Source organism: Allomuricauda sp. CP2A (assembly GCF_001683915.1).
In the GTDB taxonomy this organism is placed as follows: domain Bacteria; phylum Bacteroidota; class Bacteroidia; order Flavobacteriales; family Flavobacteriaceae; genus Flagellimonas.
Window position 1 is genome coordinate 114,568 of sequence record NZ_LXTT01000130.1, and the last position, 57,671, is coordinate 172,238.

The window sequence follows — 57,671 nt, forward strand, 5'->3', positions numbered from 1 at the left end:
TGGAAACATAGGATTTACCACCTACTTTTTTCTCAAACTTAACCAAGCCATCTACTTTGGCATGCAAAGTATGGTCTTTTCCTGCGTAAACATTATCGCCAGGATTGTGCTTGGTACCACGTTGTCTAACAATGATGTTGCCGGCAACAGCTGCCTGACCACCAAAAATCTTAACGCCCAAGCGTTTCGATTCTGATTCTCTACCGTTTTTTGAACTACCTACACCTTTCTTGTGAGCCATGATATATAAATTTTAGTTCGTGTCTTATTTACTTAACGCTTCAATCAACTCGGCTTTCTTCATGGAAGAGTAACCGGTAATTTCCTTGGCTTTTGCCATTTCCTTCAACTCTGCTACAGTTTTGGAGCTCAAGTCCTCGGTAGCCTTTGCTTTTGGAGCTTCTTTTTTTGGAGCTTCTACCTTTTTGGCTTCGGCCTTCTTAGGCTCAGCAGCAGGTTTTTCCTCAGTTTTGGCCTTGGTAGGAGCGGCTTTTTTAGCTCCTTTGGCCACGATACCTTCAACAACGATTTCAGTCAAATATTGTCTGTGACCGTTTTTCTTTTGGTATCCTTTACGTCTTTTCTTTTTGAAGACGATTACCTTATCTCCCTTAAGGTGTTTAACAACTTTGGCCTCAACAGCCGCACCTTCTATGACCGGGGCGCCAATGGTAACGTTACCATTATCATCCAAAAGAAGCACTTTGTCAAAAGTAACTTTTTTACCTTCTTCGGTCTGCAAACGGTGAACGTACACTTTCTGGTCTTTTGCAACTTTAAATTGCTGCCCTGCCATCTCTACAATTGCGTACATAATGCGTTAATTAGATTAAATTTATGGTCGCTTTATCAAATTAGCGGGTGCAAATATACTGCTAAATCATTAATCTACAAGTATAATATCCCTCTTTGGGGCATTATTTTTTCTGATTTTTGGTGGATTTAAACAGTTGCATAAAGGAAAGCGTCAAAACCAAGGTGGTGGCAAAACCCATAATAGCTACCGTAAAGAAAACAATCCCTTGAAAGTTTTTATAGTCCTTGGACCACACTTTGGAGAGTTCATCCAAATAGGCGCTGTCCAACTCCGTACTATAAAAAGCGAAGAAAATGGTGAACAACAGGGTAGCTATAAATCCTGTGGTGATGCCTGCGGTAAATCCATTTCCATAATTGAACCCCTTGCCTTGTCTAAGCTTCGTGTACTTAATGGTTTCATAAATGCCGAACCCGGTAATGACCCCGTTGAACAGGCTAAAGAACACATTGGTGTGCTTTCCCATAAGGGACAAGATCAAAAAATACGCAATAAGAACAGCACTTGTAACTATCCCAAAACGAATGGGAAGGGTTAAATTTTTCATCTCGTTTTATTTTTGGATGCGATGTTTAATTTACTGAATGTTTACGAATTATCCCATACATTCTTTTAAAGACTTGTCCTCCCTTATTTATTCCGCTTGCAAATTTTGTTCTATATTTAACCTAACATCAATCAAATAATCAATACCAACCTCAGTAGTACATCGTATACCAACATTAAAATTACGTATTATGAAAAGACGTTTATTAGCTGTGCTTTTCATACTTGCCATGGGCAACTTCATTGCAGCACAAGAAGTAGCTTTTGAAGAGTATGATCTGGACAATGGCCTGCATGTGATCCTGCATCAGGACAACGGCGCACCTGTGGTTACCACATCGGTTATGTACCATGTGGGATCTAAGGATGAAGACCCCGACAAAACGGGTTTTGCCCACTTTTTTGAACACTTATTGTTTGAAGGAACCAAAAACATTGAACGAGGTGAATGGGACCAAATTGTTGCTTCCAATGGAGGTAGGCATAATGCCAACACCTTTTTGGATCGCACCTATTATTATGAAGTTTTCCCTTCCAACAGTTTGGAAGTTGGCCTTTGGCTGGAATCGGAACGGTTGATGCATCCGATCATTGGTCAAGTTGGCGTAGATACCCAGAAAGAAGTGGTGCAAGAAGAAAGAAGGCTCAGAACGGACAATGCTCCTTACGGTGCATTTTTTGAGCAAATCTTGAAGAATCTTTACACGGACCACCGATACCGCTGGGGAGTTATCGGTTCCTTAGATCATTTGGCAAGCGCCACGTTGGACGATTTTAAAAAGTTCAATAAAACCTATTATGTGCCCAATAACGCTGTTTTGGTCATAGCCGGCGATTTTGAGACCGCCAAAACCAAAAAGATGATCGAGGATTATTTTGGACCTATTCCAAGAGGTGCCGAAATCGAGCGTCCCAACGTTAAGGAAGAACCTATTACAAATACCAAGTTTGCAAAATATCACGACCCCAACATTCAAATCCCTGCAATTTTGTTGGCTTATAGAACACCGGGGCAGGGACAACGGGATGCTTATGTCATCAACATGATTTCTACTTATTTAAGTGATGGGGAAAGCTCCAAACTCTACAAAAAATTGGTGGACGAGAAAAAAATGGCACTGCAAATACTTTCCGTGCCTGTTGATGCGGAAGATTACAGCTCCTACATCGTTGGGGGCCTTCCGGTTGGGGAAAATTCCATTCAGGACATCAAAAAAGAGATCGATGAAGAAATCTTAAAACTTCAAATGGAGTTGATTTCCGAAAAAGATTACCAAAAACTTCAGAACAAGTTCGAGAACCAATTTGTAAATGCCAACAGTAGTGTTGAGGGCATCGCCAACTCATTGGCAGAAAATTATATGCTGAAGGACGACACCAACCTCATCAACACCGAGATTGATATTTACCGTTCCATTACCCGCGAGGAAATCATGGAGGTGGCCAAAAAATATTTAAAGGTAAACCAACGATTGGAATTGGAGTATTTACCAGAACAAAAAGACGCTAATTAAGATGAAAAAGTATTTAATTTTAACTGTGCTGTCTTTATTTATGACGGCCTCATACGCACAAATTGATAGGAGTACGCCACCAGAAGCTGGTCCTGCTCCCAAGATCAACTTAAAAGAGCCTGCCCGTTTTGAGCTTAAAAATGGCTTGAAGGTCCTCGTCGTGGAAAACCACAAATTACCCAGGGTCCGTATTCAGCTTTCCATCGACAACCCACCTATTTTAGAGGGTGACAAAGCTGGGGTATCCGCACTTACGGGAAGCATGTTGGGCAAAGGTTCCAAAAACATTCCCAAAGATGAATTCTACGAAGAAGTGGATTTCTTGGGAGCCAACATTTACATTGGTGATCAAAGTGCATTTGCAAGTTCTTTGTCCAAATATTTCCCAAGAATCTTGGAATTGATGGCCGATGCCGCACTCAATCCGGATTTCCTTCAAGAAGAATTTGAAAAGGAAAAAGAGAAAATCATTACAGGAATCAAATCCGAGGAAAAAGACGTTTCCGCCATTGCGGACAGGGTTCAATTGGCCTTGGCCTACGGAAAAAACCACCCCTTTGGTGAATTTATGACCGAGGAGACCGTTAACAATGTGACCCTAGTCGATGTGGAGCAATTCTACCGGTCTTATTTTGTTCCCGCCAACGCTTATTTGGTCGTAATCGGTGATGTAGAATTTGAAAACGTGAAAGATTTGGTGACCAAGGCGTTCACACCATGGTCCAAAGCAGCACCGCCATCTTTTAGCTATTCCGACCCAAAAGATGTGCAGTACACCCAAATCAACTTTGTTGATGTGCCCAACGCCGTGCAGTCCGAAGTTGCGGTGGAAAACATCACCCACCTAAAAATGAAGGACGAGGACTACCTTGATGCACTCTTGGCCAATAGAATTTTAGGGGGAGGTTCACAGGCCCGTTTGTTCAAAAACTTAAGAGAGGACAAAGGGTACACCTACGGTTCCTATTCCGGTTTAAGGGCCAATAAATTCAGTCCAATGCGTTTTAACGCCTATGCGCAAGTCAGAAATACCGTTACCGATAGCTCCGTGGTCGAAATCTTGAAAGAGATAGATAAAATGACCTCAGAGCCCGTCTCCGATGAAGAACTGGCAAACGCAAAGGCCAAATATGCAGGAAGTTTTGTGATGGCCCTCGAAAAACCTGAAACCGTTGCCGAATACGCATTAAATATTGAAACCGAGGACCTTCCAAAGAATTTTTATGAAACCTATCTGGAACGATTGGATGCCATTACCAAAGAAGATGTGCTCCAAGCAGCCAAAAAGCACTTTTCCACCACCAATGCCCGCGTGGTTGTTACCGGAAAGGGAAGCGATGTTTTGGAAAACTTGGAAAAAGTACGCTTCAACGGGAAAGAGGTTCCTGTCCTGTATTATGATAAATATGCCAACAAAACCGAAAAGCCAGCGTATAATGTGGCAATTCCGGAAGGCATGAGTGCAAACATGGTCTTGGAAAACTATATTGAAGCCATTGGAGGAAAGGCCAAATTGGAAGCGGTTGAGTCCTATGCCATGATCGCCGAAGCCGAAATGCAGGGCACAACCTTGGAACTTGAGATGAAGAAGACCTCCCAAGACCAATTCATGCAAGACATAAAAGTACAGGGCAACTCCATGCAAAAACAAGTTTTGGACGGTGATTCGGGTTATATGGTGGTGCAAGGGCAGCGAAAAGACCTCTCACCTGAAGAAATTGCAAAAATCAAGGAAGAATCTGCCGCTTTTCCCGAGCTTAACTACTTAACCGCAGGAGATGTTTCCCTAGAAGGCATTGGGCCTGTTGGTGACAAAAAAGCCTATAAGCTGAAGATTACCGACAAAAAGACGGCTTATTATGATACCGAATCCGGTTTAAAGGTTCAGGAAGTATCAGTAGAAGAGATACAGGGGCAACAAATGCAGAACATAGTAGGGTACGATGACTACCAAGAAGTATCCGGAGTCAAATTTCCCTTTAAATTATCACAGAGCATGGGGCCACAAAACTTTGAATTTACTGTGAAGGAACTCAAGGTGAATGAAGGGGTAAGTGCTTCGGATTTCAAATAATAAATGAAAAAGTGTTGTCCAAAAGCTCACGTTAGTCAGTTCGAACGCAGTCGAGAACCCAATAAAATTTGTATAAGCAAAGGGTTTCGACTTTAGTTTATCCTGAGCGTAGCCGAAGGGCTCAACCTGACATGGTTAAAGTTAAATGGCTTTTGGACAACATCTTTTATTTGTGCCTATCTTCTAAAAACTATATTGTATAAAGGCAGATAGATTCCTTCCGGGGTCATTGATGGGCACCCGACCATAATCTGCTTGGTTCACAAAGGAAAAGTTCAAATGATTATTGTAGGCTACATCAAAAATGTTGGATGCGGCAATGCCAACCGTCAAATGTTCAAAGGGTTTTGCCCCAAAACTTAAATCCACAATCCCGTAACCAACCGTACTTTGCTCTCCAAAGGAATTCGCAATATTGGATTGTTCGGAAGTCAGCGTATAAGTGGCCTTGGTCCAAAATTTCTCCTTTTCAAAACTTAAATTGAAACGGGTCACCAAAGGTGGTGTCAACGGAAGGGATTCATCCAAATCCTGATTTTTGGCATACACATAAGATAGCTCCGTCTTAAAGGCAAAATCATCCAAGAAAGCCAGTTCCCCAAAAACTTCAAAGCCGGTTTTATAAGCTTTGTCCAAATTGGTGAACCGTTTTACTTCGGTGGGTTCTGCCATGGGCATGTACTTTTTGTCCAAGGTCGGGTCTATCACGGCAACAATATAATCCTCGTACATGGCATAATAGACCGATGCGCCATAATCCAATCGGTTGAACGGGTAGCCCTCAAAACGGGTATTGGCCTTTACACCCAACTCAAACTGATTGTTTACTTCGGCATCCAAATAGGGATTACCCACATATTCGTAAGGATCCTGACCTACTGTAAAATGGTTGATGAAGTGCTCGATCATATTTGCGGAACGCACTCCTCTACCATAAGCCAACTCAAATAACAAATTGGATGTGGCCATATATTTAAATGATGCTGTTGTACTAAAGTTATGCTCCGTTCTTGTATCCAAATCGGGATATTCCGCAACAAAATCATCTGCTGGCGCATCTGTTTTGGAGCGCACCACATCGTACCTTGCCCCAGCGTTCAACAAAAGTTTTTCAGTTAGTGGATATTTTCCTTCCACAAATGCTCCGTAGTCATCAATTTGGGAATCTTGCCAAACCTCATCCACAAATTCCATGGGCATGGGGAGTGCTTCCCCGGTCATCATGTTCCTTTTCACCAAGCGGGTCCTGGCTCCGGTTCTCCCCACGGAAAAGGCATCTACCCCAGTGTAAAGTTTAAAGTTCTCAACAGGTCTCCATTCCAGTTCAATTCTACCACCAACAGTAAGGGCATCAACTTCTGATACGGCCTCCATCATCATAAAAGTTGGACGCAATTCATTCGTCATAAGATGGTCCACTTTGGAGCGATATATCTTGGCACTCAGGGTTTTTAGTCCATCTGAAATATTGTCCAGTTTATAATCCACGGAAAGCACATTGCTGTTATCCTCTTCTGTATCCATGGGAAGGCCGGCATGTAGCACATCCCTTCCAAAAGACTGTCGGAATCCAAGTTGAATCCGCTGATTTTCTGTTGGATTGTACCCCAACTGAACACCATAATCTGTACTCTTGAAGGATGACGGCACCTCATTCCCATCACCGTCTTCGTAGTTCCCAAAATCACGTAATCCAAAATTGAGGTTGACATCGAACTCTTCCCCAACGTATTTTACATTGGCATAACTGGTAATGGCGTTTCCATTGTTTTCACCTCCAAAATTCACTTTTCCGTGGTATCCTTTTTCCTGTTTTTCAACTTCTTGGGTCACCAAATTCACAATTCCACCAAAGGTGGGGCCATACCTAAAGGTGTAAGGTCCCTTTACAACCTCGACCCGTTCTATTTCTTCCGGTATAACATGAGTTGTAATGGGATCCATACGGTTGGGGCATGCATGCATCACCTTGGTTCCTCCGTTAAATTGAACGTTCAGTTGTTCATATTGTGTGGCACGAAATGATGGATCTATGGCATAATTGCCCCTTTTGATCAAGGCAAAACCATTGATGTCCTTAAATAGGTCCGCCACATTCTTGGATTGAACGATTTTCTTCTCGGGTTCGCTTGTAAAAGCTGAAAAAACAGGGTCTGTTTTTCGTTCTCCTTCTACCAAGACCTCATCCAATTTCACTAGTTTATTGGATAGAGTATCCTGAGGGGATTGTACTTGGGCATAGGACACACCTGTCCCAAAAAGCAAAACGCAAAGTTTTGCCATTGCAATTCTATTCATTTTTGATTTTATGTTTAAGATTATACCTGTTCGGCAATGGTGTTTGCCGTTTTATTGATACATCTTAAACCATAGGAGGTTTATATGCGGTATTGCTATAGCTGAAGGAATAGTTGTTGTTGTAGTGGAAATATGTTTTTTCCACTTCCGCTGTATTCTGTAGACCAAAATTCAAGGGCTCAACCAAAAAGACCAATACTTGTTCCCAACCTATTATGGGCATGGGCTGTTCATCATCAGTCTGTGCTTGGAGCATTTGGGCCAACATGCATTTACCGTCGCAGTTAAGCTCCGGTTTGTCCTTGTTCTCGCAAAGTTGCTCAATAAAACCGTCCCTATCAATGCTATAATAGAGGTACATCGAGGAAAAGCGCAGGTTGCTCATCAAAATAAAGGCCGTAAAAAGACAAGTAACGACAAGCTGCTTTTTAGATATATGTTGTGATGACCCGAGCAAAAGTTTTCAATTACCAGATAGAAATGCAAATATAAGTCTGCGGAAAATACTATTGCCTGATAATAATCATACATTAACACATATTGGAGGTTTATTGGCCCCAACAATAATTTAGATCCTTAAATTTGTACTGCGTAAATCAAATCCATGAAAAAATTTATTTTTTTATCCGTTTTAATCATCTCCACAACATTCTCATCTTGTAAGGAAGTGAAAAAAGCCCCTGAAGGCCCCACCCAAATGGAAAAAGTAATGGCCATCCATGACGAGGTGATGCCCAAAATGGGAACCATTGGCAAATTAGTGGGTGAACTCAAAGCAAAAGTGGACACTACCGAAATGGGCCAAAAGTACGAGGTTGCCATGAAAGACCTTCAGGAAGCGAACACCGCAATGATGGATTGGATGAAAGATTTTGGGGACCGGTTTAATTCCGATGAAATATTGAACGGCAAGGAGCTTTCCGAAGAAAAACAGCAATGGCTGGACGAAGAGGAAGAAAAGGTGAAAGTGGTCAAGGAAAAAATCAACGGCAGCATTGAGAGGGCCCAAACCCTGCTTGCCAAGGACACCGTACAATAATCACTTTTTCCATCGTAAACTTTCCATAATTCTCCTGATGTCGTTCTGTAGGTACATGGCCGCGGGAAGAATGGAATCGTAATTGGGCTTGGCATAAAAGTAGAGTGACCCGGTTACAAAGTGCTCCGTACTGTCGGTCACATAAAATTGGGATTGGGAGGCAGCATTGCCACTTACTTCGTAAAACATGCCATATACGCCATCCTCTGGGTTCACAAAAGGCTGGTCAATAATGTTGTCCGCTTTCCTTACGTGCTCATAGGACAGTTTTTGGGCATCTACCAACAAAGTGTCCAAGTTTCCGTTCACAGCTTTGTAGGTAAGATAGATGGATCCCTTCATCATGGGATAGTCCAAAACCAAGGAGCAGTCCGTGTTCTCCTTTATATTGGAGAATGTATTCTTATCAAAAGTGTAGGGACAATCAATTGCAGATTCGGCATAATTGGCCATTGGATAGTCCAAACGAAGCATAGCTTTAGGTTTGGGCTGAACATCATCCTTACAGCTGACCACAAGAATCGTCAAAAACAAATAAAAAAGAAGGTTATGCTTCATGGGGCAGTGTAACTTTTATGCGTTTTAATCTTTTTCTGTCCAGATTCTCCACAATGAACTCATAGTTGTTGAAGAGCACTTTTTCACCGCGTTTGGGAAAACTTCCCGAAATCTCCAATACAAACCCGGCAATGGTTTCTGACTCTCCCTTTTTTGATTCAAACTCCTCCTCATTTTCAATCTTCACCACCCTATAAAAGTCTTTTAGTGCCGTTTTTCCATCAAAAACGTAATTGTGTTCGTCCAATTTCGAGAAAACAAGGTCTTCATCATCAAATTCATCGCTGATATCGCCCACTATTTCCTCAATAATGTCCTCCAAGGTTACAATGCCCGATGTTCCGCCGTATTCATCCACCACCACGGCCAAATGGTTCTTCATATCCTGAAATTCCAACAAGAGATCATCCAGTTTTTTATTCTCCGGAACAAAATAGGGTTCACGGATCAGTGACATCCAATTAAAGGTCTTTCGGTCTATGTAGGGCAAAAGGTCCTTCACATAGAGAACGCCCAGCACGTTGTCCATATTTTCCGAGAAAACGGGAATCCGTGAGTATCCATTTTTTTTGATTTCCTGAAGAACCTCTGGGAATTTCATTTTCTCGTTGAGGGCAAAAATATCTATCCGGGGGCGCATTACCTGCTTGGTGTCCGTGTTGCCGAAGGTAACAATGCCTTCCAAAATCTTCTGTTCCTCCTTTGTGGTGTCCCCCTCCGAAGCCAATTCCAAGGCCTGGGACAGATGGTTGACGTTGAAACTGGATTTCTGTTTTCCCAACTTATCCTCCAAAAAAAGGGTGGCGGAACGCATGGGAGCGCTCAAGGGGGTAAACATAAAGCTCAATCCTTTTAAGGGCAAGGCCATGAAATACGAAAATTGTACCCGGTTTCTATTGGCATATATTTTTGGAAGGATTTCCCCAAACATCAAGATCAGGAATGTGGCGACCACCACTTCCAACAAAAAACGCCAAGTTCCTTCAATTTCTGAAAAAATGGTATTTCCAATGGAACTGAACAACAGCACAATACCAATATTGATGGCGTTGTTTGCAATAAGGATGGTAGCAAGCAGTTTTTTGGGCTTCTCCAATAATCGAACGATCAGTTTTCCTCGGGATGTGTCCTTTTCCTGCATCTCGTTCAAATCGGTTTGGGAAAGGCCAAACAGGGCCACTTCAGCTCCCGAAATCATGGCCGATCCACCTAGAAGAAGCAAAAGCACGACTATTTTTATGGTGAAGATACCATTAACCGCTGCGAAGAAAAACACCAAACAATGGGGCTCAGGATCCAAATTGAATTGCTTTAAACTTGTATTTAAAAGGGTAGGTCGTCATCCTCTTCAGTATCATCAATAGGAGCTTCTGGCGCAGAAGGTTTAGTGGGCCCACTCTGAGGTTGGGTTCCAGATGTTTGTTGCGCATTGGCCATACTCTCCTTTTTGGTGGTCAAGAAGGTAAAGTCCTGCACATGCACCTCTGTAGTGTACCGCATATTACCATCTTCCCCTTGCCATTGCCTGTTCTTGAGTCTTCCTTCCACATATACCTTATCTCCTTTGCTAAGGTACTTTTCACAAATTTCAGCGGCCTTGTTCCTCACCACAATATTGTGCCAATCTGTATTGGTGACCTTCTCCCCAGTCTGCCTATTGGTATAGGTCTCGTTGGTGGCCAAAGGAAATCGCCCAATGCAGTTGCCTCCTTCAAAATAGTGCATTTTCACTTCGTCTCCCAAATGCCCGATCAGCATTACTTTATTCAATGTTCCGCTCATACGTCTTTAATTAGTCAAAAGTACTAAATTTTAAATTTTTGAATGAAATCCGCGATCAAAACTGGAACGGGAAAAGCTTTTATTTTCTGCCATGAAATCCCATTTTCCAACAATTGTCCTGTTTTTAGGATCCAAAACTTGGTGTGCAAATGCTGATGGGAGAGTTTATGTGTGATGATATCATTATTATGTAAAGAAAGGGATTCCATTTCTGGAAAACCGTTCCCATGGGTCAATTTTTTCTCCATTTCCTCTTCATGAAGCTCTTTTTCTGATTCCAATAAGGGAAATTGATATAGGTTTTGCCATATTCCTCGTCCTTTTCGCTGTTCCAACAAGGTATTTTCTTCCCCATCCAGAAAAACCAAATAATTGAAATAACGGTTCTTGATCTTGGTCTTGTTCAATTTTACCGGAAGCACATCCACTTTATTCTCTTTTAGGGCAACACAACTGTCCTGCAAGGGGCAATGAAGGCAGTAGGGTTTTTTTGGCGCACATTGTATGGCACCAAACTCCATAATGCCTTGGTTATAATCCCGAATGTTCTTGGTATCCATCACCTCTCTGGCCAGTTCCTTAAAATATTTGGTTCCTTCGGAACTGTTGATGGGCAAATCCACTCCAAAGTATCTGGCCAGCACGCGATATACATTGCCATCAACAACCGGTTCTGGGAGATCAAAGCAGATGGAAGCGATGGCACTTGCGGTATAATCGCCCACTCCTTTCAGGGATTTTAACCCTTTATAGGTTTTGGGAAATACACCGTCATAATCTTCCACAACCATTTTAGCAGTGGCATGGAGATTTCTGGCCCTGGAATAATAGCCCAGCCCCTGCCAGAGTTTCAAGACTTTTTCTTCTGAAGCACTCGCAAGATCATCCACGTTGGGGAAGGTTTCCAAAAACCTTTGATAATACGGCATTCCCTGGACAACCCTGGTCTGTTGGAGAATGATTTCGGACAGCCAAATCTTGTAGGGATCGCGGGTTGAACGCCATGGAAGTTCCCGCTTATTTGCACTGTACCACTCCAAAATTTTTTGAGAAAAAGACATCTAGAAAAATACTATTGCCAAAATGTATGAGTTTATATACTTAAAATTAAAGGCTTTAAACGAAAGATTAATTTTAATTTTTATATTTGCAAGCCGAAAAAATAAGAAAAATAATCAAGAGAAATGACGAAAGCAGATATTGTAACTAGAATCTCAGAAAAACTAGGAATTGAAAAAGGAGACGTACAAGCAACAGTAGAATCTTTTATGGAGGAGGTTAAGTCTTCCTTGGAAAACGGAGACAACGTTTATTTAAGAGGTTTTGGAAGCTTTATCATCAAGACAAGAGCGGAAAAAACAGGTAGGAACATTTCAAAGAACACTACCATCAAGATTCCAGCACACAACATTCCAGCCTTTAAACCGGCAAAAGTGTTTGTTGAGGGAGTTAAGAGCAACGTACAAGTAAAATAATATAACTAACACAAAAGGAGAGCCGTATGCCGAGTGGTAAAAAAAGAAAAAGACATAAGGTAGCTACCCATAAGCGTAAAAAACGCAGGAGAGCTAACCGACACAAGAAAAAGTAGTTGATAGCCAACTACTTTTTCATTTTGTATTTAGACGTTCTTTGACATAGAGATTCAAGAAACGAATTTCAGTCGGTTCGAAAAATAACCGATTCTATATATTGTTTAATCATTTATCCCAAAAATTGTAATGGGATAGATACAAAATCGATTCAGGTGAATAGAGAACTAATTGTTAGATCTAGTCCTGATGCAGTCGATTTTGCCTTACTCAAGGATGGAAAACTTATAGAATTACACAAAGAAGAGGACAACAACAACTTTTCCGTAGGGGATATCTTCCTAGCCAAGATACGAAAACCCGTTACAGGCCTAAACGCGGCATTTGTCAACGTGGGTTATGAAAAAGATGCGTTCCTGCACTATCATGACCTTGGTCCGCAATTGTCCTCCATGTTAAAATTCATAAAAAAAGTTAGAACAGGGCGGTTAAAAGACTTTGCCCTCAAAGATTTTCCATTTGAAAAAGATATAGACAAGAATGGCAGCATCAATGATGTGATCAAAGCCAATCAGTCATTATTGGTACAAATTGTTAAGGAACCCATCTCCACCAAGGGTCCAAGAATCAGCTCAGAACTTTCCATTGCTGGGCGTTACTTGGTCATGGTGCCTTTTTCAGACAGGGTCTCGGTATCGCAAAAGATAGCGAGCAAGGAGGAAAAGGACAGGCTCATACGACTTGTAAAGAGCATTAAGCCCAAAGGATTTGGGGTTATTATCCGTACCGTAGCAGAAGGCAAAAAAGTTGCAGAACTAGACAAAGATCTTCAGAACTTGTTTTCCAAATGGATAACAATGTGCAAGAAATTGCAAAGAGCACCGCATCCCTCCAAAGTATTGGTCGAGCTCAACAGGGCTTCGTCCATTTTACGGGATGTTTTCAACGATTCCTTCACGGGAATCTATGTTGATGACGAAACGCTCTTCAACCAGATCAAGGATTATGTGCACGAAATAGCACCCGAAAAGGAATCCATTGTAAAGCAGTATTCCGGTCCTGCCCCCATTTTTGAAAAGTTCGGGATCGAGCGTCAGATCAAGACCTCGTTCGGACGCACGGCCTCAATGAGCCGTGGGGCATATCTTGTTATAGAACATACCGAAGCCCTGCACGTCATTGACGTGAACAGTGGCAACCGTTCCAACAAGGCCAAGAACCAAGAGGATACCGCTTTGGAAGTGAACATGCTCGCCGCAACAGAAATTGCCAGACAATTGCGTTTGCGTGACATGGGCGGAATCATAGTAGTGGATTTTATAGATATGACCCGAGGTGAGCACAGACGAAAACTGTTTGATCACCTACGGAATGAAATGAAGGATGACAGGGCAAAACACAAGATTTTGCCGCCCAGTAAGTTTGGACTTGTACAGATTACAAGACAACGGGTTCGTCCAGAAATGAACATTAAGACCAGCGAGGAAAACCCCAATGGCACCGGTGCCGAAGTGGAAGCCCCAATCGTCTTAATAGACCATATTCAGTCGGATTTGGAGCGAATCTTGAAAGGAGACCACAAAAACAACGGAATTGTATTGAATATACATCCGTTTATTGCGGCCTACCTCACCAAAGGATTCCCATCCATACGTTCCAAGTGGTTCAAAACCTATAAAAAATGGGTGAAAGTTCAACCTAGGGATGCCTATAAATACCTTGAATACCGTTTTAAAGACAAAGACGGCAAAACAATACGACCATAAAAAGCGACTCCAGAAATGGGGTCGCTTTTTTGTTTTTACCAGTTTGGGACAAAACAGTATTTTTGATAACCTAGCACCCTGAAAATGAAAAAAACCGTTCTCTCCCTATTGAGTATTTTGATCATGGCATGTTCCACCCAAACAGAAAAGTCATTATCAAACATATTAGAACAATCCCCCAACATAAAAGGTGATGCAAACTACTTAAGCTCTCCTTACGTTACCGCCGGAGACAGGGTGTATATGGTGGGCCATCAGGATGGGACCTTTCCTCCTTTGGGCTGGCATATAAAAGACGAAATGGGAGGGATTTGGAACCACCCGATAAAGCTTATGGACGGTTTTGAGGTGGAAATGACAATCAACGACCGTGTGTTGCCATTGAGCAAAGCCTCTGGGTTTGTAAACTACCCGTATGCAAACAAACACCTATTCGAGTTTGAACAAGAAGACCTCCTTATTGAACGGATTCAATTTGTTCCTGATGGACTCCAGGGTATTTTAGTCCAGTTTATCATCAAAAACAACAGCCAAGAAAAAATTGAAAGCACTGTGAAGTTTGTTGGCCATAGCAACTTGCGACCAACGTGGTTGGGGGAGCGATCAAATATGGTGGACGCTAAAGATTCTGGTATTTTCGAAGACGCTTATTGGGTGGTCAAGGATAGTTTAAATTCTTGGTATACCGTTTTTGGGTCGGACCAAGCACCCATTTCTTCTGAAGAACTTAAAAATCCGAACAAGCCCAATGGGGTCTCCAATTCCCTTGAATATGTTGTTACGATTCCAGCAAAATCGGAGAAAATCCTAAATTTTGCCATCGCCGGGTCATATATTTCCCGCGAAGATGCCATTTTGGACCACCAGAATATTCTAGAAAACTTTGTCCAGATGGCCAAGGGAAAAAAGTCGCGTTACGGGCAACTGGCAAACCAGTCCAAACTTACCATACCGGACAAACACCTGCAAGACACCTTTGAATGGCTAAAATATAACTGCGACTGGCTAGTACGCACCGTTCCCGAAATTGGTTCTGGCATTGGCGCAGGCATACCCGATTATCCTTGGTATTTTGGAGTGGACAGTGAGTATGCGCTTCAAGGGTACATGGCCATTGGCCAAAATGATATTGTTGAGAAAACCATTACACTTTTGGACAGTGTTTCAATGGCGGTGAACGGCAATGGAAAAATTCTTCATGAAATGTCCACAAACGGCGTTGTTTTCAATGAAGGAAACATCAATGAAACCCCTCAATTTGCATCATTGATATGGGAAATATATAAATGGAACGGCGACAAGGAATTTCTTGAAAAGTATTTTCCAACGGTAAAAAAAGGATTAAAATGGTTGTTGGAGGAAAATGATGATAACAAAAACCTTTTTCCAGATGGCTTTGGAATGATGGAAATACACGGCCTTGATAGTGAAATGATTGATGTTGCTTCATACACCCAAAGAGCTTTTGCCGATGCTGCCCTTATGGCCAATGAGTTGGACGAAACTGAATTGGCACTCGAATACCAGCAATTGGCAGAGCAATTGAAGGAAAAAATAAACACACAATTCTGGTCGGACACCTTTCAATCCTATGCCGATTTCATTGGAACCGATGAGCAGGCACTTGAATTGATCGAAGATGCTTTGGTCAGGGCCGATACGCTCAACAAACCATGGGCAATTGACGAGCTCAAAGCCACCAAACAGGAGATTTTGAGCAATCCATCCGAAGAACCAAGGCCTTTTGTCCTCTACCACAACTGGGTGGTAAACACTCCTATGGAAATGGGCATAGCCGATTCATCCAAAGCAATGATGGCTCTGGACAATGCAAAGAAATTTACAAATCCTTTTGGGGTTTTCGTCACAGGTATTGATCGTGACGAGACCGCGGGCAAAGACGCTGGCTCCTTCAAGGGAAGCAAGGTGTTTTCCTATACAGGTGCAGTGATGACATTGCCCACTGGTGTACAAGCTGTGGCAGAAAATAATTATGGCCGCCCCGACGAAGCCTTGGATTATTTAAAAAGAATGTCCCGTTCCTTTAGCTATGCACTTCCCGGAAGTATGTATGAGGTCTCTCCCGACTATGGAATGATGACCCAGGCTTGGAACATTTACGCCTTTGCAGTCCCCATTATAAAACAGTTTTTTGGCATCAGGCCTATGGCTCACAAAAAGATCATTAGTATTGAACCTCAAATGCCAAAAGAATGGGATAACGCTTCATTGGAAAATGTAAAAGTTGCAGACAATGAGATTTCCATATGGCACAAAAAGTCCAAGGATCTTGATCAAATCAAAATACAACAAGTGCAACCGGGTTGGAACGTAAAGCTTATTTTACCAGAGGGAGATTATACGGTAACAGAAGGCAACCCGGAAATAACAACTGAAAACGGCAAAACCACATTCACTTTTTCCGATAAAATAATTGTGGTAACCAAAAGCTAAACCCAGATGGACTCCCAGTTTTCACCACGAAAATATTATTCGCTCCAAGAGGCCACAAAAAAGATGGAGCACTACTGTGCGTACCAAGAGCGCTGCCATTATGAGGTTGTTGAAAAATTAAGGGGTATGCACATGATTCCAGAAGCCATAGATCAAATTGTAACCCATTTGATCCAAGAAAACTATTTGAACGAGGAACGCTTTGCCAAAAGTTTTGCCCGAGGCAAATTCAATATAAAAAAGTGGGGGAAAAACCGAATTATAAGGGAATTAAAACAACGGCAGATATCGCAGTTCAACATTAAAACTGCATTGGCAGAAATTGGGGAGGAAGATTACCATAACACCCTAAATGAACTCGCCAAAAAAAGGTTGGGCCAAATCAAAGAGCAAAACATCCAAAAAAGAAAGAAAAAGTTGGCCGATTATCTGCTTTACCGAGGCTGGGAAAGCCATTTGGTCTACGAAAAACTGCGAGAATTGATTTGAGAGTTTAATTCCATTTTTGGGTCATCAGTCTTTCCGTACGAACCACAGCCTTTTCATTTTTCCAATCAATCCATTTTTGACCTTTTAGCCTACGCATTACATTATCAAAATGGCGCATAAAGAAGATGTTGTAGACGGCCTTCCCAAAATTTTTAGGTTTTCGGGCAATGGCTCGTAGACTCATGGAAAATCCAGGAGTAATATACTTCATATGGTGCCAATACCCTTCGGGTATGTAAAGGACGTTACCGTGTTCCAATTGGGCCACGTGTCCCTTGGCATGTTTTAGGGCGGGCCATTTACCCAAATCCGGGGCATCAAAATCAATATCTTCCCGTGTAATCAGGGAATGCGGAATTTTGTATAGATACTTGGTCTCTGATTGGGAAAAGAGGATACACTGCTTTTTTCCTTCAAAATGAAAATGGAATATGTTGGCCAAATCAATGTCGTAATGCATAAATGTGTACGAATTGCTTCCGCCAAAAAACAACATGGGCAGTCCTTTCATCAAAGGCAGCCCAAAATCAGGATACGTAAAATCCTTTTGAAGTTGGGGCACTTCCTTTAAAACATTCCACAGAAAAATTCGGTATTTGGTAGGCTCACTTTTTAAAAGGTCGATGTACTCCCGCATCTTCATTTTGGCATGGGGCTCATTAAAACCCTCATCGTGCTTTACCGGGCGATCATCATATAGTGGCACTTCTTTTTCGCCCGCAACATCTTTCATATAGTCCAGACTCCATTTGGAATAAGCGGGCCAATCCTCAATAAACCGTTCTATGACCACGGGCTTTTGAGGTTTAAAGTATTTCTGGATAAACTCCTTCTTGGAAAGGGTCTCTTCCCTGGGAATCTGTTCAAGGTTCAGTTTCAAGATTTCAATGAGTTTGAAACCGCTAAATTAGTAAAAAGGTTTTTATAAAATATGAAGCCTTACTCTTTGGATACCAGCCCAGATTTCTGTTTGGCCGCTTCATTACGGTCAATGACATGACCGGGTCTGGACCATTTTGGTTTTTCTCCCAAAGGTTGGTATTCCGACTCGGAAGCTTCAACCGTTTTGGGCTGGGGAGCCTTCACAAAAGCCTTTTGGGGATTCAATCCCAGTTGTTGGAACATGGCCATGTCCTCACTTACATCAGGATTTGGTGTGGTCAACAATTTATCTCCTGCGAAAATGGAATTGGCCCCGGCGAAAAAGCACATCGCCTGCCCTTCGCGACTCATCCCGGTTCTTCCGGCAGAAAGTCGTACTTGGGTTTTTGGCATCACAATTCGGGTTGTAGCCACCATCCGGATCATTTCCCAGATTTCAACAGGTTTTTGCTCTTCCATCGGGGTGCCTTCAACCGCAACCAAGGCATTGATCGGCACCGATTCTGGCTGTGGATTCAAAGTTGAAAGGGCTACTAACATTCCCGCACGGTCCTCAATGGATTCCCCCATGCCAATAATACCACCGCTACATACGGTTACATTGGTTTTACGGACATTCTCTATGGTCTGCAAACGATCTTCATACCCACGAGTTGAGATGACTTCCTTATAATATTCTTCTGATGTGTCCAAGTTATGGTTGTAGGCATAGAGTCCTGCTTCGGCCAATCGTTTTGCCTGATTTTCGGTAACCATACCCAAAGTACAGCACACTTCCATGTCCAGTTTGTTGATGGTACGAACCATATCCAACACCTGATCAAACTCGGGACCGTCCTTCACATTCCGCCATGCCGCACCCATGCACACCCTGGAACTACCAGATGCCTTGGCACGTAGTGCTTGCGCCTTCACTTGCTGAATGGACATCAAGTCGTTGCCTTCTATATCGGTATGGTAGCGAGCAGCTTGGGGACAATACCCACAATCTTCTGGGCACCCACCGGTTTTAATGGAAAGCAAAGTGGAAACCTGTACCGTGTTCGGGTCATGGTGCTCCCGGTGTACGGTAGCTGCTTCATACAGCAATTCCATCAAAGGTTTGTTATAAATATCGAGGATTTCTTCCTTCGTCCAGTTGTGTTTTGTACCGCTCATAATGGTCAGAATCTAATTCAAAAATAAGGCATTATTCACTATTAAAACCAAGAAAACCCCGATTTAAGAAATGGTGTGTTTCTTTTGTGATGGTCGTTTCAACAATATGCTCACAGCATTTCCACCAAAGCCAACGGCATTTACCAGTACGGTGTCCACCATTTCTTTATCATCCCTATTTTGAAAAAAGGGAGTTGGAATATACTGCTGATGTTGCAGCATTAAAACCCCCAGCTCCAAACTCAACAATCCCGAAGCACCAAAGGTGTGACCCACTTTCCACTTATTGGTGGTCAAAAAAGGCAAGTTATTGCCAAACACTTTTTTGATGGCATTGTACTCGGTGACATCTCCCTTAATAGTTCCTGGGGCATGCATGACAATGGCATCAACTTGGTCGGTGCCCGCACTTTTTAGGGCCATTTTCATGGAATCCTGAAAGCACTGGGCATCCGTTGAAATGGAAACGCTGTGTTCCAACGGTTCGGTTGCGTAGCCTATGCCCGCAACCAAAGCCAAGGCATTCGGCTTTTCCCCTTTTTCCAAACAGGCCAACGCTGCTGCCTCACCCAGAACCATGGTGTTTTGTTTCTTTTCCAAATCCATGGCCAAACATGGATAATTTTGCTCTTCAGCATCTCTCGACTGCCTGCCCGTCCGGCAGGCGGGCGCTCGAGATGACATTCTGGAATATATCTTCAAGGCCTGCATTTGGGCAATGGTAAATGGGGTCAACGGAGCCTCGCTCCCTCCCACCAAAAATTTATCGGTCAACCCGCTTTGAATCCATGCCACGGCATTCAACAGCCCATGCAAAGCTGTGGAGCAGGTAATGGAATGCGAAATTTCGGGACCTTTTGATTTTAAATCGTGGGCCACCCAAGATGAAATATTGCCCAAAGTGGTGGTGGGCGAGGCAAGGGTGGAGGATTTTCCCTGATCTAAAAATTCTTGGTGATATTTTTCAAAAAGAGAGGTGGCGCCTCGGGACGACCCTATATTGACCCCAAAATTGGAATCAGTTTCCCATCCAGCTTTGTCAATTACCTTTCGGGCTGTGTAAATGGCAAATAAAACGGAATCATCCAAATCATTGTATTTGGTATCGGATTGCCTTAGCGTTTCAATGGCCTTCTTCACCACATTACTCAAGTTGGAAGCCCAAACTTCCTGTTTTCCTATTTTCTGATAGGACAAACAATGCTCTTTATTCAAATATGATTTCCAAACCTCATCTGATTCACTTCCCAAGGAAGAAATGGATGATAATGCGGTTATGGAAATGGGTTCTTTCAACATAAAATCATTTTATACCAATTCCAAGGCTGATTTGATAGCCCCATAAATCCGTTGCATTTGAGTTTCTGTGGTGACATAGGGAGGCAAGATATAAATGGTATGGCCCAAGGGTCTTAGAAACACCCCTTGATCCATAAAATGCTTGAAGAGTCTGTTCCGCAAATTACCATAACGCTCCATTTTCACATCCAAATCCAAGGCATAAATGACCCCCAATTGTCGGGTATTGGCCACCTTGGGGTGCTGTTTTATTTCTTCATCAAACTTTTGGTGCCATTGGATGATATTCTGTATCCCTGTCTGGATTTCATCGGTCTGAAGCAATTTCAGGGCTGCCAGCGCCGCCGTACAGGCCAATGGATTGGCGGTATAGGTGTGACCATGGAACAATCCTTTGGCCATGTCATCACTGTAAAAAGCCATAAACACCTCTTCAGTGCATGTGGTAAGTCCCATGGGAACCAAACCTGCTGTCAAGGCTTTGGAAAGACACATGATATCCGGCTTGGTTTCCAAATAGTCAGAAGCAAAAAATTTCCCTGTTTTGCCAAATCCCGTCATCACTTCGTCCGCAATCAGGAGTACACCATGCTCCTTCAGCAGGGCCAGAATTTTATCAAGACCAGTAGCATTGTGCATTTTCATGGCTGCGGCACCTTGAACCAAAGGTTCATAAATGAAGCCTGCAATATTTTTCTGTTCCAATCGCCTTTCCAGAAAAACCAGAATCTGGTTGATGTTTGTTTCCGTGGGCACCGGAATACGCTCCACTTCAATGAAAAAATCCTCGAACGGCCCGTTATAGACCGACAGGCCCGAAACGGACATCGCCCCAAAGGTATCGCCATGAAAACCTTCCTCGAAGGCCAACAGCACATTGCACTTTTTGCCTTTGTTATGATGGTACTGCAAGGCCATTTTGATGCCCACTTCGGTGGAGGTGGAACCATTATCCGAAAAGAAGAGCTTCTGCTGGTTGTTGGGAAGAATCTTGATGAGTTCCTCGGAGAGCCTCACCGCCGGTTCATGGGTAAAGCCGCTGAACACCACCTGATCTAACTGCTGCATCTGTTCCGAAACCTTTTTTAGAATATGCGGGTTGCAATGCCCGTACATACAGGTGTACCACGATGCAATTCCATCTACATATTCCTTTCCATCCTCATCAAAAAGTAAGGCCCCTTCGGCTTTTGCCATACCCAACATGTCTGGACTCACTTTGTGTTGCGTGAGTGGGTGCCAAAGGTGCTTTTTGTCTCGATCCGATAATTTTTCCAATGCTTCTGTCTTACGCAAACCCCTTAATTTATCTATCTTGCAAAGATGACAATTAATCGCCAAAAAAATTAATCCAGACCGTGTTTACTAAAATCACTTCCCTTACTTCACCTCGATATGAAGACTTTGACTGGAAAGCGGTTTTATTGATTTTGTTTTTGGCGGCCCTCTTTATCCGTTTTCCGTTTTTCTTCCGGGATTATATAGATCGGGACGAAAGCACTTTTATTATCATGGGGCAATCTTGGGTTGATGGCCATTTGCCCTACACCCAACTCTGGGATTTAAAGCCTCCCGTAACTTTTTTGTTCTTTGCCATGGTCATAAAACTGTTCGGGAAAAGTTTCATTGCCATTCGATTGTTCGGAACTTTAGTGGTAGCCTTGACTTCCTTGTTCACGTATGGAATCGCCTCCAAAATCACCTCCAAAAAAATAGCCTTTTGGTGTGCGATGTTCTGTGTGTTCTTTCTAAGTCTTTTTGGAAGTTTGCAAGGGGTAATGTCCGAACATATCTGCACCCTTTTTTTTGTGGCAGGAGTCTTTCTCTTGTTTTTGAAAACCCGAAGGGTTTGGTTTTTTTTGACAGGGCTTCTTTTTGGACTGTCCCTAATGTCCAAATTGAACATGGCGTACCCTGTTTTAATTTTGGGCCTATACCTTTTGTGGGCCGGGTATAGGGACCGACAATTGTGGTCAACCCTCCAAAATTTATTTTTTATGGGCCTTGGCACAATCCTGATTGTGTTACTGACTGCCCTTCCCTACTACCTTGAAGGAAACGTCCCTATTTGGTGGCAATCCATTTTTGAGGCTCCGCTGGCCTATTCCGAAGGAAAATTCCATTCTCCCTTAAAAACATTGCCCTTTTTAATAGTGATTTTGGGTTTGCTCACTGCTGGATTTGCAACAAAAATATTAAATCGGCATAGCAGGGAGCTGCAAATTTTAACCGCCATTGTTGTTGGAATCTTATTGTCGTTTATGCAGGCCGGTAAAGTAAATGGTCATTATTTAATCCAACTCTATCCCTTTATTTTGATTCCTTTCAGCATGGCCGTGGGGAAACTTCCGCGACCCAAAAAACGGTACAGGCCTTTGCTTATTTTGCTTTTGGCGCTCATCCCAATGGAATCCTATTTGGAATACGCCAATGTTGTTTCCAATAAAATGGAAAAGGGTTCTTTTTTTAATGGGGAAGGGATTGATGTCCCCAACTATATTGCCACGCATAACCTAGAGACCAAAAACATTTTCTTTACGGAATACCATATTGGATATTGGGTATTGGGTGAAAGTCCGCCCACCAAAGCTGCCACGCATCCGAGCAATGTAATACGCGAAGAGATTTTCCCTTACATGGAAAATCCAAGAAAGACCGGAATGGAGGAGTTACGGTATATCATGGAGGTGATTCAACCTAAAACGTTGGTGGCCCGGGATGGGAAAAAAATCTTTGACAAAAAGTTGGTGGAATACAACACGTACATTGATTCTTATCTGGAAGAACATTATACTTTAATTGAAACCGTGGGCCGTGGGCTCATTTACCAACGCTTAGAATGATTCGAGAGCTGGTTTTAATTGTTCTGCATATTTTTTGATGATCTCTTTATCAAATTTTTGCTCCTCATTGATCCGTCCCAAAAAAGTCACTTTAGCTTTTTTTAAAATAATGTCCTCTGTGGTTGGGTGCTCATCGCCACTGAAGATGATTCCTGTTTTCACTTTCTTTTCCTGAAGTTTTTCCAAGGTCAAAAGCGTATGGTTGATGCTTCCCAAATAATGCCGGGAAACCACAATTACTTTGTAATCGGGCTGGATAAGGTCAAAAATGGTATCGGTATCGTTCAAAGGCACCAACAATCCGCCTGCACCTTCAATTACCAAATGGTTTTTGGTTTTTGGTGCAACGATTTTGTTTAAATCAATGGTGATTCCGTCTATATCTGCAGCAGCGTGGGGACTCATCGGCGTTTGTAAAGCGTAGCTGTTGGGATGGATGATTGTTTTGGTATTGGAAATTAGCGACTCCACTTTATGGCTATCCGAATTATCGAGGTCCCCAGCCTGGATAGGTTTCCAGTAATCTGCTTGGAGGGCTTCCACCACAATGGCAGCTGCTACTGTTTTTCCAACTTCTGTTGAGATTCCTGTTACAAATAATTTCATCATCTAGTGGGTCTGGATATGAAGTTACACTGAATGCATTTGTATTTGGTTGGCTCAAAAAATGGGAATAGCTTATGAAAAATAGTCTTTCTGGAATAATAGATTTCTGATTTGGTCGCCTTGCAATTGGGACACACTATAGGAAAACCTTGGGCGTCTGTGGCATAATTTCTAACCTCATCATAAATTTGCCTCGCTCTCTCCTTATCCGAAGAATAGACTTGAAGTTTTACCCCACCAATGGCTGAACTGATCAGTGGGTCTGTATTGATCGTGGCCTCATCCCGAAGAAAAACACTGATTCCCTCTGATTCCAATTTTCCCTTGATGATCTGCACATCAGCAGGGAACTCAAAAGTGGCCAAGGTGTGAAATTTAGGTTCTTTCATTCCATAAAGTTTTTTAAAAACGACAAAACTCGTGATATTTCCTCTTTGGTGTTATAGGCATGCAAACAAAATCGCAAACGCTCTTCTCCTTCTTTTACAGTTGGTGAAAGAATGGGGCGAACATCAAAACCTTCATGCCGCAATTGGGTCGCAATTGACTTCACCTTTGCATTTCCTGGAACAATGGCGCATTGAATCGCCGAATTGCTTTCTAAGAACGCTTCAGAAATTTTCAACTGCTTTACCCGCTCCTTAAAATAGTCGATATTTTGCTGAAGTTGCTTACGCGGTTCTTCCCCAAAATCCCTTAGATAATGATACGATACCAGAAGCGTTCCAATAGTGTGCGGAGGCAGTGCGGTAGTGTAAATTAAGCTTCGGGCAAAATTCACCAAATAGTTTTTTAAGGCATCACTGCCTAAAATAGCGGCTCCGTGACAACCCAAAGCTTTTCCAAACGTAATGATCCGTGCAAAAATGTGTTGTTCCAACCCCAGCTGACAGACGAAATCCCTTCCGTCCCCAAAAATTCCTGTGGCGTGGGCTTCGTCCACAATTAAATGACAGCCATTTTCACTGCAAAAATTGGCCAAGGCCACTAAATTTGGGGTGTCGCCGTCCATGGAAAACACGGACTCGGTGACAATGTAGATTTCTGAATTGCCGTCCATATTTCGACTGCGCTCAATATGACGGCTCAAATCACCGATGTTGTTATGGGTAAACTTATAGCTTTTGGCATGTCCCATTTGAATGCCATCCCGAATGCTGGCATGGACCAACTCGTCATAAAAAACAATATCTCCACGTTGTGGCACAGAGGAAAAGAATCCAACATTGGCATCATAGCCCGAATTGAACACCAGAGAAGATTCAGACTTGTGGTGCGCTGCCAAAAAATCTTCCAATTCGGCATACAAGGTATGGTTTCCCGTAAGCAGCCTAGAGCCCGTTGAGCCATTTTTCTGAGGTTTGATCTTTAGAAAATCGGTGGCTGCTTTGGACAAGTGTTCATTTCGGGCAAATCCCAAGTAATCGTTAGAGGAAAAATCAACCAAACCGTCAATCAACGACAAGCTTCGCACAGCATCATTCATGAGTCGTTCAGATAGTTTCTGCCGTAATTTTTTGGGCAATTTCTCCATACCACAAATGTAGCACTTACTGTTTTTAAACAGTATCTTAGTGTTGAAAATACCTTTCCCCCTAATGCGAATACATGATCTATTATAAGCAGGCCTCCAGCGAACAAGAATTGGAGCAGATTCTGTTGCTACAACAAGAAAACCTCGTCAATAGCCTATCCAGCGAAGATAGGGAGAAAGAGGGCTTTTTAACGGTGGAACATTCCATGGAAATTTTAAAAGCCATGAATGACATGTGTGGCCACATCATTGCTGTTGAAAATGGGGATGTAATCGGATATGCATTATGTATGCATCCCGCTTTTTCCGATTCCATAGAAGTATTACAACCGATGTTTATTGAGATCAACAAAGTGCTTGAAGGAAAAGCAAATTATATGGTAATGGGTCAGATTTGTGTGGCCAAGAGCCATCGGGGCAAGGGGATTTTCAGAAACCTCTATCTGACCATGAAAAATAGATTGCCAGAGGGTTTTGATACCATCATCACCGAGGTGGATGGAAAGAACAAAAGGTCACTTGCCGCCCATGCAGCTGTTGGGTTTAAAACCCTAAAAGTTTATACGGATGGAGGAAGGGAATGGCACTTGATCAGTCTGAAATAAAAAAAGCCACCCAAAAAATGAGTGGCTTGGTTTATATTTTCTGGTGATGATTTTCTAGTCAACAAGAACGATCACCTTGTTATCCTTCATTTCCACAGTACCACTTGTAATGGGAAGTATGGTCTCTCCATCATTTCCTTTGGAAAATTTGTTTTGAAAGGCTTCTTCTATGGCTAGATTGCCCTTCACCTTAACTTTTCCCGATTGAAGCAATGAAACTACGGGAGCGTGGTTTTCCAACATTTGAAACTCCCCGTTTATGCCAGGTACAGTAACAGAGGTTACTTCTCCCGCAAACAAAGTGGCTTCTGGTGATACTATTTCTAAATACATATTTTTCTCCTGTCATTCCCGTGCAAACGGGAATCTTTTAAACTTTGACTTAATTAATAATGAGATTCCTGCTTCCGCAGGAATGACACTATGCTTCCGCCAACATTTTCTCTCCAGCCTCGATGGCCTCGTCGATGGTTCCTTTAAGGTTAAAGGCAGATTCTGGCAAGTGATCCAATTCACCATCCATAATCATGTTGAATCCTTTAATGGTGTCCTTAATGTCAACCAAAACACCAGGAATACCCGTAAACTGTTCCGCTACGTGGAAAGGCTGCGACAAGAAACGTTGCACACGTCTTGCTCTACCTACTGCCAATTTATCTTCTTCAGAAAGTTCCTCCATACCCAAGATGGCAATAATATCCTGAAGCTCTTTATAGCGTTGCAACAACTCTTTTACGCGTTGAGCACAGTCATAATGTTCTTTACCCAAAATCTCAGGGGTCAAAATCCTTGAAGTGGAATCCAAAGGATCCACCGCTGGATAGATACCCAACTCAGCAATCTTACGAGAAAGTACGGTTGTGGCATCCAAGTGGGCAAACGTTGTGGCTGGTGCTGGATCCGTTAAGTCATCCGCAGGTACATAAACCGCCTGTACGGAAGTAATGGAACCTCTTTTGGTTGATGTAATCCGTTCCTGCATGGCACCCATTTCTGTTGCCAAGGTTGGTTGGTACCCTACCGCAGAAGGCATACGACCCAAAAGTGCGGATACCTCTGAACCTGCTTGTGTAAAACGGAAAATGTTATCAACGAAGAAAAGAACGTCTTTTCCTTGTCCTTCTCCTGATCCATCACGGAAATATTCGGCAATGGTCAATCCGGACAATGCCACACGGGCACGGGCTCCTGGAGGCTCGTTCATCTGACCGAACACAAAAGTGGCCTTAGATTCCTTAAGGGCCTTTTTATCCACTTTGGACAAATCCCATCCGCCTTCTTCCATAGAGTGCAAGAAAGCATCACCGTATTTTATAATTCCGGACTCCAACATCTCACGAAGCAAATCGTTTCCTTCACGAGTACGCTCTCCAACACCTGCAAACACAGACAAACCACCGTGTCCTTTTGCAATGTTGTTGATCAACTCTTGGATCAATACGGTTTTACCTACACCGGCACCACCGAACAATCCAATTTTACCCCCTTTTGCATAAGGCTCGATAAGGTCGATTACTTTAATCCCTGTGAAAAGTACTTCTGTTGAAGTGGAAAGATCTTCAAATTTTGGAGCTTCCCTGTGAATGGGAAGTCCGTTGTCTCCAGTTTTTGGCAGGTTTTCCATACCATCAATGGCGTCACCGATCACATTGAAAAGACGTCCGTAAACTTCTTCACCTATTGGCATTTGGATTGGATTTCCGGTAGCAACCACGTCAACTCCCCTGCTCAAACCGTCAGTGGAATCCATAGAAATGGTTCTTACGGTATTTTCACCGATGTGGGATTGTACTTCCAAAACCAATTTTGATCCGTCAGCTTTTGCAATTTCAAGGGAGTCATAAATTCTTGGGATTTCCACCCCTGATTCAAACTCAACATCAATGACCGGGCCTATAATTTGGGCAACCTTACCTGTAACTTTAGACATTACTGTGTTTATTTATAAATGAATACGCGGGAAATAACCGCTATTTTTTCGGCTGCAAAGATATGTTTTTCCCTTATTATTGAGAAACCGATTTTAGCTTTTTTTTAAAAGAAAAAAGGCGTTGGAAAATCCAACGCCCTTACTTTTTATAGTTTATTATGGTTTAAGGGTTTATAGTCCAAGATAGATAGTAAATGGAACCTATATTTCCCGTACCGATTGCCGTGAAGTATTCTTCACCCAAAATGTTGGAGGCTCCTGCCTTGAACACAGATTTTATGCTTGGAACCGTATAGTTGATTTGGGCATCCAATACGGTATAAGCAGGAATTTGACCATCGGCAAAGGAAGCTTCCCAAAAATAGGTGTCGCTCCATCTGTAGTTCACATTGAACCCAAAGTTCTCGAAAAGGGCCGTGTTCCCAAAATGGGCCTTTACTTTGTGTTTTGGTGTATTGAAGTTAGTTCGTAAATCAGGGTATCTACCTTCATCGATATCCAATTCGGCAAGGGTGTAATTTACGCCTAGATCAAAGTTTCCAAGTTTGGTATCCACACCAACCGTTGCTCCGTAGGAGTTAATGTCCTCATCTGAATTGGTATAGGTTTGGTAAACTTGAAAATCCCCATTTTGAAGTGCCAACAAAGACAATCCCCCATCCCCTGCTTCTCCATAAAACGGAACCGCAGTTGTGGTGTTGGCCAAGAAATTTTTATAACTGTTGTAATAGCCACTTAAATCGATGGTGAACCTACCAATCTGAGCTCTATACCCTGCTTCATAAGCTGTGATTTCCTCGGGTTGTACCAAAGGAGTTTCTACCGCTTCGGGCGCACCAGCTTGCAAAGAACTGGTAGAATAGGCGTTTTCATAGGCAGCACGACCCACAATTTGTACGGTAGCTGGTTGGCCTAGATTGTCTTGTGCCGCTTGGCTTACGTTAAATGTTCTTACATCCCTGTCCAAGTTGGCTGGTGCAGAACCTACCAAAATGGCACGACCTGCATTCAACCCAATAAACAAATCTTGGGTGGTTGGGTTTCTAAAACCCTGCTGAACAGAAACCCTTAGATTGTGGTTTCTTTTCTCACCCAAGGTATAGGCCAAAGAGACCCTTGGGGATACAAATCCATCAAAGAATTCATTTTTGTCATAACGGGCTGAACCAGTAAATTTTAAACGGTCATCCAATAACTTCTTTTGAATTTGAAGGTAGGCTCCATATTCATTATATGTAATGGGTCCATCCAAATCTGTAAATATGGTTCCGTTGGAATTCAATTCGTATTCCCTGAATGAGCCCCCAATTTGGATGTCTGCCCAATTATCAATCAAATGAGCCAAATTATAGTTGCCATTGACATGACGAAACTTGGTCTTATCCACAAACTTGGCTCCTGTGGTTAAATCGCCATCATTTGTAACTTTATTAAAAGCACTTTGGAAACCTGGTGTTCCGGGAACCAATCTACCTTGATCCGCAGCTTGTCTACCCACTATATGTGCCTGCGTGGAAGCCTCTTCCGGTGTAAGTCCTCCTTGTTGGATTCCTCCTAGGTATGTTGGAATATATGCACTTGCATAATCCGTGAACCATTGTGTATCCGATTTCCATTGTCTATTTATATTGATAGCTGCAAATCGGGTATCATAAGCATCCCCTGAGTTTTCGGAAACAATATATCCTCTAAGGAAGAAATTATCATTTTTTATTTCCAATCTGTGTTGTTGCATCGTAAAACCTGCAACTGCATAACGGTTAGCTCCCTGGTATATGGTAGTACCCCTACCAATTCTACTGTTCAAAATAACTTCCAAGTCATTGGCAAAAGGTCTATAGTGCAACGCAAAATCAGCTTTCACACTTTCCGCATTATAATTTGCCAAGTCTGCTTCATCATATCCCGTTCTGGAAATAACTGCTGAACCAACGGTACCTGTTGGCAACCCAGCAGCAGCATCGAAGTTCAACGTAGTTGAAACTTCATCTCCATATACATTTAATCCATCATAGGCCGGATTGGAACGGTCAGCACCGGGATTGTTCAAATCCACAGTACGGTTAGCATGCCAGTCTTCACCGTTCAGCACCGATAAGTTTGCTTTTACAGCCAATTTATCATTGAAGGCGTGGGCAGCGCGCACACCAAAATCCTTGTAAAAATTAGAGCCTGCAGCATCTTGGACCGTTACCCCACCTTTGGCATAGGCACTAATCCCTTGAAAGTCAAATGGATTTTTACTGGTCATGAACAAAATACCGTTAAAGGCACCTGCCCCATATAGCGCAGAGGATGCTCCTGGGAGTATTTCCACGCTCTGTACATCCAATTCGGACATACCGACAAGGTTACCCAGTACGAAATTAAGTCCCGGAGCGGTGTTGTCCATACCGTCCACCAATTGCAAGAATCGGTTATTGGCAAAAGTGGCAAAACCTCTTGTGTTTATGGATTGAAAGGTTAAACTGTTGGTATTGATGTCAACACCTTTTAAATTTTGAAGGCCGCCATAAAAGGACTCGGCCGTAGTACTTTTAATTTCTCTCAGCCCAAATCTTTCTACGGAAACAGGAGATTCAAAAATACGTTCCGGGGTTCTTGAGGCGGAGATGACGATCTCATCCAATAGAGTGGACGCTTCCGAGAGGGTTATGGAAAGGGTCTGGTTGTTTGAAGTGACATTGGCCACAAAATCCGAGAATCCAATACTGGTAAATCGAAGTTGAAATGGGGGTTGTTCCGAAGTATTGAAGGTGAAATTTCCATCAAAGTCAGTGGTGGTTCCCTCGGCTTTTCCAACCAAAACCACATTGGCCCCCGGTATGGGCTCATTATTATCATCAACTACTTTTCCCTGTACGGTTGTTTGGGCATAGGATACAACTCCAAACATCATTAGGGAAATGAACAAAAGTCTTCTCATCAGCTTTGAATTAGAGTTAAATTAGATTTGAGTATCTGTTAAACATTGGGGTGGAAGATACATTTTTTTTCATTTGATTTCCACAAATTTGAAAAAAATTATGCATGCATAATACTTTTTTCATAAAAAATACGGATTAAATATGTCTTTTTAATAAAAATGGCACCCAATTGGATGCCATTATATAGTAATTCAATAATCTGGGAAGTTACTCCACGGTAACCGATTTCGCCAAATTTCTGGGCTGATCCACATTACATCCCCGCATTACGGCTATGTGGTACGACAACAATTGCAGTGGTATTGTCGTCAATAATGGTGAAAGCCCTTCCGAAGTTTCCGGAACCTCAATAACGTGATCTGCCAATTCTTTTACTGTCTCGTCCCCTTCGGTAACAATGGCTATGATTCGTCCATTTCTGGACTTGATTTCTTGAATATTGCTCACAACCTTCTCATAATGCCCTTTTTTGGTGGCAATGACAATCACTGGCATTTGTTCATCGATCAAGGCAATTGGTCCGTGTTTCATCTCGGCTGCAGGATAACCCTCTGCATGGATATAACTAATTTCCTTCAACTTTAAGGCACCTTCCAAGGCCACGGGAAAATTATAGCCCCTTCCTAAATACAGGCAATTGGTGGAATCCTTATACTTTTCTGAAATTTGTTTCACAATTGCATTGGACTGCAATGTCTTTTCCACTTTTGCAGGGATGCTCTCAAGCTCCGTTAAAAATTCATGGTATTTTGGCTGCGATATTGTTCCCTTTTCATTGGCCAATTTTAAAGCGATAAGCGTTAGCACCGTAATCTGCGTGGTGAACGCTTTTGTTGAAGCCACTCCTATTTCCGGTCCGGCATGGGTATAGGCCCCTGCATGAGTTTCCCTAGCAATGGAGGATCCCACAACATTACATACTCCAAAAACAAAGGCACCCCTTTCTTTGGCCAACTTGATTGCCGCCAAAGTATCCGCGGTTTCCCCAGATTGCGAAATGGCAATCACCACATCATTTTCGGTAATGACGGGATTTCTATACCTAAATTCCGAGGCGTATTCCACTTCAACAGGTATTCTGGCCAAGTCCTCAAAGATGTACTCGGCGACAAGCCCGGCGTGCCATGATGTTCCACAGGCCACGATAATGATCCTATTGGCATTGAGAAATTTCTCCAAATTTTGATCAATGCCCGCCATTTTTATGAGGCCTTTATCCGCATTTAAACGTCCTCTGTACGTATCCAATATAGCCCTGGGCTGTTCATAAATTTCCTTGAGCATGAAATGCTCGTAGCCGCCTTTTTCAATTTCCTCAAGATTTAATTGAAGTTCAAGGATATTGGGATAGGCAATGGCATCATCTTTAATTTTACGCAATTTTATTTCCTTACCGATGCGCACTATGGCCATTTCTTCATCTTCCAAATAGATCGCATTATTGGTAAATTCAATAAATGGGGAAGCGTCCGATGCAATAAAGTATTCGTTTTCTCCAATTCCGATAGCCAATGGACTACCCAATTTGGCCACAACAATCTCATCGGGCTTGTTACGGTCAAAAACGGCAATGGCGTAAGCGCCCACAACTTGGTTGAGCGCAATCTGTACGGCTTTGCCCAGCTTTACGCCTTCTTTGGTCTTAACTTCTTCAATAAGGTTGACCAATACTTCTGTGTCCGTATCGGATTGAAAGGAATACCCTCTTTTAATGAGTGCTTTCTTGATGGATTCATAGTTTTCTATGATTCCATTATGGATGATTACCAAATCACCCGAATTTGAATAATGGGGATGTGAGTTTACATCATTGGGAACCCCGTGTGTGGCCCATCTTGTATGGCCAAGTCCTAATTTTCCATTGGTGGATATCGTGGTCTCTGCCTTGTTCTTTAAATCTTCAACCTTGCCTTTGGTTTTGGAAAGACTTGTGTTCTCTCCATCGAAAAGTACTATTCCAGCACTATCGTATCCTCTATATTCCAGCCTTTGAAGACCTTTTATGATTATGGGATATGCGTCTCTGTGACCAATATATCCTACTATTCCACACATAAGATAGATTTTTAATGAACGGTTGTTGTTGGGTTTAGGTGCTTAAAATTATAATCTATTGCCCAAAATCAACAAAACGACATGTTCAAAACGATGAACAACGCAAAATTAGCCATAAGTAGCGATATTAGTTCGCTTCCGTATAGTAAATTTCAAGTTTTAGTTTCTTGTCCTCGTTTGCAGGATCAACATTGCTGCCGTAAAGTATAGTGCCCAAAGGACTAACAGACGACATAACAGGGACATTGATTGCTTGGTTATCGCTACTGCGCATACCTTCTTGCACATTTACAATGTCAATATTTGAAGTTAAAGTCAACCCCAAACTGGCGTTCGTGGAATCCCTAACTACAATATTATTAAGGTGTTCGGTTATTCTGATGGTATATTTAATGCCCCTATCACCTTCTTTTTCAATGATTCCATCATAATTAAGGAAGAGTCCCAACGGGCCTTCATTGGCATTGTTCTCTGTTGCCAAGTTGTACAAAGGCCGATTGGTTTCAGCATTGTACAAATAAAGTCTTGGTGGTTCCACAACATCATCTCCTTCGCCCAGTGCCCCCTGATCCACATAAAAGACCAGATTTGCCTCATTGATAATCCAATTGTTCGCTTTGATCTGGTTTATGATTTCCCCACCTCCGTTCAGAGTCTCTTCGAACAATCGTATTTCTGCAAGGGTCTTTGCTCCCTTTACATATATACGGGAAGCATTATTCCCGTTGTCCAATTCACTTGCAATATCTGGTGAAAGCGGATCTTCTTCAAAAATATTAACCGCATTGCCAATCAAGGTATTATTGCTCAAAGACATCAAATTAAGGGTATAATCTCTTTCTGCCGTTTCCACCTCTCCATCTGCGGAGTTGTAGTCCTGGTATGTGTAGGTGATGGTGATATTGGCTTCCGTTAAATCCAACAGGAACATTAGTTCTTCCGAATCACTATCCCCTGCAGCGATATGAATCCCTCTAAAAAAATTGGCAAAATTGGATTGGCTCAACAATTCGGATTGCCCTTCTTTGTCCAAAATGTTCTCTTGAAAAAAGGCTTCATTCAACTTCACACGGATGCCGGGAGCCAAACGTGATTCCACTACCGTTTCATTCTCTTTAATATCGGTATCGGGGTCATCTTCGGCAAAAGTCAACATTTCTTGATTATCAATAATCACTGTTTTTTCACCTTCTTTGGTAAGCTCTTCGCCAATGAAACTGGAAAAATCTTGATTGGAAAAATACCGCTGCCGCTCCTCAAAGTTGGTGCCTGGATCCAAATCCCTAAGAAAATAGTTGGATCGTGAAACCTTTATTTCAAAAGACTCTGTTCTATCACCATAGATACTGTCCAAATCAAAAGTGCGGGGGTAAATATTGGGCACAAAATCATCACCAGTCCCGTCTTCGTCGGCATCAAGGGGATTGGAACCAATATTTTTTTCCTCAATATCCGTAACACCATCTCCATCTGTGTCTGAAGTGGGGTCATAGGGGTCGAAGTCCAGTTCATTCTCCACACCATCTCCATCACTATCGAGTGTAACTGATGGAGGGTTTTGGAACGGGATATATAGATAAACCTCTTTTACCGTTTCGTTTTCAGGAACAGTGGCATCATCATCATCAGAATCCGCATTGTCCTCCGTGGTTTGGGAATAGTCCCCAAATATAGGTTCAGAACTGGGAAGGGTGACCTGGGTTATGATGCTTGCCTTCCGTTTTCCATAAACAGGATCGTTGAACGTGCCCAATTGGTACAATGGCAAGCGGTTGGTCTGTACCGCGGCGACGCCCTTGTTAAAGGCAAAGACGTCATAAACAACCTTGCCCGTAGTGAAGGGTTCCCCTCCAACAACACCTTCTCCTATGGTGTCCAGTTCATCCTCACAAGAAGCAATCATTAAAAATAAAGTTCCAACCAAGGCCGAAACTTTTATCATCCTGGAAAATTTCATGCAATTTATTTTAAAACCTCTGTATTATAGAAATTTGTGTATGCCTCCTCCGCTTCTTGAAGCGAAACATAGGGCAACACGGGTTTGGAAAGATTGTCTATGTGGCTCTTTAAATCCTCCGACACCTCTTCTGCGGCTAAAATAATGGCATCGGAATAATCTGCAGCAACCTTTAACAAATTATTATAGTCAGGCTTGGCAAGCGATGAAATCTGTTCCTTTTTAATCCCATCAAAGGCAATTTTATTGATCATTTCGCTATCCAGCTCCCCTTCAAAACTTTTGTTATAGATGGAGGTAACTATTTTACTGTCGGCAAACAGGGGCTCATCTGCATAATATTCCCTAAGATATAAGGGGAGTAATGAGGCCATCCAACCATGGACATGGATAATATCCGGGGACCAATTCAATTTTTTAACCGTTTCAACCACGCCTTTGGCAAAGAAAATGGCCCGTTCATCATTATCCGGGAACAAGTTTCCCTCGCTATCGGTAAAGGTTGCCTTTCTTTTAAAATATTCTTCGTTGTCTATGAAATAGACTTGGATTCGCTCTTTTGGAATGGATGCCACCTTTATGATCAATGGCATATCCATGTCATTGATGACCAAGTTCATCCCCGATAAACGAATTACTTCGTGCAATTGATGCCTCCGTTCATTGATGTTTCCATATCTTGGCATAAAAATGCGGATTTGCCCGCCGTTGCTATTGACCATGCGCGGCGCTTCGTACGACATTAAGGAAACCGGATTCTCTGGGAGGTAAGGAACTAATTCAGAAGATACAAACAATATCTTTTTGCCATTCATAAACACTTTCTTTTGTTTATCCGAAAAACGTAGCTGCAAAAGTACAAAAATTATGCTGATTACCAGTATTTATAGTATTTTTGCACGCTTTTGAACCATGTGATGCACATATTCCACCATAAAAAAGAGCTCATGTCCTTCCTTGGGGAAGAGCGCAAAAAGAACCATACCATTGGGCTTGTGCCCACCATGGGCGCCCTTCATGAAGGTCATATTTCGTTGGTCAAAAAAGCACTTTTGGAAAATGACAAGGTCGTGGTGAGCATCTTTGTGAACCCTACCCAATTTGACAAAAAGGATGATCTGGAAAAATATCCCAGAAATCTTGACAGGGATTTAACGCTTTTGGAACTTGTTTCGGAAAACATCCTTGTTTTTGTTCCTTCAGTGGATGAAATTTATGGTGAGCATATAAAATCCCAAAGCTATGAGTTCAATGGTTTGGACAAGGTCATGGAAGGCGAGTTTAGGGAAGGTCATTTTAACGGTGTGGGCACCATAGTGGAGCTCTTCCTTAGAACGGTTTCTCCAGACAAAGCCTATTTTGGGGAAAAGGACTTCCAACAGCTCCAAATCATACGAAAAATGGCAGCGTCAAAGAAATTGCCCTGCGAAATCATTGGGTGTCCCATAGAGCGCGAGCCCCACGGATTGGCCATGAGTTCACGTAATGAAAGGCTCTCAAAAACGACTAGGAAAGAAGCAGGTTTCATTTATGAAACCCTCCAGGCTGCCAAAGCAAAATTTGGCACGGAAAGTGCAAGAAATATAGCGGATTGGGTAAAGGAGAAGTTTAAAAAGAACCCCTTGTTTCAATTGGAATATTTTCAAATTGCTGACGAGGACACCCTCACACCAATGCTCAAAAAACAAAATGACACAAAATACAGGGCGTTCATTGCCGTTTATGCAGATGGCGTTCGCCTAATAGATAATCTAAGATTGAATTGATAAATTTGCACCATGCAAGTAGAAGTTGTAAAATCTAAAGTTCACAGGGTAAAAGTAACCGGAGCCGATCTTAATTATATCGGGAGCATCACCATTGATGAGGATATTATGGATGCCGCCAATATCATTAGGGGCGAAAAAGTGCAGATCGTGAACAATAACAACGGTGAACGTTTGGAGACCTATGCTATTCCAGGCCCAAGAGGTTCTGGAGAGCTCACCCTTAACGGAGCCGCCGCCCGAAAAGTGGCCGTAGGCGACGTGTTGATTCTGATCACCTATGCCTGGATGGGCATTGAAGAGGCCAAATCATTCAATCCCGCATTGGTCTTCCCCAACGAAGCCACCAATCTTTTAAACTAGTTTTGGGCAAATCCCTAAAAAAATTCCTGAAGATTTTTGTCCCCATTGCCGTTGGGCTGTTTTTGGTTTGGTATTCCTACAGCTCCACCACCCCCGAAGAGCGCAAACAAATCATCCATTACATCTCAAATGCCAGCCCCTTTTGGGTCACCCTGTCCGTGATTCTTGGAATTTTGAGCCACATTTCCAGGGCCGTCCGCTGGAACTTTCTTTTGGAGCCCATGGGATATCGACCCAAGATCATCAACAACATCTTCATCGTCCTTATTTCCTATTTTGCCAATCTGGGAATCCCACGATCAGGCGAAATCTTAAGGGCCACCGCTTTGACCACCTACGAGAAAGTTCCCTTTGAAAAAGGCTTTGGCACCATTGTCACCGAAAGGGTCATCGACCTTTTAATGCTGCTATTGATCATCATAGTTACCTTACTGCTTCAAACCGATATTATTTTGGCCTTTCTGGAGGAAAAAGGGGTCAACCTTATTGGCGCTTTCGGCATCTTGTTTGTTGGAATTGCAGGCCTGTTTATCTCCACAGCGATCATCCGAAAATCAAAATCGGCCTTGGCCCAAAAACTCAAGTCATTTTTGAACGGGCTTTTGGATGGCGTGCTCAGTGTCTTCAAAATGAAGAAAAAATGGCCTTTCATTTTTCATACCTTTTTTATCTGGGCTGCTTATATTGGCATGTTTTGGGTCATTAAACATACCGTGGCCGAAACCCTGTCCCTGTCCCTCAGCGAACTATTGGTGGCCTTTGTGGCGGGTGCTTTTGCCATGTCCACTACCAATGGTGGTATTGGCCTATATCCCATCGCTGTAAGTGCCGCTTTGGGTATTTTTGACATCAACTCCGTTTCTGGGGATGCCTTTGGCTGGATCATGTGGATTGCACAGACGCTCATGGTCGTGGTCTTCGGTACAATATCCTTCATTGTCCTACCGTTATTGAATAGAAATCGGTAGACCCCAGCCAACAAAATCTTAACCTATGAAAAACCGTCTATTGTTTCTATTGATGGGCCTTGTATGCCTTAATCTTGGAGCGCAGGTAAAAAAGGAAATCTTTGAATCCTTCAAGCTTCAGGAGCGAAGGGATGTATCCTATTATTTTCCCGAGGACTATACCGATGAAAAAAAATACCCCCTGTTGGTTGTCTTGGATGCCGAATACCTGTTTGACCTTGTTGTGGCCAATGTGAAATTCCAAAGTAGGTTGGGGCGCATGCCACAAGCCATTGTGGTGGGCATTGACCAAGGTAAAAACGATATCCGTTGGGACGATTGCGCTTATGAAGTAGATTCGGGCCTTCCCACCGATAAAGGAAAAATGTTCTACGAATTTTTGGGAACCGAAATCATTCCATACCTCGAGACCACTTACAATATTGCCCCTTTTAAAATGTTCATCGGGTATGACATTACGGCCAATTTTGGAAACTATTACCTCTTTAAGGATCGCTCCCTTTTCAATTCGTATGTGAGCATCTCCCCAATTTTGGCCACTGAAATGGAAAATAGGGTGCCGGCTCGCCTATCTGCTTTGGACCAAGAGATCTTTTACAACGTTATTTTGGAAAAAGAAGAATCAGATGACAGACAACGTATTCTTCAAATGAACCACAATATCAATTCCATTACCAAGGAATCCCTGCACTATTTCTTTAATGAATACGAAAACGCCGACCATGTTTCCATAATAGCCTATGGCATTGGAAAGGCGTTTGACAATGTTTTTAAAATGTTCAGGCCCATCTCTCCAAAAGAGTACAAGACCGAGATCATCACCTCAGATAAACCTGCCTTTACCTATTTGGAGGACAGGTATGCGTTGATCGAAAAGCTCTTCGGATTTGAAAAACCCGTGGAACTCAATGACATTATGGCCATTTACGCCGCCTGTAAAAAGAAGGACGATTTTGAATCCTTGAAGCCGCTATCAGACCTCTGTAAGGATCAATATCCTGAAACCATGATGGGGTTTTATTTTGAAGGCGAATACTACGAGGAAATCGGTGAGCCCAAAAAAGCGTTCAAGACCTTTGAAAAAGCTTTCCAAATGGAGGAAATCGACTTTTTGACCAAGGATATGGCCTTGGAAAAAATTGATGCGCTTAAGGCAGACTTCGGATACTAAATTCCAATTTCTTCTGAGGACTTTGCTATCTTAGCCAAAACCTGAATTCAAGGTATGGCCAAGACCAAAACCGCTTTTTTTTGTCAAAACTGTGGCACCCAATATGCGAAATGGGTGGGGCAATGTTCCGCCTGCAAGGAGTGGAACACCGTTGTGGAAGAGGTGGTCCAAAAAGACGACAAAAGAGGTTGGAAGGCCAGCAGCGTTTCGGATAAAAAGGCAAATAAACCCCTTCGGGTTTCTGAAATCACCCATGAAAGCGAGCTTCGTTTGGACACCCAAGACCAGGAGTTCAATCGGGTGTTGGGCGGTGGATTGGTCCCTGGTTCCTTGACCTTGTTGGGTGGCGAACCCGGCATCGGAAAAAGTACGCTTTTGCTTCAAATTGCCTTGAAATTGCCCTTTAAAACGCTTTATGTTTCTGGAGAGGAAAGCCAACGGCAGATCAAGATGCGGGCAGACCGCATTCAACCGAACAGCGAAAATTGTTACATCCTCACCGAAACCAAGACCCAGAACATCTTTCAACAAATTGCTTCGCTGGAACCGGATTTGGTGGTCATTGATTCCATCCAAACCCTGCACACCGATTATATTGAATCTGCCGCAGGAAGCATTTCGCAGATCAGGGAATGTGCAGCCGAACTCATCAAATTTGCCAAGGAGAGCCATACCCCGGTCATTTTGGTGGGCCACATTACCAAGGATGGCACCATCGCCGGGCCCAAAATCTTGGAACACATGGTAGATACCGTACTTCAATTTGAAGGTGACCGTAATTACGTCTACCGTATCCTTCGTTCCCTCAAAAACCGATTTGGTTCCACAGCCGAATTGGGCATTTATGAAATGCAGGGCAGTGGATTACGGGAAGTGAACAATCCCTCCGAAGTGCTCATTTCCAAAAACGAGGAGGACCTCAGCGGAACCGCCATTGCTGCCACCGTGGAAGGCATGCGACCCTTGTTGATTGAAATCCAAGCCTTGGTCAGCACCGCCGTCTACGGAACCCCACAACGTTCCGCCACGGGTTTCAATGCCAAACGCTTGAACATGCTCTTGGCCGTACTGGAAAAACGGGCTGGATTTAAACTGGCCGCCAAGGATGTTTTTCTGAACATCACCGGAGGTATTTCCGTGGATGATCCTGCCATAGATTTGGCCGTAATGGCCGCTATTTTATCCAGCAATGCGGATATTCCCATTGAAAAAGGGGTCTGTTTTGCCGCTGAAGTGGGACTTGCTGGCGAAATTCGCCCTGTACAACGGGTGGATCAACGCATTTTAGAGGCTGAAAAATTGGGATTCACTTCCATTTATATCGCCAAGAGCAATAAAATCGGCCTAAAAAACACCACAATCCAGATACAAAAAGTCTCCAAGATTGAAGACGTGGTCAGCCTCCTTTTTGGATAATTTGTTACGGCGCCGGATTGGGAATGGCATTATGGATTTCCTCAATGCCTTTCAAGACCTCATCTGATAAATTTACATCAATACTCCCAATATTTTCCTTGAGCTGCTCCATACTGGTGGCACCAATAATATTGCTGGTCACAAAAGGTCGGGTGTTCACAAAGGCCAAAGCCATTTGGGCCATGCTCAACCCATGTTTTTGGGCCAATTCCGCATATTTTTTGGTGGCTTCCACTGCGGTGTCCCCACTATAGCGATTGTAATTTGGAAAAAGGGTGATTCTTCCCTTTCGAGGGGGAACTTCCTCTAAATATTTGCCGCTCAAAACGCCAAATCCCAGTGGCGAATAGGCCATCAGTCCAATTTGTTCCCGAATTGAAATTTCAGAGAGTCCCACTTCAAAAAGTCGGTTCAACAAATTATAGGGGTTTTGGATGGTCTTCATGCGCGGTAGGGTTCTGTGCACTTTGCTTTCTTCCAAAAAGCGCATGGTTCCCCATGGCGTTTCGTTGGAAAGTCCCAAATGACGAATCTTCCCTTCAGCGATCAAATCCCGAAAAGTTTCCAAGATTTGGTGGATATTGTCCTCCCAAGAATCCACCGCATGGGCATTAAAGCCGCGCTGCCCAAAATAGTTGGTGTTTCGCTCGGGCCAATGCAATTGGTATAAATCGATGTAATCCGTTTGGAGCCTTTTCAGACTCCCCTCAACAGATTCTATGATTTCTTTTTTGGTGAATCCCTCATCCCTGATAAACGAAGCCGGCCCTCCCGGGCCTGCCATCTTTGACGCTAGAACAACTCGATCTCGATTCCCCGTCTTCTTGAACCAATTACCAATGATCTCCTCGGTCACGGCATACATCTCCTTTTTGGCGGGAATGGGATACAGTTCTGCGGTATCAAAAAAGTTGATGCCCTGATCCAAGGCATAATCCATCTGCTCAAAACCTTCATCTTGGGTGTTTTGGCGCCCCCAGGTCATGGTGCCCAAACAGATTTTACTTATTCTGATATCGGTATGTGGAATTCGGGTGTATTTCATCAAACTATTTTTTTTAAGCAACTAAGGTAGTCAATCCTATTTTTTGACTTTTAAAGCAATTGTTATTTTTCCAACTCCAATAAAATGGGGCAATGATCACTGTGTTTTGCTTCCGAAAGAATGACCGAACGCTTTAAACGGTTTTCCAGTGATTCGTTGACCATTCCATAATCCAAGCGCCAGCCCTTATTGTTGTTTCTGGCGTTGGCTCGGTAGCTCCACCACGTATAATTGTGGGGGTCTTTGTTGAAATGCCTAAAACTGTCAATAAAGCCGCTTTTGATAAAATTTCCAATCCATTCGCGCTCCACGGGCAAAAATCCCGATACATTTTTGTTGCGGACCGGATCGTGGATATCAATGGCTTCATGACAAATGTTGTAATCCCCGCAAACCACAAGATTGGGGCGTTCCTTTCGAAGCTCATCGGCATAGTTCTGAAAATCGTCCATGTACGTCAACTTTAGATCTAGACGGTCCATGTTGGTGCCTGACGGCAAATACATGCTCATAATAGACAAGTCACCGTAATCAACACGCAAGTTCCGTCCCTCAACATCCATATAATCGATTCCAGTGCCATATTCCACATGGTCCGGTTCCTCCTTGCAGAGCAATGCCACCCCACTATATCCTTTTTTCTGGGCACTGAACCAATAGTGGTAAGGGTATCCGGCTTCCTCGAGAACCGTGGTGTCCACCTGTTCTTTCATGGCCTTGGTTTCCTGAAGGCATACCACATCTGGATTTACAGTTTGCAGCCAATCCACAAAGCCTTTGTTCATTGCGGCCCTGATGCCATTTACATTGTACGAGACAATCTTCATTTTAAAATTTTGCCCAAAAATAGCCATTGCAGTGGTTTTGTTAAAATAAACCTGTTTTACATTCATACTGTACCTTTGTTTTTGGAACGCTAATTGATTATCCTTCCATGAATTAAAAACATGCCTCATGAAAAAACTTTTGCTCCTCGGTTTCTTGTTTTCTGGTTATGTGATGTCGGCCCAAGCCTACCCTGCCTTGTACAATAACAACGAGATCAAGCTCAACATTGGACTGTTTTTGGCCACTACCACGGTTGAAGGTTCGTATGAATACTACTTTAGTGAAGATGCCAGTATTGGGGCAACGATCTATTTTGACGACGATGCCACCGACTTCAATGGGAATTTTGGAATTGGACCCAATTTCAGGGCGTATTTTGGCTATCAGCCCAGAAGCGGGTTCTTTGCCGAGGCCTTTGGCCTGTACTACACCGGTGAAGATGAGATTGAAAATGAACTTCAACGGAACAGGGACTACAGCACTACGGCCCTAGGTTTGGGATTGGGCAATAAATGGTCTACCCGGGATCAACGGTTCACCGTGGAAATTTTTGGAGGTTTGGGCAGAAATATCAATCCCGAGGATTTTCAGGACGACTTCATGTACCGCGGAGGATTGTCTGTTGGATTTCGGTTTTAATCCCTACTTTTAATCTAAATTTAATGGGGATGACCGCCTTACTCCTTATCGATATCCAACAAGGGCTTCAAGAAATGGAATTTTATGGCACGGAACGCAGCAATCCGGATGCTGAGGCCAATTGTCAAAAAATCCTGTATGCCTTCCGAAAGAGAAAATGGCCCATTTTTCATGTGCAGCACTGTTCCACAAATCCAGAATCACCACTGCACCCCAGCAAAAAGGGAAATGCCTTCCATCCTTCGGCAAAACCGTTGGAACATGAGCCCATCATCCAAAAAAATGTGAACAGCGCCTTTATCGGAACAGATTTGGAAGCTCGGTTAAAGTCCCAAAACATTACCGATTTGATCATTGTTGGGCTTACTGTGGAGCACTGCATCTCCACCTCGGTGAGGATGGCCGCCAATCTGGGTTTTAAGGTTACTTTGGTCTCGGATGCCACCGCCGCCTTTGACAAAATTGGCGTGGATGGCAAAACGTATGGTGCCGATATCATTCACAATACTGCCCTGGCCAATTTAAAGGATGAATTTGCCCATGTGACAAATACAACAACTTTATTGAAAGAACTGGTAGATTAGTTGTTATTTTTGTGCCAATATGATGCACATCATCAGCCCATACCTTAATAGTGTTATTGACCCGGTATTATTTTCCGAAAAAGTGCCTCTTGTCTATGGCAGGGCAATCCACCCATTTTTGTGCGAAAACTGAAGAAAACAATACATACAAAAAGCATTCCCAGTGAATAGTTATAATTCCCCTAAAAACGCAATAAAAGTTCTTTTTTATAGTCTAACACTGCTTTGTACAGCCCAAATTTTGGGTCAACAAGTGCAAAGAGATTCCATAACCCAGTTGGATGAGATCATCCTCACCGAAGATCTAGCTCCAAAAAAGGCCACGGGCATTACGGCTTCATCCACCATCAGCACCAAAACCTTTGAGCGCTTCAATCCAACCGATATTCCTTCGGCAGTGAACCAAATTTCCGGGGTATATATTCTTTCCGGGGCCATCAACACCAACCGGATCACCATTCGTGGTGTAGGTGCCCGCACGTTGTACGGAACAGACAAACTCCGCATGTACTTCAATGGCATTCCCGTGACCAACGGCACCAATTTTTCTGATATTGAGGCCTTCGATTTGGAAAATTTGGGCTCTCTGGAGGTCATTAAAGGCCCAAAGGGAACAGCGTATGGTTCCAATTTGGGCGGTGCCATTATTTTGGATACCAAATCGGCACAAGCGGACGAGACCCAACTCATCAATACCACCACAGTGGGATCGTACAATATGCTGAAAGACAACCTTTCGTTCACCCATTCTGAAAAATCTTTTGATCTCACTTTTAGCTACAATCATTTGGAAACGGATGGCTACCGACAGAACAGTCGTTTTGAACGTGATGGTTTTTTGTTGACGAGCAACGTCAACCTTAGTACAAAAAGCAGTGTGGGCATCTTGGTGAACTATATCGACTACACCGCCGGCATTGCCAGTTCCATCAACCAGACCGATTTGGAGGAGGACCCCACCCGCGCAGCTGGAAACTGGTTGGCAGCACAAGGGTTTGAAGCCAATAAATATTTGCTTACGGGATTATCGCACACCTATAAATTTTCGGAAGCGTTCCGAAATACCAGTAGCATTTTTTATACCTACACGGACCATTACGAGCCACGTCCTTTTAATATTTTGGATGAATTCACCAACGGTTTTGGCTTCCGAAGTCAATTTGAGGGCAGCTTTGATAAGGCCGAATATACGTTTGGAGCCGAACTTTATAAGGATGAATACCATTGGAGTACCATTGAGAACCTGTACGAGGACAACAATGGCAATGGAAGTCTTGAGGGTGACCGTTTGAGCCAGAACACCGAGTTCCGGAGGCAGTTCAATGCATTTGCTACGTTTACATATGCCTTGACCGATGCTTTTTCGGCCCAAGTGGGACTCAACCTCAACAAAACCCATTATGATTTTAATGACCTGTTCAACCAAGGAGCTTCCAATACATCGGCCACACGAAATTTTGACGCCATTTTGTTGCCCAGTTTTGGACTGCAATATGCCCTGAACAATGGGAATTTGTACGCCAACATCAGTCGTGGGTTCTCCAATCCCGGTTTGGAGGAAACCTTGACCCCCGAGGGTGTTATCAACCCCGATATTGCCCAAGAGACCGGTACCAATTATGAAATCGGTGCACAATGGACCTTGTTGCAAAAACGCTTTTCCGCCAACGTGGCCCTGTACCGCATGGACATCAACAACCTTTTGGTGGCCCAACGCGTGGGCGAGGACCAGTACATTGGCACAAACGCCGGGGAAACCCGTCACCAAGGTCTGGAAATGAATGTGAAATACATCGCCCGGCTGTCCAGCCAACTTTCGCTGGCACCCTATTTCAGCTATACCTTTAACGACCATACGTTTGTGGATTTTGTGGACGAGGACAATGATTATTCCGGTAACCCTTTGACCGGGGTGCCCAAACACCGATTGAACACGGGAATAGACCTGCAACATACCAATGGTTTGCAACTGAACCTTACCCACCAGTACGTGGACCAGATTCCTTTGAACGATGCCAACACGCTGAGCAGCGATTCCTTTAATGTCTTTAATGCCAAATTGGGGTACAAAACACAGCTCTCCAGCCAGTTTTCTTTGGGCGTGCATGCTGGAATCAACAATGTGTTTGATACCACCTATGCGCAATCCGTGTTGATCAATGCCACAGGATTTGGCGGCGCGCAACCGCGCTTCTTTTACCCAGGGAACGGCAGAAACTACTTTGTAGGGGTGCGTTTGGGGTATCTTTTTTAGGTGAACAACCGCTTTACTGCTTCTATTTAGAGATGATACCCTATATGACCGGGGGTGAAAATGGCGTGGTGCTGCCAAGTTTGATATGATGATTGGGGAGTAGTGAAATTATATATAAGTGAAAACATTCGTTTAGATATGTATCTTTGAAATATGTATCAAGAAAAACTAACATTTATTGACCTCTTTTGTGGTATTGGAGGTTTTAGAGTTGCTTTCGAAGAAGCTTGTGCTGAAAATGACATAATCCCAGAATGTGTATTCTCTTCTGACATAGACAAATTTGCTCAAGATTCATATGAAGCAAATTTTGGGGAAAGACCATACGGAGATATTACCAAAGTAAACGAAAAGGATATTCCTGATCATGATATTTTATTTGCAGGATTTCCTTGCCAGCCTTTCAGCATTATAGGTCAAATGAAAGGCCTTAGCGATACTAGAGGAACCCTTTTTTTTGATATAGCTCGAATACTAAAGGAAAAACAGCCTAAAGCATTTATATTAGAAAATGTCAAACAGCTTGTAGGACACGACAAGGGAAAAACTTTAAAAGTTATTCTCAAATCTCTAAAAGAATTAGGCTATCACGTCAATTACAGTGTCTTGAATGCGTTGGATTATGGATTGCCTCAAAAAAGAGAAAGAGTTGTTATTGTAGGTCATAGAGAGCCAATAATGTTTACTTTTCCAAACCCTGAAAAACCTTATAAATCTCTTTCTGAAATCTTAGAAAAAAATGTAAATAAAAAGCATTTCGCTTCAGACTACATCCAAGAAAAGAGAAAGAACAGCCATAAATCTTCATATTATCCATCAATTTGGCATGAAAATAAATCTGGTAACATTTGCTCTTATCCATACTCCTGTGCTTTGAGAGCAGGAGCATCTTATAATTATCTTTTGGTTAATGGAGAAAGAAGGCTTACACCTAGAGAAATGTTCAGATTACAAGGATTTCCTGACTCTTACAAAATTGTAGTTAGTGATGGCCAAGCAAGAAAACAAGCTGGTAACGCTGTTCCTGTAAACATGATCAAAGCTGTAGCTTTAAAGTTATTGCCATATGTTGCCATTGGAATGGATCAGACCGCTGTTTTAAGAGAATATGATTTACGCTTTAATGCAAGTTAAAAATGGGAAAAAAGCAATCACCAAAACTGAGAACAGTTAATAAATCAATTGCTGCATACCCACTAAATCAATTCAATAGTGATTTCCCATACATTTTAGGACAAGAAATTGTATATCTTCTTGCCAGCAAAGGTCGAGCTGATTTACAAGGAAATGAGTGGGAACAGATATTCGCTCAGTGCATTGGAGCTGAATGGAAGCCATCAAATGTTGGTCTTGATGATGTAGTAATGGGTAATACAGCTTGGGGTGCAAAAACAGTTAAATCTGGAGTCAAGGATTTCAGAAATTTAAGACATGTCAGATTGATTTCTGGAAGAAATTCACCTATTTATTCTTATGGTGGAACAATTGATACAACTATTGAACCAAACCTAATAGGGGAACAAGTTTTAGAGATTTGGAACGAGCGTGTTTCAGCAATTCGTGAGAAATATAAACATCTTCGTACAGTTGTTTTGGTTAAATCAGACAGTCTTTCTCAAGTAGCCGTATTTGAGTTTGAAACCATTCGCTATGATGCTGAACTTTTTGATTTTTCTTGGAATCAAAGGGGCAACCTGGAAGGCTTTATTAAAGGAACCAAAGAAAAGCGATTTGTATGGCAGCCTCATGGTTCACAATTTACAATTATTGAAAAAGTTCCTGAACACACACTGATTCTAAAAATTAAACAACCTGAAACTCTGAATAAAGAAAAAGTACTAAGAGCAATTGGGTTTGATAAATCTTGGGTTACAATTGAGCGGAAATAAATTGATTAAACTATAATAAACATCTATTGCTTCACCCCAAAACCCTCCTCATCCCCCGCAACGCCGTCACCACATCTTGAAGTTCCACTTTGGTAAAGCAGTCCTCCTCAATATAGAACAACATTTCCACGGCCAAATCTAGATAATGGGCCAGTGCTTCAGGTGTGCTGTAGGTATCGGTGATCCAATCTTGGAACTGTACGATTTGGGTTTCGTTCAACATAGAAGCAAAATACCACTCAATTTTCATTTTTGTTACTACGAATAAGTAGCTTTTCCTTCGGAAAAACTCGAACTGACGGGTTTACAACATCTACTATTCCGTATCTTAGTCAGAACGTAACACTGCTCTATGCAAAAGTTGGTCTTGATCGTTTTGTCGTTCATTATCCTCTCCTGTGCCGAGAAAGCGCAGAAAGAGGTCAGTTCCATGCATCCCGTAAACTGGAATAGCCGCTCCATAACCCTTTCGGCCAGTGATTCCTTGGTACAGGGCACCACCTACCTTTCCGTATACTCACAGATCTATAGCGAAACGGAACACCGCACCCATAACCTTACGGGCACCATCAGCATGCGGAACACCAACCTCAGGGATTCCATTTACATCCACAAAGCGGAGTATTTTGATACCCACGGCAGCTCCATCCGCACCTACTTCAATAAGCCCATTTTCATAAAGCCTATGGAAACCGTGGAAATTGTCATCGATGAAAAGGACCAATCCGGGGGAACTGGAGCCAACTTTCTGTTCCAATGGTCCATAAAGCCTAATACACACGAGCCCTATTTTGAGGGGGTAATGATCTCCACCTCGGGACAACAAGGCCTCTCCTTTACCACCCAGGGCATTCGGGTGGAATGATCTATGTCAAACTTTTAGGCTCACAATCTTCTCCCTAAATGTTAATCCATATTCCGTATATTAGTAAGGGTTCCCTTCACAGCATTTTGCGGAGCGGCCTGTACATGCAACCGAACAAACAATCCCTTATGAAACGTAAGCAATTCATTAAATCATCCTCCATGGCCGTGGCGGGCGGAATGTTGCTGCCCAACCTCGCCTGTTTAAACAAGAAAAAAGAAACCGTGACCGCACAAGCCACTCCACCTCGAAAAAACTGGGCGGGCAACTATACCTACAAAGCTGAAAAACTATATGAGCCTACCACTGCTGAAGAAGTGCAGCAATTGGTAAAGAAACTGGACCAACAAAAGGCCTTGGGCTCCCGGCACTGTTTCAACAACATTGCGGACAGTCCCAAAAACCAGATTTCCACCAAAAATATGAACAGAGTGGTCAGTCTGGACGCCGAAAACAAGACCATCACCGTGGAAAGCGGTGCGCGGTATGGTGATTTCAGTGAGGAACTTTACGAAAAGGGCTATGCCTTACACAATCTGGCTTCACTGCCCCATATTACGGTGGTGGGTGCCTGCTCCACTGGAACGCATGGCTCTGGGGTCACTAATGGCAACTTGGCCACGCCGGTGGTCGCTCTGGAACTGGTTACCCCAAGCGGTGAGCTGGTGACCATAGATCGCAACCATCCCGATTTTTATGGGATTGTAGTGGGCTTGGGTGCTTTTGGCATCGTTACCAAGGTTACGTTGGAAATTGAGGAAGCTTTCGATGTGACCCAAAATGTGTTCGTGGATCTTCCGTTACCTGCCTTGGTTGAAAATTTTGATGAAATTATGTCCAGCGGATATAGCGTGAGCCTATTCACGGATTGGATGGATGAAAAAATCAGTGAGGTTTGGGTCAAACGAAGAGTGGATGCGGAGCATGCGGTATTGGGTGATGATTTTTATGGTGCAAAGGCCGCCACGGAAAATTTGCATCCCATTGCTTCCATTTCAGCGGAGAGCTGTTCGGAACAAATGGGAATCCCTGGCCCTTGGTACAACCGTTTGCCCCACTTTAAAATGGGCTTTACCCCAAGTGCCGGTGAAGAATTGCAGTCGGAATTCTTTATTCCACGGAAAAATGCCGTGGAGGCTATCTTGGCGTTGGAAAAGATGAAGAATGAAATCAATCCGCATTTAATGATCACCGAAGTGCGTACCATCGCTGCGGATGAATTTTGGATGAGTCCCGCTTACCACCAAGATTCTGTTGCTATTCACTTTACCTGGAAACCAAAATCCAAAGAAGTCATGGCTCTGCTTCCAAAAATTGAAGCTACTTTGGCTCCCTTCAACGTAAGACCGCATTGGGGAAAATTGTTCACGGTAGACCCCAACACCCTACATGAGCGCTATGAGAAATTTGCCGATTTTTTGGCCTTGGCGAAGAAATACGATCCGGAAGGGAAATTCAAGAACGACTATCTGGATTTGAATATATACTAGGCAGTTCTTGTCCGATTATGGTATATTGTAGGTTGGAATACGAATCCTTTTTCGGGTTTCCAGCACTAACTCAAAATACCGTTTATGACAGATCTGCAAATTGCGAAGGGGGTGGAACTGCAACCCATATCCTCCATTTCCGAAAAATTTGGCATACCCGCCGATGCCATTGAAATGTATGGCAAGTACAAGGCCAAACTTCCCTTGAAAGCCATTGACAGGGATAAAGCAGGCAAGAGCAATCTTATCTTGGTTTCGGCCATTTCCCCAACCCCAGCCGGTGAAGGAAAGACCACCATGTCCATTGGATTATCCGAAGGATTGAATCGTTTGAGCAAGAAAACCACAGTGGTATTGCGTGAACCTTCATTAGGTCCTGTTTTTGGGATAAAAGGGGGTGCCACAGGTGGGGGATATGCTCAAGTATTGCCCATGGAGGACATCAATCTTCATTTTACGGGGGATTTTGCCGCCATTGAGAAAGCACACAACCTCTTGGCGGCCATTATCGACAACAATATTCAGAGTAAAACCAATTCTTTGCTTTTGGATCCACGGACCATTGGGTGGAAACGGGTCATGGATATGAACGATCGTTCGTTGCGCCATATTATTGTGGGTTTGGGCGGAACCACCTCTGGTGTACCCCGGGAAACGGGTTTTGATATTACCGCTGCTTCGGAAATCATGGCCATTCTCTGTTTGGCTGAAAACCTCAGCAATCTAAAAGAGCGTTTGGGAAATATTTTTGTGGGCTATACGTATGACAAAAAGCCCATTTATGCCAAAGACCTAAAAGCCGAAGGGGCCATGGCCGTCTTGCTCAAAGATGCCATAAAACCCAATTTGGTACAGACCATTGAGGGAAATCCGGCCATCATCCACGGCGGGCCGTTTGCCAACATTGCCCAAGGAACCAATTCGGTGATTGCCACCTTGATGGGCATGTCCCATTCTGATTATACCGTTACCGAGGCTGGTTTTGGATTTGATCTTGGGGCCGAAAAATTCTTCGATATCAAATGCAAAAGTGCAGGGTTGAAACCCAAGGCCGTGGTGCTCACCACAACCATCCGAGCTTTAAAATATCATGGTGGGGCTGATTTAAAATCCTTGACAGAGCCCAATGTGGAGGCTCTCAGGAAAGGGTTGCCCAATCTGGAAAAGCATTTGGAGAACATTGCCAAGTTTCAAGTGATCCCTGTAATTGCCATCAATAAATTTACTTCGGATACAGAGGAAGAGATTGCCGTGATCCAAGAATTGGCCGCCTCCAAAGGTATTCGTGTGGCGGTTGCCGATGTCTGGGCCAAGGGAGGGGAGGGTGCCTTGGATTTGGCGCAAAAGGTAATTGATGTCGTAGACTCCAATGCTTCAAATTTTAAGCCGTTGTACGATTGGAAGTCCAGCGTTACCGATAAAATAGCCACCATTGCCACGGAAATCTACGGGGCCGAGTATGTGGATTACACCGCTAAGGCCAAGGCCAATCTTCGGAAAATTGCCGATTTGGGTCTGGAACATTTGCCCGTTTGTATTGCCAAGACGCAAAAGTCATTGTCAGACAATCCTGCATTGCTGGGTAGGCCCAAGGATTTTATCATTACGGTTCGGGAGATTGAAATTGCCGTGGGCGCCGGTTTTTTGATTCCCATTACGGGTGATATCATGCGCATGCCGGGATTGCCAGCGCACCCATCCTCTGAGGGCATCGACATTAATGATGCTGGGGAGATTACCGGATTGTTCTAAGCCTTAGATTTTCTGCAACCAATAGCGCATGTCCACCTCTTTAGAGATAATATCCTTCACTTCTGAAAGCTTCACTCGCTTTTGCTCCATGGTGTCCCTGTGCCGGATGGTAACGGTATCATCTTCCAAGGTCTGATGGTCAATAGTGACACAGAATGGCGTACCTGCGGCATCTTGGCGGCGGTAACGACGCCCAACGGCATCTTTTTCATCATAATCCACATTGAAATCCCATTTCAACCCATCCACCAATTTTTGGGCCACCTCTGGGAGGCCATCCCGTTTCAACAGTGGTAAAACGGCCACTTTATTGGGGGCCAGTACCGCTGGGATTTTCAATACAGTTCGCGTAGTGCCATTTTCAAGCTCCTCTTCTTGGAGTGAATTGGAAAAAACCGCCAAAAACATACGGTCCAAACCAATGGATGTCTCCAGCACATAGGGCACATAACTCTTGTTTTCCTCTGGATCGAAGTATTGCAGTTTCTTGCCGGAATATTTTTCGTGGTTGGCCAAGTCAAAATCAGTTCGGGAATGGATACCTTCCAATTCCTTAAATCCGAATGGAAACTTGAATTCAATATCGGCTGCGGCATCGGCGTAGTGGGCCAATTTTTCATGGTCGTGGAAACGGTAGTTCTCTGCCCCCATTCCCAAAGAAAGGTGCCACTTCATTCGTTTTTCCTTCCAAGCTTCATACCACTCCATTTGGGTGCCTGGTTTGATGAAGAATTGCATTTCCATCTGTTCAAACTCCCGCATACGGAAGATAAACTGACGGGCCACAATTTCATTACGGAAGGCTTTTCCTGTTTGGGCAATCCCAAACGGAATCTTCATCCGTCCGGTTTTCTGAACATTCAAAAAGTTGACGAATATACCTTGTGCGGTTTCAGGACGAAGATACAGGTCCATGGCACTATCGGCAGAAGCGCCCAATTTGGTCCCGAACATGAGGTTGAACTGCTTTACATCGGTCCAATTTCTGGATCCAGACAATGGGCAAGCTATTTCCAATTCCTCTATCAAGGCTTTTACATCTGCCAAATCTTCTTTTTCGAGGGATTTGCCCATGCGTTTCAAGATTTCATCGGCCTTGGCTTGATAATCCATAACACGCTTATTGGTGGAAAGGAATTGCTCCTTATCAAAGCTATCGCCAAAACGCTTTTCGGCCTTTGTAACTTCTTTATCGATTTTGGCCTCGATCTTGGCCACATAATCCTCGATAAGGACATCGGCCCGGTATCTTTTTTTGGAATCCTTGTTGTCTATCAACGGGTCGTTAAAGGCATCCACGTGGCCAGAGGCCTTCCAAGTGGTGGGATGCATAAATATGGCGGCATCGATGCCCACAATGTTCTCATTGAGCTGCACCATGGCCTTCCACCAATATTCGCGAATGTTCTTCTTTAGCTCGGCGCCGTTCTGTCCGTAGTCATAAACTGCACTGAGTCCGTCATAAATCTCACTGGATTGGAACACATACCCGTATTCCTTTGCATGGGAGATAACCTTCTTAAAAATGTCTTCCTGATTTGCCATTGGGCAAAAATAGAATATTGTCCAAAAAGAAGTGGCTTATTTCAGCTGAAATTCGGTGGAGGCCAGCAATCTTTCGTCCTCAAAAACATTGAGGGTGTAAATTCCTTCCGGAAGGGATCCCTCTGGAACGGTAATGGCATCGCAAACACTGATTTCCTTACCCGTGTATACAATCTCCACTTTTTTGCTGTAGGTGTTGCCACTCACCGAAACGGTATTGGCATTATCTTCAATAACGGCCATGTTGGGGTCCAAAAATTGGAGATAGAGCACTTTTACATCCCCTTGCTCACTGGGATCGCTCAAAATAGTGACACAGCCCCTCAATTTTTCAATGGTCGATGCTTTGTTGGTCTTAATGGGCCTGCCTGCACGCAAACGGAACCCACTGCCTTCGGCATCCTGTAATTTTAAATAACTTTTTATGCGAAGTTCCCGGGTAAGTTCCCTATTGGTCTCCCTGAGCAGCGATTCTGTTTCTTGCATGGTATTTGCCCTTCCCCTAAGCTCTTCCAGTTGTTTTCGGGTCTCCTCGTAACGACTGGCCATAAGGCTGTTGTTATACCGAAGAAAGTTGTTCTTGAGTTTTAGGCTATCGAACCGGATTTCAAGTTTACGGAGTTCTTTCCGGGTTTCCTTTAATTTGGTGATGCTGAAGTTGAGTCTTCCCACAGAATCCAATAATTGCTGTACCCTGAACCTTGATGTCTGCAATTCAATCTCATTGACCTCGTTGAGTCCGGATAACCGATCCACTTCGGCTTTCATCAAAGTAAGATCTTTGACCAAAATGGATTTTTCATCTTCCAAGAACGACATTTGGTTCTGGGACTGCGCATAACTGTAATAAAAAGCTATTAGAATACCCACGATGACCGCAACAAGTGCAGCAAAGATAATTTTGTAGTTGAAATTGTTATCTTGGGGGTTCATGGACTAACAGACTACTCTAACGCATATACGATTTGACACCAAAAAGGTTGGCTAAGATAATAAACGTGATTAACAACATCCTATTGCCACAGGTATGTTTTGGATGTAATACCCAATTATTCAGGGGAGAACGCGTTTTGTGTACCGTTTGTCGACATGAAATGCCACTCACCGATCATAACTTTCTGGAAGAAAACACAGTAGACCGTATATTTTATGGGAGAATTCCTATAAAAAAGGCCGTATCCTTTGTTTTTTTCTCAAAAAATGGGATTGTAAAAAACCTGTTGCATTGGTTAAAATACAAAAATCAAGAGCAAATTGGAGCCTTTTTTGGGGATTGGTGCGGTTCACTTTTGGAAAAAGATGGGAATCTTAAAAAAGTGGACGTTGTGGTACCTGTTCCATTACATCCCAAAAAACTAAAAAAGCGAGGTTATAACCAAGTTGCCCTGTTTGCACAGAGGATTGCATCTTCCCTTGGGGCAGAATATCGGGACGACCTTCTTCTAAAGGTTGTCAACACAAAGACACAGACCAAAAAGGATCAGCAGGCACGTTGGGAGGACTCCAAAAAGGCCTTCCAGCTTAATCCAAAGGCCAAAACTTCCTTTGGGCATGTGCTTTTGGTAGACGATGTCATTACTACCGGGGCCACCATAGAATCCTGTGCCAAGGTACTCTTGCAGCTGAAAAATGTCCGTGTTTCGGTTTTGAGCATGGCCGTTGTGCCCTAGGGTTAAAATTTGTGAATGCTTGGGTCAGGTTTTTAAATTAGTTGTTTCTTTGTCCCATTGATTTTGAGCATGGCGTACATCAAAAAAATATTGGGTCTGCTATTTTTTGCCTTTGTGGCCCTCGCCCTTTGGCAATGCGCCAAAAGAGGTTCCCCATCAGGGGGGCCGAAAGACCTGACCCCACCAAAACTGACCCGTGCCGAACCCGAAAATTTCTCCGTGAATTTTAAGGCCGAAAAAATACGGCTCTATTTTGATGAACTTATTAAGTTAGAAAATGTACAGCAACAATTGGTGGTCTCCCCTCCTTTAAAAAATCAACCTGAAATAACCCCACAGGGTGGACCCAGAAAGTATATTGAAATTATTTTGAAGGATACGCTGCGGGAAAACACCACCTATACCCTTAATTTTGGGCAAAGCCTGGTGGACAACAATGAAGGAAACCCAAACAGTTTTTTGACCTATGTGTTTTCAACGGGTGACTATATTGATTCCTTGACCTTAAGCGGTGCGGTAAGGGATGCCTATAATAGAAAAGCGGATGAATTTGTAAGCGTAATGCTCTATGAAATAGACACCGCCTATACAGATTCAACGGTTTATAAGAGCCTCCCCAATTACATTGCAAATACCGGGGATAGTCTGCCCCTTTTTGAATTGAGAAACTTGAAGGCCGGAAATTACGCCTTGTTCGCCCTAAAGGATGAGAACAAAAACAACAAATTTGATCAAAGGTTGGACAAAATTGGATTTCTTGAAGATACCATTACATTGCCAACAGACTCCATTTATCTGCTGAACCTATTCAAAGAATTGCCAGATTACAGCATTTCTGTGCCCAGTTATGTGGCCAAAAACCGTATTATCTTCGGATATCAGGGGGATTATCGGGATATTGCTATTGAAACGTTGACCGAACTACCGGACTCCGTAGAAACCATCATTCTTAAAGATCGGGAGAAAGATACCTTGAACTATTGGATCAGTCCCACAGATTTGGATTCCATCATATTCACCGTGACCAACGCAAAAATGGAAGCCATTGATACCTTCACCGTAAAAACCCGAAAATTGCCTTTGGACTCGCTCACATTGAGCAACGGTGTTCAGGGTAAATTTAGCTTTGAAGACAGTTTCAGTGTTTTGGCCAATACGCCGATTGCTTCTGTGGACACTACCAAAATAGGACTTGTGGTGAACGATTCTTTACTGGCTCCCTATAGTTATGCGATTGATTCGTTGGAGAACAAAATTGATTTTGATTTTGATGTTGAACCCAATCAAAGCTATCGATTTGCCTTCCTGCCAGGGGCAGTGACCGATTTTTTCGGGATTCAAAATGATACGTTGGACTACAACATCTCAACAAGCAGTTATGCCGACTACGGCAATTTGCGGTTCAACCTCAGTGGGGCTGTTCAATACCCTGTTATTATGCAGCTCTTGACCGAGAAAGGGGAGGTTCAACGGGAAATTGTTGCGAGTGAACCCCAAATCTTTGAGTTCAACAACCTTGATCCCGGCAATTATATTGCGAGGGTGATTTTTGACGGGAACGGGAACGGAAAATGGGACACCGGAAGCTATCTCAAAAAAATACAGCCCGAAAAAATCAGTTATTTTCCTGATGTAATTGAAGTACGTGCCAATTGGGAAATGGAACAGAGTTTTATCCTAACAGAGTAAATTGGTCCCTATCCTCCAAAAATCGCAACTTGTTTCGGGTGGTTTCAATATGCTTCTTATCCAAAGTAGCATATAAAATCCCTTCCTCTTCTGAATAGGCCATTTTTTTACCCAATGTGTCATACACCGCCGAATGTCCGGAGTATTCATAGTCCAACCCGTCCAATCCTATCCTGTTGACGCCAATGCTGTAGGCCATATTCTCAATGGCCCTTGCTTGAAGAAGGGTGTCCCAAGCAGAAATTCTGGGTTTTGGCCAATTGGCCACATAGATGAGGGCATCATATTCTTCCACATTTCTGGACCAGACCGGAAATCGCAGATCATAGCAGATCATGGGACAAATCTTAAACCCTTTATAGTTCACAAACAGCTTTTGGGTGCCTGCTTCATAGACCAGATCTTCACCTGCCAAGCTAAAAGTATGTTTTTTGTCATAGGTTTTTACATAGCCATCAGGGAAAACAAAGAACAGCCGGTTAAAATATCTGTTGTCTTCATGATAGACAATGCTGCCCGTTAATGCTGCCCGTTTTTCCCTGGCCAATTTTTGCATCCAGGCCACAGTAGCATTCCCTTCGGGATGTGCAATGTTCTGGGGTTCCATGGTAAAGCCGGTGGTGAACATTTCCGGAAGGATAATCAAATCCACCTCATCAGGTATGGAGGTAATCTTTTTTAGGAACATTTCCCGGTTGCCCAAGGGGTCTTCCCAGTGCAACGGGGTTTGAACAAGTGCTAATTTAAGTGTTGATCTCATTTGGTTTTTTTCAATAATTCCACCAAGGGCTGCATCCCTTGTTCCTGAGCGTAATCCAAAGCCGTATTGCCTCTGGCATCCTTTATGGAAGCATCGGCTCCATGCTCCATTAGCAATTTGGCTATCCCTTGTCGATTAAAGGTAACGGCATAAATAAGGCAGGTGGCTCCCATGGCATTGATGTGGTTGACATTGGCCCCTGCATTGATCAATTGCTCTGCGATGTCCGTGTACCCTTTAAAACAAACCCCCATTAAAGCCGTATTGCCAGAACCGTCCTTGGCGTCAACCTCCGCTCCTTTCTTCAGCAAG

The 57,671-nt window shown here is 43.2% G+C and carries 53 protein-coding genes (2 of these 53 only partly in view); 24 read left to right on the forward strand and 29 right to left on the reverse strand.

The features are described 5' to 3' along the window. The 3 genes from rpmA to A7D14_RS15470 form a co-directional block, all read right to left on the reverse strand. Positions 1 to 241, reverse strand: the 5' portion of a protein-coding gene (rpmA, locus tag A7D14_RS15460) for a 50S ribosomal protein L27 (protein ID WP_067036619.1). It extends 20 nt beyond the left edge of the window; only the first 241 of its 261 coding nucleotides appear in the window; the start codon lies at positions 239 to 241; its stop codon lies off the left edge, out of view. A 24-nt stretch (positions 242 to 265) separates the two neighbouring features. Then, positions 266 to 814 carry a 50S ribosomal protein L21 gene (rplU, locus tag A7D14_RS15465; protein WP_067036622.1) on the reverse strand — a complete coding sequence of 183 codons (549 nt, stop codon included), beginning with the start codon at positions 812 to 814 and terminating at the stop codon, positions 266 to 268. A 103-nt stretch (positions 815 to 917) separates the two neighbouring features. Next, entirely contained in the window at positions 918 to 1,364 is a 447-nt protein-coding gene (locus A7D14_RS15470; protein WP_067036625.1) for a DUF4199 domain-containing protein, read from the reverse strand. Between the two features lie 190 nt (positions 1,365 to 1,554). On the opposite strand from A7D14_RS15470, the gene A7D14_RS15475 reads away from it, so the two are divergent. Both A7D14_RS15475 and A7D14_RS15480 read left to right on the forward strand, forming a co-directional pair. Then, positions 1,555 to 2,877: a M16 family metallopeptidase gene (locus A7D14_RS15475; protein ID WP_067036627.1), complete on the forward strand. Its 1,323-nt coding sequence runs from the start codon at positions 1,555 to 1,557 to the stop codon at positions 2,875 to 2,877. A gap of 1 nt (position 2,878) precedes the next feature. Then, positions 2,879 to 4,951: a M16 family metallopeptidase gene (locus tag A7D14_RS15480; protein ID WP_067036630.1), complete on the forward strand. Its 2,073-nt coding sequence runs from the start codon at positions 2,879 to 2,881 to the stop codon at positions 4,949 to 4,951. A 183-nt stretch (positions 4,952 to 5,134) separates the two neighbouring features. Here A7D14_RS15480 and A7D14_RS15485 read toward each other — a convergent pair whose 3' ends face one another. Both A7D14_RS15485 and A7D14_RS15490 read right to left on the reverse strand, forming a co-directional pair. Beyond that, a complete protein-coding gene (locus A7D14_RS15485; RefSeq protein ID WP_067036778.1) occupies positions 5,135 to 7,234 on the reverse strand; it encodes a TonB-dependent receptor domain-containing protein in 2,100 nt (699 codons plus the stop codon). Between the two features lie 79 nt (positions 7,235 to 7,313). After that, positions 7,314 to 7,610, reverse strand: coding sequence for a hypothetical protein (locus A7D14_RS15490; RefSeq protein WP_067036633.1), 297 nt, complete (start codon positions 7,608 to 7,610; stop codon positions 7,314 to 7,316). A 243-nt stretch (positions 7,611 to 7,853) separates the two neighbouring features. Here A7D14_RS15490 and A7D14_RS15495 point away from each other — a divergent pair, with 243 nt between their 5' ends. Next, on the forward strand, positions 7,854 to 8,288 hold the full coding sequence (locus A7D14_RS15495) for a hypothetical protein (protein ID WP_067036635.1): 435 nt from the start codon (positions 7,854 to 7,856) through the stop codon (positions 8,286 to 8,288). Here the strand turns inward: A7D14_RS15495 and gldD are convergent, their stop codons facing one another. From gldD to mutY, 4 genes are read right to left on the reverse strand one after another with little or no spacing between them, the layout of a single operon-like run. After that, positions 8,289 to 8,846 carry a gliding motility lipoprotein GldD gene (gene gldD, locus A7D14_RS15500; protein WP_067036638.1) on the reverse strand — a complete coding sequence of 186 codons (558 nt, stop codon included), beginning with the start codon at positions 8,844 to 8,846 and terminating at the stop codon, positions 8,289 to 8,291. It abuts the gene before it with no gap. Beyond that, positions 8,836 to 10,146 (reverse strand): gliding motility-associated protein GldE, encoded by a 1,311-nt coding sequence (locus tag A7D14_RS15505; protein ID WP_067036641.1) that lies wholly within the window; start codon positions 10,144 to 10,146, stop codon positions 8,836 to 8,838. The genes gldD and A7D14_RS15505 overlap by 11 nt, the downstream gene beginning before the upstream one ends. A gap of 23 nt (positions 10,147 to 10,169) precedes the next feature. Beyond that, the gene (locus tag A7D14_RS15510) at positions 10,170 to 10,628 is read right to left on the reverse strand and encodes a single-stranded DNA-binding protein (RefSeq protein WP_067036644.1); all 459 of its coding nucleotides are present in this window, start codon (positions 10,626 to 10,628) and stop codon (positions 10,170 to 10,172) included. A 23-nt stretch (positions 10,629 to 10,651) separates the two neighbouring features. Further along, entirely contained in the window at positions 10,652 to 11,689 is a 1,038-nt protein-coding gene (gene mutY / locus A7D14_RS15515) for an A/G-specific adenine glycosylase (RefSeq protein ID WP_067036647.1), read from the reverse strand. A 123-nt stretch (positions 11,690 to 11,812) separates the two neighbouring features. On the opposite strand from mutY, the gene A7D14_RS15520 reads away from it, so the two are divergent. From A7D14_RS15520 to A7D14_RS15535, 4 genes are all read left to right on the forward strand, one after another. Then, complete coding sequence (locus tag A7D14_RS15520) at positions 11,813 to 12,103, forward strand: HU family DNA-binding protein (protein WP_036380395.1); 291 nt, start codon at positions 11,813 to 11,815, stop codon at positions 12,101 to 12,103. 272 nt (positions 12,104 to 12,375) lie between these two features. Further along, positions 12,376 to 13,926, forward strand: a complete 1,551-nt coding sequence (locus A7D14_RS15525; protein ID WP_067036649.1) for a ribonuclease E/G — start codon at positions 12,376 to 12,378, stop codon at positions 13,924 to 13,926. A gap of 84 nt (positions 13,927 to 14,010) precedes the next feature. Next, positions 14,011 to 16,380, forward strand: a complete 2,370-nt coding sequence (locus tag A7D14_RS15530) for a glycogen debranching protein (protein WP_067036653.1) — start codon at positions 14,011 to 14,013, stop codon at positions 16,378 to 16,380. Positions 16,381 to 16,386: 6 nt separating this feature from the next. Beyond that, positions 16,387 to 16,869, forward strand: a complete 483-nt coding sequence (locus A7D14_RS15535) for a regulatory protein RecX (RefSeq protein WP_067036655.1) — start codon at positions 16,387 to 16,389, stop codon at positions 16,867 to 16,869. 4 nt (positions 16,870 to 16,873) lie between these two features. On the opposite strand, the gene A7D14_RS15540 is transcribed toward A7D14_RS15535, so the two are convergent. From A7D14_RS15540 to bioA, 4 genes are all read right to left on the reverse strand, one after another. Continuing rightward, positions 16,874 to 17,749 (reverse strand): cupin-like domain-containing protein, encoded by an 876-nt coding sequence (locus A7D14_RS15540; protein ID WP_067036659.1) that lies wholly within the window; start codon positions 17,747 to 17,749, stop codon positions 16,874 to 16,876. Positions 17,750 to 17,808: 59 nt separating this feature from the next. Then, a complete protein-coding gene (gene bioB, locus A7D14_RS15545) occupies positions 17,809 to 18,909 on the reverse strand; it encodes a biotin synthase BioB (RefSeq protein ID WP_067036662.1) in 1,101 nt (366 codons plus the stop codon). 63 nt (positions 18,910 to 18,972) lie between these two features. Continuing rightward, positions 18,973 to 20,208 (reverse strand): beta-ketoacyl synthase N-terminal-like domain-containing protein, encoded by a 1,236-nt coding sequence (locus tag A7D14_RS15550; RefSeq protein ID WP_067036665.1) that lies wholly within the window; start codon positions 20,206 to 20,208, stop codon positions 18,973 to 18,975. A 9-nt stretch (positions 20,209 to 20,217) separates the two neighbouring features. After that, a complete protein-coding gene (bioA, locus tag A7D14_RS15555; RefSeq protein WP_255307475.1) occupies positions 20,218 to 21,504 on the reverse strand; it encodes an adenosylmethionine--8-amino-7-oxononanoate transaminase in 1,287 nt (428 codons plus the stop codon). Between the two features lie 62 nt (positions 21,505 to 21,566). Between bioA and A7D14_RS15560 the strand changes: the two genes are divergently transcribed. Then, positions 21,567 to 23,051 (forward strand): ArnT family glycosyltransferase, encoded by a 1,485-nt coding sequence (locus A7D14_RS15560; protein ID WP_067036667.1) that lies wholly within the window; start codon positions 21,567 to 21,569, stop codon positions 23,049 to 23,051. Here A7D14_RS15560 and bioD read toward each other — a convergent pair. The 3 genes from bioD to A7D14_RS15575 are packed head-to-tail and all read right to left on the reverse strand — an operon-like array spanning position 23,043 to position 25,191. Then, positions 23,043 to 23,660 carry a dethiobiotin synthase gene (gene bioD / locus A7D14_RS15565; RefSeq protein WP_409552695.1) on the reverse strand — a complete coding sequence of 206 codons (618 nt, stop codon included), beginning with the start codon at positions 23,658 to 23,660 and terminating at the stop codon, positions 23,043 to 23,045. The two genes, A7D14_RS15560 and bioD, sit on opposite strands and share 9 nt — an antisense overlap. Further along, a complete protein-coding gene (locus tag A7D14_RS15570; protein ID WP_067036673.1) occupies positions 23,657 to 24,046 on the reverse strand; it encodes a DUF2007 domain-containing protein in 390 nt (129 codons plus the stop codon). Before A7D14_RS15570 ends, bioD begins: the two co-directional genes overlap by 4 nt. After that, positions 24,043 to 25,191: an aminotransferase class I/II-fold pyridoxal phosphate-dependent enzyme gene (locus tag A7D14_RS15575; RefSeq protein WP_067036676.1), complete on the reverse strand. Its 1,149-nt coding sequence runs from the start codon at positions 25,189 to 25,191 to the stop codon at positions 24,043 to 24,045. The genes A7D14_RS15570 and A7D14_RS15575 overlap by 4 nt, the downstream gene beginning before the upstream one ends. A gap of 74 nt (positions 25,192 to 25,265) precedes the next feature. On the opposite strand from A7D14_RS15575, the gene A7D14_RS15580 reads away from it, so the two are divergent. Further along, complete coding sequence (locus tag A7D14_RS15580; protein ID WP_067036679.1) at positions 25,266 to 25,796, forward strand: GNAT family N-acetyltransferase; 531 nt, start codon at positions 25,266 to 25,268, stop codon at positions 25,794 to 25,796. Positions 25,797 to 25,850: 54 nt separating this feature from the next. On the opposite strand, the gene A7D14_RS15585 is transcribed toward A7D14_RS15580, so the two are convergent. The 6 genes from A7D14_RS15585 to A7D14_RS15610 form a co-directional block, all read right to left on the reverse strand. After that, on the reverse strand, positions 25,851 to 26,129 hold the full coding sequence (locus A7D14_RS15585; protein WP_067036681.1) for a F0F1 ATP synthase subunit epsilon: 279 nt from the start codon (positions 26,127 to 26,129) through the stop codon (positions 25,851 to 25,853). A gap of 88 nt (positions 26,130 to 26,217) precedes the next feature. Then, on the reverse strand, positions 26,218 to 27,726 hold the full coding sequence (gene atpD / locus A7D14_RS15590; RefSeq protein ID WP_067036684.1) for a F0F1 ATP synthase subunit beta: 1,509 nt from the start codon (positions 27,724 to 27,726) through the stop codon (positions 26,218 to 26,220). Between the two features lie 163 nt (positions 27,727 to 27,889). Next, complete coding sequence (locus A7D14_RS15595) at positions 27,890 to 30,652, reverse strand: TonB-dependent receptor (protein ID WP_067036687.1); 2,763 nt, start codon at positions 30,650 to 30,652, stop codon at positions 27,890 to 27,892. 208 nt (positions 30,653 to 30,860) lie between these two features. Further along, positions 30,861 to 32,708 (reverse strand): glutamine--fructose-6-phosphate transaminase (isomerizing), encoded by a 1,848-nt coding sequence (gene glmS, locus A7D14_RS15600; RefSeq protein ID WP_067036690.1) that lies wholly within the window; start codon positions 32,706 to 32,708, stop codon positions 30,861 to 30,863. Between the two features lie 127 nt (positions 32,709 to 32,835). Then, positions 32,836 to 34,665 (reverse strand): DUF4270 family protein, encoded by a 1,830-nt coding sequence (locus tag A7D14_RS15605; protein ID WP_067036693.1) that lies wholly within the window; start codon positions 34,663 to 34,665, stop codon positions 32,836 to 32,838. Between the two features lie 5 nt (positions 34,666 to 34,670). Further along, entirely contained in the window at positions 34,671 to 35,480 is an 810-nt protein-coding gene (locus A7D14_RS15610; RefSeq protein WP_067036696.1) for a glycogen/starch synthase, read from the reverse strand. Positions 35,481 to 35,582: 102 nt separating this feature from the next. Here A7D14_RS15610 and panC point away from each other — a divergent pair, with 102 nt between their 5' ends. Genes panC through radA form a run of 5 tightly spaced genes read left to right on the forward strand, consistent with a single transcriptional unit; the run spans position 35,583 to position 40,349 of the window. Then, positions 35,583 to 36,431 (forward strand): pantoate--beta-alanine ligase, encoded by an 849-nt coding sequence (gene panC, locus A7D14_RS15615; RefSeq protein WP_067036699.1) that lies wholly within the window; start codon positions 35,583 to 35,585, stop codon positions 36,429 to 36,431. Between the two features lie 12 nt (positions 36,432 to 36,443). Continuing rightward, positions 36,444 to 36,794, forward strand: a complete 351-nt coding sequence (gene panD / locus A7D14_RS15620) for an aspartate 1-decarboxylase (protein ID WP_067036702.1) — start codon at positions 36,444 to 36,446, stop codon at positions 36,792 to 36,794. Between the two features lie 2 nt (positions 36,795 to 36,796). Next, the gene (locus A7D14_RS15625; RefSeq protein ID WP_067036705.1) at positions 36,797 to 37,762 is read left to right on the forward strand and encodes a lysylphosphatidylglycerol synthase transmembrane domain-containing protein; all 966 of its coding nucleotides are present in this window, start codon (positions 36,797 to 36,799) and stop codon (positions 37,760 to 37,762) included. A 25-nt stretch (positions 37,763 to 37,787) separates the two neighbouring features. Further along, complete coding sequence (locus A7D14_RS15630) at positions 37,788 to 38,933, forward strand: alpha/beta hydrolase (protein WP_067036707.1); 1,146 nt, start codon at positions 37,788 to 37,790, stop codon at positions 38,931 to 38,933. 54 nt (positions 38,934 to 38,987) lie between these two features. Beyond that, positions 38,988 to 40,349 (forward strand): DNA repair protein RadA, encoded by a 1,362-nt coding sequence (radA, locus tag A7D14_RS15635; protein ID WP_067036710.1) that lies wholly within the window; start codon positions 38,988 to 38,990, stop codon positions 40,347 to 40,349. 4 nt (positions 40,350 to 40,353) lie between these two features. On the opposite strand, the gene A7D14_RS15640 is transcribed toward radA, so the two are convergent. Both A7D14_RS15640 and A7D14_RS15645 read right to left on the reverse strand, forming a co-directional pair. Next, positions 40,354 to 41,394, reverse strand: coding sequence for an aldo/keto reductase (locus A7D14_RS15640; protein ID WP_067036783.1), 1,041 nt, complete (start codon positions 41,392 to 41,394; stop codon positions 40,354 to 40,356). Between the two features lie 62 nt (positions 41,395 to 41,456). Beyond that, positions 41,457 to 42,221 (reverse strand): exodeoxyribonuclease III, encoded by a 765-nt coding sequence (locus A7D14_RS15645; RefSeq protein WP_067036785.1) that lies wholly within the window; start codon positions 42,219 to 42,221, stop codon positions 41,457 to 41,459. A gap of 127 nt (positions 42,222 to 42,348) precedes the next feature. On the opposite strand from A7D14_RS15645, the gene A7D14_RS15650 reads away from it, so the two are divergent. The 5 genes from A7D14_RS15650 (at position 42,349) to A7D14_RS15670 (ending at position 47,588) form a co-directional block, all read left to right on the forward strand. After that, on the forward strand, positions 42,349 to 42,861 hold the full coding sequence (locus A7D14_RS15650) for a hypothetical protein (protein WP_067036713.1): 513 nt from the start codon (positions 42,349 to 42,351) through the stop codon (positions 42,859 to 42,861). A 29-nt stretch (positions 42,862 to 42,890) separates the two neighbouring features. Then, positions 42,891 to 43,445 (forward strand): cysteine hydrolase family protein, encoded by a 555-nt coding sequence (locus A7D14_RS15655; protein WP_083158127.1) that lies wholly within the window; start codon positions 42,891 to 42,893, stop codon positions 43,443 to 43,445. Positions 43,446 to 43,698: 253 nt separating this feature from the next. Continuing rightward, positions 43,699 to 45,699 (forward strand): TonB-dependent receptor family protein, encoded by a 2,001-nt coding sequence (locus A7D14_RS15660; RefSeq protein WP_255307476.1) that lies wholly within the window; start codon positions 43,699 to 43,701, stop codon positions 45,697 to 45,699. Positions 45,700 to 45,852: 153 nt separating this feature from the next. Then, the gene (locus A7D14_RS15665) at positions 45,853 to 46,833 is read left to right on the forward strand and encodes a DNA cytosine methyltransferase (RefSeq protein ID WP_067036722.1); all 981 of its coding nucleotides are present in this window, start codon (positions 45,853 to 45,855) and stop codon (positions 46,831 to 46,833) included. A 2-nt stretch (positions 46,834 to 46,835) separates the two neighbouring features. Continuing rightward, the gene (locus tag A7D14_RS15670; protein WP_067036725.1) at positions 46,836 to 47,588 is read left to right on the forward strand and encodes a hypothetical protein; all 753 of its coding nucleotides are present in this window, start codon (positions 46,836 to 46,838) and stop codon (positions 47,586 to 47,588) included. A 31-nt stretch (positions 47,589 to 47,619) separates the two neighbouring features. Here A7D14_RS15670 and A7D14_RS15675 read toward each other — a convergent pair whose 3' ends face one another. After that, the gene (locus tag A7D14_RS15675; RefSeq protein ID WP_067036728.1) at positions 47,620 to 47,838 is read right to left on the reverse strand and encodes a hypothetical protein; all 219 of its coding nucleotides are present in this window, start codon (positions 47,836 to 47,838) and stop codon (positions 47,620 to 47,622) included. A 102-nt stretch (positions 47,839 to 47,940) separates the two neighbouring features. Between A7D14_RS15675 and A7D14_RS15680 the strand changes: the two genes are divergently transcribed. From A7D14_RS15680 to A7D14_RS15690, 3 genes are all read left to right on the forward strand, one after another. After that, on the forward strand, positions 47,941 to 48,453 hold the full coding sequence (locus A7D14_RS15680) for a DUF3124 domain-containing protein (protein WP_067036731.1): 513 nt from the start codon (positions 47,941 to 47,943) through the stop codon (positions 48,451 to 48,453). A gap of 128 nt (positions 48,454 to 48,581) precedes the next feature. Beyond that, a complete protein-coding gene (locus A7D14_RS15685; protein WP_067036791.1) occupies positions 48,582 to 49,943 on the forward strand; it encodes a D-arabinono-1,4-lactone oxidase in 1,362 nt (453 codons plus the stop codon). 75 nt (positions 49,944 to 50,018) lie between these two features. Further along, positions 50,019 to 51,695: a formate--tetrahydrofolate ligase gene (locus A7D14_RS15690; RefSeq protein ID WP_218058543.1), complete on the forward strand. Its 1,677-nt coding sequence runs from the start codon at positions 50,019 to 50,021 to the stop codon at positions 51,693 to 51,695. Between the two features lie 3 nt (positions 51,696 to 51,698). On the opposite strand, the gene A7D14_RS15695 is transcribed toward A7D14_RS15690, so the two are convergent. After that, positions 51,699 to 53,240 (reverse strand): glycine--tRNA ligase, encoded by a 1,542-nt coding sequence (locus A7D14_RS15695; RefSeq protein ID WP_067036736.1) that lies wholly within the window; start codon positions 53,238 to 53,240, stop codon positions 51,699 to 51,701. Positions 53,241 to 53,276: 36 nt separating this feature from the next. Next, a complete protein-coding gene (locus tag A7D14_RS15700) occupies positions 53,277 to 54,173 on the reverse strand; it encodes a hypothetical protein (RefSeq protein WP_067036739.1) in 897 nt (298 codons plus the stop codon). Positions 54,174 to 54,334: 161 nt separating this feature from the next. Between A7D14_RS15700 and A7D14_RS15705 the strand changes: the two genes are divergently transcribed. Then, positions 54,335 to 54,910 carry a ComF family protein gene (locus A7D14_RS15705; protein ID WP_255307477.1) on the forward strand — a complete coding sequence of 192 codons (576 nt, stop codon included), beginning with the start codon at positions 54,335 to 54,337 and terminating at the stop codon, positions 54,908 to 54,910. A 69-nt stretch (positions 54,911 to 54,979) separates the two neighbouring features. Beyond that, positions 54,980 to 56,599 (forward strand): Ig-like domain-containing protein, encoded by a 1,620-nt coding sequence (locus A7D14_RS15710; RefSeq protein WP_067036744.1) that lies wholly within the window; start codon positions 54,980 to 54,982, stop codon positions 56,597 to 56,599. On the opposite strand, the gene A7D14_RS15715 is transcribed toward A7D14_RS15710, so the two are convergent. Continuing rightward, positions 56,583 to 57,359, reverse strand: a complete 777-nt coding sequence (locus A7D14_RS15715) for a nitrilase family protein (RefSeq protein WP_067036747.1) — start codon at positions 57,357 to 57,359, stop codon at positions 56,583 to 56,585. The two genes, A7D14_RS15710 and A7D14_RS15715, sit on opposite strands and share 17 nt — an antisense overlap. Beyond that, a protein-coding gene (locus A7D14_RS15720; protein WP_067036750.1) for an ankyrin repeat domain-containing protein crosses the window boundary here: on the reverse strand, positions 57,356 to 57,671 show its 3' portion. It continues 164 nt past the right edge of the window; the window shows 316 of its 480 coding nt (coding positions 165–480); its start codon lies beyond the right edge, outside the window; its stop codon occupies positions 57,356 to 57,358. Before A7D14_RS15720 ends, A7D14_RS15715 begins: the two co-directional genes overlap by 4 nt.

What these genes read in the sequence shown, in the direction of transcription:
- A7D14_RS15685 (WP_067036791.1), top strand. Translation starts at nt 48,582, where the DNA reads ATGAAACGTAAGCAATTCATTAAATCATCCTCCATGGCCGTGGCGGGC.
- A7D14_RS15510 (WP_067036644.1), bottom strand. Translation starts at nt 10,628, where the DNA reads ATGAGCGGAACATTGAATAAAGTAATGCTGATCGGGCATTTGGGAGAC.
- A7D14_RS15665 (WP_067036722.1), top strand. Translation starts at nt 45,853, where the DNA reads ATGTATCAAGAAAAACTAACATTTATTGACCTCTTTTGTGGTATTGGA.
- A7D14_RS15705 (WP_255307477.1), top strand. Translation starts at nt 54,335, where the DNA reads ATGCCACTCACCGATCATAACTTTCTGGAAGAAAACACAGTAGACCGT.
- A7D14_RS15480 (WP_067036630.1), top strand. Translation starts at nt 2,879, where the DNA reads ATGAAAAAGTATTTAATTTTAACTGTGCTGTCTTTATTTATGACGGCC.
- A7D14_RS15710 (WP_067036744.1), top strand. Translation starts at nt 54,980, where the DNA reads ATGGCGTACATCAAAAAAATATTGGGTCTGCTATTTTTTGCCTTTGTG.
- panC (WP_067036699.1), top strand. Translation starts at nt 35,583, where the DNA reads ATGCACATATTCCACCATAAAAAAGAGCTCATGTCCTTCCTTGGGGAA.
- bioB (WP_067036662.1), bottom strand. Translation starts at nt 18,909, where the DNA reads ATGAGCGGTACAAAACACAACTGGACGAAGGAAGAAATCCTCGATATT.
- A7D14_RS15715 (WP_067036747.1), bottom strand. Translation starts at nt 57,359, where the DNA reads ATGAGATCAACACTTAAATTAGCACTTGTTCAAACCCCGTTGCACTGG.
- A7D14_RS15485 (WP_067036778.1), bottom strand. Translation starts at nt 7,234, where the DNA reads ATGGCAAAACTTTGCGTTTTGCTTTTTGGGACAGGTGTGTCCTATGCC.
- A7D14_RS15495 (WP_067036635.1), top strand. Translation starts at nt 7,854, where the DNA reads ATGAAAAAATTTATTTTTTTATCCGTTTTAATCATCTCCACAACATTC.
- A7D14_RS15675 (WP_067036728.1), bottom strand. Translation starts at nt 47,838, where the DNA reads ATGAAAATTGAGTGGTATTTTGCTTCTATGTTGAACGAAACCCAAATC.
- A7D14_RS15640 (WP_067036783.1), bottom strand. Translation starts at nt 41,394, where the DNA reads ATGAAATACACCCGAATTCCACATACCGATATCAGAATAAGTAAAATC.
- glmS (WP_067036690.1), bottom strand. Translation starts at nt 32,708, where the DNA reads ATGTGTGGAATAGTAGGATATATTGGTCACAGAGACGCATATCCCATA.
- A7D14_RS15630 (WP_067036707.1), top strand. Translation starts at nt 37,788, where the DNA reads ATGAAAAACCGTCTATTGTTTCTATTGATGGGCCTTGTATGCCTTAAT.
- A7D14_RS15645 (WP_067036785.1), bottom strand. Translation starts at nt 42,221, where the DNA reads ATGAAGATTGTCTCGTACAATGTAAATGGCATCAGGGCCGCAATGAAC.
- A7D14_RS15610 (WP_067036696.1), bottom strand. Translation starts at nt 35,480, where the DNA reads ATGAATGGCAAAAAGATATTGTTTGTATCTTCTGAATTAGTTCCTTAC.
- A7D14_RS15530 (WP_067036653.1), top strand. Translation starts at nt 14,011, where the DNA reads ATGAAAAAAACCGTTCTCTCCCTATTGAGTATTTTGATCATGGCATGT.
- A7D14_RS15680 (WP_067036731.1), top strand. Translation starts at nt 47,941, where the DNA reads ATGCAAAAGTTGGTCTTGATCGTTTTGTCGTTCATTATCCTCTCCTGT.
- A7D14_RS15570 (WP_067036673.1), bottom strand. Translation starts at nt 24,046, where the DNA reads ATGAAAGAACCTAAATTTCACACCTTGGCCACTTTTGAGTTCCCTGCT.
- A7D14_RS15580 (WP_067036679.1), top strand. Translation starts at nt 25,266, where the DNA reads ATGATCTATTATAAGCAGGCCTCCAGCGAACAAGAATTGGAGCAGATT.
- A7D14_RS15475 (WP_067036627.1), top strand. Translation starts at nt 1,555, where the DNA reads ATGAAAAGACGTTTATTAGCTGTGCTTTTCATACTTGCCATGGGCAAC.
- A7D14_RS15520 (WP_036380395.1), top strand. Translation starts at nt 11,813, where the DNA reads ATGACGAAAGCAGATATTGTAACTAGAATCTCAGAAAAACTAGGAATT.
- A7D14_RS15700 (WP_067036739.1), bottom strand. Translation starts at nt 54,173, where the DNA reads ATGAACCCCCAAGATAACAATTTCAACTACAAAATTATCTTTGCTGCA.
- mutY (WP_067036647.1), bottom strand. Translation starts at nt 11,689, where the DNA reads ATGTCTTTTTCTCAAAAAATTTTGGAGTGGTACAGTGCAAATAAGCGG.
- A7D14_RS15670 (WP_067036725.1), top strand. Translation starts at nt 46,836, where the DNA reads ATGGGAAAAAAGCAATCACCAAAACTGAGAACAGTTAATAAATCAATT.
- A7D14_RS15605 (WP_067036693.1), bottom strand. Translation starts at nt 34,665, where the DNA reads ATGAAATTTTCCAGGATGATAAAAGTTTCGGCCTTGGTTGGAACTTTA.
- panD (WP_067036702.1), top strand. Translation starts at nt 36,444, where the DNA reads ATGCAAGTAGAAGTTGTAAAATCTAAAGTTCACAGGGTAAAAGTAACC.
- A7D14_RS15595 (WP_067036687.1), bottom strand. Translation starts at nt 30,652, where the DNA reads ATGAGAAGACTTTTGTTCATTTCCCTAATGATGTTTGGAGTTGTATCC.
- A7D14_RS15650 (WP_067036713.1), top strand. Translation starts at nt 42,349, where the DNA reads ATGAAAAAACTTTTGCTCCTCGGTTTCTTGTTTTCTGGTTATGTGATG.
- A7D14_RS15490 (WP_067036633.1), bottom strand. Translation starts at nt 7,610, where the DNA reads ATGTACCTCTATTATAGCATTGATAGGGACGGTTTTATTGAGCAACTT.
- A7D14_RS15655 (WP_083158127.1), top strand. Translation starts at nt 42,891, where the DNA reads ATGACCGCCTTACTCCTTATCGATATCCAACAAGGGCTTCAAGAAATG.
- A7D14_RS15585 (WP_067036681.1), bottom strand. Translation starts at nt 26,129, where the DNA reads ATGTATTTAGAAATAGTATCACCAGAAGCCACTTTGTTTGCGGGAGAA.
- A7D14_RS15695 (WP_067036736.1), bottom strand. Translation starts at nt 53,240, where the DNA reads ATGGCAAATCAGGAAGACATTTTTAAGAAGGTTATCTCCCATGCAAAG.
- bioD (WP_409552695.1), bottom strand. Translation starts at nt 23,660, where the DNA reads ATGATGAAATTATTTGTAACAGGAATCTCAACAGAAGTTGGAAAAACA.
- A7D14_RS15470 (WP_067036625.1), bottom strand. Translation starts at nt 1,364, where the DNA reads ATGAAAAATTTAACCCTTCCCATTCGTTTTGGGATAGTTACAAGTGCT.
- A7D14_RS15535 (WP_067036655.1), top strand. Translation starts at nt 16,387, where the DNA reads ATGGACTCCCAGTTTTCACCACGAAAATATTATTCGCTCCAAGAGGCC.
- atpD (WP_067036684.1), bottom strand. Translation starts at nt 27,726, where the DNA reads ATGTCTAAAGTTACAGGTAAGGTTGCCCAAATTATAGGCCCGGTCATT.
- A7D14_RS15550 (WP_067036665.1), bottom strand. Translation starts at nt 20,208, where the DNA reads ATGTTGAAAGAACCCATTTCCATAACCGCATTATCATCCATTTCTTCC.
- radA (WP_067036710.1), top strand. Translation starts at nt 38,988, where the DNA reads ATGGCCAAGACCAAAACCGCTTTTTTTTGTCAAAACTGTGGCACCCAA.
- gldD (WP_067036638.1), bottom strand. Translation starts at nt 8,846, where the DNA reads ATGAAGCATAACCTTCTTTTTTATTTGTTTTTGACGATTCTTGTGGTC.
- rplU (WP_067036622.1), bottom strand. Translation starts at nt 814, where the DNA reads ATGTACGCAATTGTAGAGATGGCAGGGCAGCAATTTAAAGTTGCAAAA.
- A7D14_RS15575 (WP_067036676.1), bottom strand. Translation starts at nt 25,191, where the DNA reads ATGGAGAAATTGCCCAAAAAATTACGGCAGAAACTATCTGAACGACTC.